This is a genomic window from Nocardioides sp. YR527 (assembly GCF_900101045.1).
Lineage (GTDB): Bacteria > Actinomycetota > Actinomycetes > Propionibacteriales > Nocardioidaceae > Nocardioides.
Map to the genome: position 1 here is coordinate 57,672 of NZ_FNFN01000012.1, position 48,418 is coordinate 106,089.

At 69.1% G+C, this 48,418-nt stretch carries 43 protein-coding genes and 1 pseudogene (1 of these 44 running past the window's edge); 13 read left to right on the forward strand and 31 right to left on the reverse strand.

Annotated elements, in window-relative coordinates:
• The 8 genes from BLT25_RS27375 to BLT25_RS27405 all read right to left on the reverse strand — a co-directional run.
• On the reverse strand, nt 1-79 hold the beginning of the coding sequence (locus tag BLT25_RS27375) for a substrate-binding periplasmic protein (RefSeq protein ID WP_091052667.1). It extends 740 nt beyond the left edge of the window; only the first 79 of its 819 coding nucleotides appear in the window; it begins with the start codon at nt 77-79; the stop codon falls past the left edge of the window.
• Between the two features lie 122 nt (nt 80-201).
• Complete coding sequence (locus tag BLT25_RS27380; protein WP_091052669.1) at nt 202-1,014, reverse strand: substrate-binding periplasmic protein; 813 nt, start codon at nt 1,012-1,014, stop codon at nt 202-204.
• A 264-nt stretch (nt 1,015-1,278) separates the two neighbouring features.
• On the reverse strand, nt 1,279-1,422 hold the full coding sequence (locus tag BLT25_RS30545; protein WP_256328822.1) for a hypothetical protein: 144 nt from the start codon (nt 1,420-1,422) through the stop codon (nt 1,279-1,281).
• 44 nt (nt 1,423-1,466) lie between these two features.
• Nucleotides 1,467-1,913 (reverse strand): substrate-binding periplasmic protein, encoded by a 447-nt coding sequence (locus tag BLT25_RS30550; protein ID WP_256328823.1) that lies wholly within the window; start codon nt 1,911-1,913, stop codon nt 1,467-1,469.
• Nucleotides 1,914-2,133: 220 nt separating this feature from the next.
• Nucleotides 2,134-3,165: an SIS domain-containing protein gene (locus BLT25_RS27390; protein ID WP_091052671.1), complete on the reverse strand. Its 1,032-nt coding sequence runs from the start codon at nt 3,163-3,165 to the stop codon at nt 2,134-2,136.
• A gap of 7 nt (nt 3,166-3,172) precedes the next feature.
• A complete protein-coding gene (locus tag BLT25_RS27395; protein ID WP_371113356.1) occupies nt 3,173-3,352 on the reverse strand; it encodes a Trm112 family protein in 180 nt (59 codons plus the stop codon).
• A gap of 17 nt (nt 3,353-3,369) precedes the next feature.
• The gene (locus BLT25_RS27400; protein WP_091052675.1) at nt 3,370-4,758 is read right to left on the reverse strand and encodes a phosphomannomutase/phosphoglucomutase; all 1,389 of its coding nucleotides are present in this window, start codon (nt 4,756-4,758) and stop codon (nt 3,370-3,372) included.
• A gap of 19 nt (nt 4,759-4,777) precedes the next feature.
• A complete protein-coding gene (locus tag BLT25_RS27405; RefSeq protein WP_371113355.1) occupies nt 4,778-5,179 on the reverse strand; it encodes a DUF3499 domain-containing protein in 402 nt (133 codons plus the stop codon).
• Nucleotides 5,180-5,228: 49 nt separating this feature from the next.
• Between BLT25_RS27405 and BLT25_RS27410 the strand changes: the two genes are divergently transcribed.
• A complete protein-coding gene (locus BLT25_RS27410; RefSeq protein WP_091052678.1) occupies nt 5,229-5,645 on the forward strand; it encodes a metallopeptidase family protein in 417 nt (138 codons plus the stop codon).
• A gap of 529 nt (nt 5,646-6,174) precedes the next feature.
• Here BLT25_RS27410 and BLT25_RS27415 read toward each other — a convergent pair.
• The 3 genes from BLT25_RS27415 to BLT25_RS27425 form a co-directional block, all read right to left on the reverse strand.
• Nucleotides 6,175-8,004 (reverse strand): DUF5719 family protein, encoded by a 1,830-nt coding sequence (locus BLT25_RS27415; RefSeq protein WP_091052680.1) that lies wholly within the window; start codon nt 8,002-8,004, stop codon nt 6,175-6,177.
• The gene (locus BLT25_RS27420) at nt 8,001-10,907 is read right to left on the reverse strand and encodes a glycosyltransferase family 2 protein (RefSeq protein WP_176884340.1); all 2,907 of its coding nucleotides are present in this window, start codon (nt 10,905-10,907) and stop codon (nt 8,001-8,003) included. Before BLT25_RS27420 ends, BLT25_RS27415 begins: the two co-directional genes overlap by 4 nt.
• A 159-nt stretch (nt 10,908-11,066) precedes the next feature.
• Nucleotides 11,067-11,321: a WhiB family transcriptional regulator gene (locus tag BLT25_RS27425; RefSeq protein WP_008361238.1), complete on the reverse strand. Its 255-nt coding sequence runs from the start codon at nt 11,319-11,321 to the stop codon at nt 11,067-11,069.
• Nucleotides 11,322-11,673: 352 nt separating this feature from the next.
• On the opposite strand from BLT25_RS27425, the gene cofD reads away from it, so the two are divergent.
• Genes cofD through BLT25_RS27440 form a run of 3 tightly spaced genes read left to right on the forward strand, consistent with a single transcriptional unit; the run spans nt 11,674 to nt 14,497 of the window.
• A complete protein-coding gene (gene cofD / locus BLT25_RS27430; RefSeq protein ID WP_091052683.1) occupies nt 11,674-12,687 on the forward strand; it encodes a 2-phospho-L-lactate transferase in 1,014 nt (337 codons plus the stop codon).
• The gene (locus BLT25_RS27435) at nt 12,684-13,673 is read left to right on the forward strand and encodes a coenzyme F420-0:L-glutamate ligase (protein ID WP_256328825.1); all 990 of its coding nucleotides are present in this window, start codon (nt 12,684-12,686) and stop codon (nt 13,671-13,673) included. The genes cofD and BLT25_RS27435 overlap by 4 nt, the downstream gene beginning before the upstream one ends.
• A gap of 41 nt (nt 13,674-13,714) precedes the next feature.
• A complete protein-coding gene (locus BLT25_RS27440; protein ID WP_091052686.1) occupies nt 13,715-14,497 on the forward strand; it encodes a DUF3105 domain-containing protein in 783 nt (260 codons plus the stop codon).
• Nucleotides 14,498-14,579: 82 nt separating this feature from the next.
• Here BLT25_RS27440 and BLT25_RS27445 read toward each other — a convergent pair whose 3' ends face one another.
• A complete protein-coding gene (locus tag BLT25_RS27445; RefSeq protein ID WP_091052688.1) occupies nt 14,580-15,656 on the reverse strand; it encodes a mannose-1-phosphate guanylyltransferase in 1,077 nt (358 codons plus the stop codon).
• Nucleotides 15,657-15,762: 106 nt separating this feature from the next.
• On the opposite strand from BLT25_RS27445, the gene BLT25_RS27450 reads away from it, so the two are divergent.
• Nucleotides 15,763-16,461 (forward strand): TIGR03089 family protein, encoded by a 699-nt coding sequence (locus BLT25_RS27450; protein WP_091052690.1) that lies wholly within the window; start codon nt 15,763-15,765, stop codon nt 16,459-16,461.
• On the opposite strand, the gene BLT25_RS27455 is transcribed toward BLT25_RS27450, so the two are convergent.
• From BLT25_RS27455 to BLT25_RS27490, 8 genes are all read right to left on the reverse strand, one after another.
• Nucleotides 16,443-18,563 (reverse strand): N-acetylmuramoyl-L-alanine amidase, encoded by a 2,121-nt coding sequence (locus BLT25_RS27455; protein WP_091052691.1) that lies wholly within the window; start codon nt 18,561-18,563, stop codon nt 16,443-16,445. The genes BLT25_RS27450 and BLT25_RS27455 overlap by 19 nt on opposite strands.
• Nucleotides 18,564-18,688: 125 nt before the next feature.
• The gene (locus BLT25_RS27460; RefSeq protein WP_091052693.1) at nt 18,689-19,486 is read right to left on the reverse strand and encodes an ABC transporter ATP-binding protein; all 798 of its coding nucleotides are present in this window, start codon (nt 19,484-19,486) and stop codon (nt 18,689-18,691) included.
• Nucleotides 19,483-20,382 (reverse strand): ABC transporter permease, encoded by a 900-nt coding sequence (locus BLT25_RS27465; protein WP_091052694.1) that lies wholly within the window; start codon nt 20,380-20,382, stop codon nt 19,483-19,485. The genes BLT25_RS27460 and BLT25_RS27465 overlap by 4 nt, the downstream gene beginning before the upstream one ends.
• Nucleotides 20,366-22,381 (reverse strand): glycosyltransferase, encoded by a 2,016-nt coding sequence (locus BLT25_RS27470; RefSeq protein WP_091052696.1) that lies wholly within the window; start codon nt 22,379-22,381, stop codon nt 20,366-20,368. The genes BLT25_RS27465 and BLT25_RS27470 overlap by 17 nt, the downstream gene beginning before the upstream one ends.
• Complete coding sequence (gene glf / locus BLT25_RS27475) at nt 22,378-23,571, reverse strand: UDP-galactopyranose mutase (RefSeq protein WP_091052698.1); 1,194 nt, start codon at nt 23,569-23,571, stop codon at nt 22,378-22,380. The genes BLT25_RS27470 and glf overlap by 4 nt, the downstream gene beginning before the upstream one ends.
• 37 nt (nt 23,572-23,608) lie before the next feature.
• Complete coding sequence (locus BLT25_RS27480) at nt 23,609-24,511, reverse strand: glycosyltransferase (RefSeq protein ID WP_091052699.1); 903 nt, start codon at nt 24,509-24,511, stop codon at nt 23,609-23,611.
• Nucleotides 24,508-25,443 carry a glycosyltransferase gene (locus tag BLT25_RS27485; protein ID WP_091052701.1) on the reverse strand — a complete coding sequence of 312 codons (936 nt, stop codon included), beginning with the start codon at nt 25,441-25,443 and terminating at the stop codon, nt 24,508-24,510. Before BLT25_RS27485 ends, BLT25_RS27480 begins: the two co-directional genes overlap by 4 nt.
• Nucleotides 25,444-25,517: 74 nt before the next feature.
• The gene (locus BLT25_RS27490; RefSeq protein WP_091052702.1) at nt 25,518-27,017 is read right to left on the reverse strand and encodes an LCP family protein; all 1,500 of its coding nucleotides are present in this window, start codon (nt 27,015-27,017) and stop codon (nt 25,518-25,520) included.
• Nucleotides 27,018-27,129: 112 nt separating this feature from the next.
• Here BLT25_RS27490 and BLT25_RS27495 point away from each other — a divergent pair, with 112 nt between their 5' ends.
• The 3 genes and pseudogenes from BLT25_RS27495 (at nt 27,130) to BLT25_RS27505 (ending at nt 30,086) form a co-directional block, all read left to right on the forward strand.
• Nucleotides 27,130-28,476, forward strand: coding sequence for an LCP family protein (locus BLT25_RS27495; protein WP_091052704.1), 1,347 nt, complete (start codon nt 27,130-27,132; stop codon nt 28,474-28,476).
• 99 nt (nt 28,477-28,575) lie between these two features.
• A pseudogene (locus tag BLT25_RS27500) lies at nt 28,576-29,232 on the forward strand (ABC transporter ATP-binding protein); the annotation flags it as partial.
• 65 nt (nt 29,233-29,297) lie between these two features.
• Entirely contained in the window at nt 29,298-30,086 is a 789-nt protein-coding gene (locus BLT25_RS27505; protein ID WP_091052707.1) for an ABC transporter permease subunit, read from the forward strand.
• 12 nt (nt 30,087-30,098) lie between these two features.
• Here the strand turns inward: BLT25_RS27505 and BLT25_RS27510 are convergent, their stop codons facing one another.
• Together BLT25_RS27510 and BLT25_RS27515 are read right to left on the reverse strand one after the other, a co-directional pair.
• Nucleotides 30,099-30,767: a response regulator gene (locus BLT25_RS27510; RefSeq protein WP_091052709.1), complete on the reverse strand. Its 669-nt coding sequence runs from the start codon at nt 30,765-30,767 to the stop codon at nt 30,099-30,101.
• Nucleotides 30,764-31,897: a sensor histidine kinase gene (locus BLT25_RS27515; RefSeq protein ID WP_176884341.1), complete on the reverse strand. Its 1,134-nt coding sequence runs from the start codon at nt 31,895-31,897 to the stop codon at nt 30,764-30,766. The genes BLT25_RS27510 and BLT25_RS27515 overlap by 4 nt, the downstream gene beginning before the upstream one ends.
• Before the next feature lie 91 nt (nt 31,898-31,988).
• Between BLT25_RS27515 and BLT25_RS27520 the strand changes: the two genes are divergently transcribed.
• Nucleotides 31,989-32,888 carry a crotonase/enoyl-CoA hydratase family protein gene (locus BLT25_RS27520; RefSeq protein ID WP_091052712.1) on the forward strand — a complete coding sequence of 300 codons (900 nt, stop codon included), beginning with the start codon at nt 31,989-31,991 and terminating at the stop codon, nt 32,886-32,888.
• A gap of 170 nt (nt 32,889-33,058) precedes the next feature.
• On the opposite strand, the gene BLT25_RS27525 is transcribed toward BLT25_RS27520, so the two are convergent.
• Together BLT25_RS27525 and BLT25_RS27530 are read right to left on the reverse strand one after the other, a co-directional pair.
• Entirely contained in the window at nt 33,059-33,556 is a 498-nt protein-coding gene (locus tag BLT25_RS27525) for a gluconokinase (protein ID WP_091052713.1), read from the reverse strand.
• Entirely contained in the window at nt 33,556-34,296 is a 741-nt protein-coding gene (locus BLT25_RS27530) for a dienelactone hydrolase family protein (protein ID WP_256328826.1), read from the reverse strand. Before BLT25_RS27530 ends, BLT25_RS27525 begins: the two co-directional genes overlap by 1 nt.
• Before the next feature lie 44 nt (nt 34,297-34,340).
• On the opposite strand from BLT25_RS27530, the gene BLT25_RS27535 reads away from it, so the two are divergent.
• Nucleotides 34,341-34,826, forward strand: a complete 486-nt coding sequence (locus tag BLT25_RS27535) for an SRPBCC family protein (RefSeq protein WP_091052737.1) — start codon at nt 34,341-34,343, stop codon at nt 34,824-34,826.
• Nucleotides 34,827-35,465: 639 nt separating this feature from the next.
• Here BLT25_RS27535 and BLT25_RS27540 read toward each other — a convergent pair.
• From BLT25_RS27540 to BLT25_RS27560, 5 genes are all read right to left on the reverse strand, one after another.
• Nucleotides 35,466-36,260, reverse strand: coding sequence for a 3'(2'),5'-bisphosphate nucleotidase CysQ (locus BLT25_RS27540; protein ID WP_091052739.1), 795 nt, complete (start codon nt 36,258-36,260; stop codon nt 35,466-35,468).
• A 19-nt stretch (nt 36,261-36,279) separates the two neighbouring features.
• Nucleotides 36,280-38,355: a protein kinase domain-containing protein gene (locus tag BLT25_RS27545; protein WP_091052717.1), complete on the reverse strand. Its 2,076-nt coding sequence runs from the start codon at nt 38,353-38,355 to the stop codon at nt 36,280-36,282.
• Between the two features lie 82 nt (nt 38,356-38,437).
• Nucleotides 38,438-39,763 carry an exopolysaccharide biosynthesis polyprenyl glycosylphosphotransferase gene (locus BLT25_RS27550; protein WP_218131499.1) on the reverse strand — a complete coding sequence of 442 codons (1,326 nt, stop codon included), beginning with the start codon at nt 39,761-39,763 and terminating at the stop codon, nt 38,438-38,440.
• 162 nt (nt 39,764-39,925) lie between these two features.
• The gene (locus BLT25_RS27555) at nt 39,926-40,618 is read right to left on the reverse strand and encodes a response regulator transcription factor (RefSeq protein WP_091052720.1); all 693 of its coding nucleotides are present in this window, start codon (nt 40,616-40,618) and stop codon (nt 39,926-39,928) included.
• The gene (locus BLT25_RS27560) at nt 40,599-41,585 is read right to left on the reverse strand and encodes a sensor histidine kinase (protein ID WP_091052722.1); all 987 of its coding nucleotides are present in this window, start codon (nt 41,583-41,585) and stop codon (nt 40,599-40,601) included. The genes BLT25_RS27555 and BLT25_RS27560 overlap by 20 nt, the downstream gene beginning before the upstream one ends.
• 423 nt (nt 41,586-42,008) lie before the next feature.
• On the opposite strand from BLT25_RS27560, the gene BLT25_RS27565 reads away from it, so the two are divergent.
• Nucleotides 42,009-42,620: a helix-turn-helix transcriptional regulator gene (locus BLT25_RS27565; protein ID WP_143033889.1), complete on the forward strand. Its 612-nt coding sequence runs from the start codon at nt 42,009-42,011 to the stop codon at nt 42,618-42,620.
• Nucleotides 42,621-42,636: 16 nt separating this feature from the next.
• Here the strand turns inward: BLT25_RS27565 and pth are convergent, their stop codons facing one another.
• Both pth and BLT25_RS27575 read right to left on the reverse strand, forming a co-directional pair.
• Entirely contained in the window at nt 42,637-43,260 is a 624-nt protein-coding gene (gene pth / locus BLT25_RS27570) for an aminoacyl-tRNA hydrolase (protein WP_091052726.1), read from the reverse strand.
• Nucleotides 43,257-43,880 (reverse strand): 50S ribosomal protein L25/general stress protein Ctc, encoded by a 624-nt coding sequence (locus tag BLT25_RS27575; protein ID WP_091052727.1) that lies wholly within the window; start codon nt 43,878-43,880, stop codon nt 43,257-43,259. Before BLT25_RS27575 ends, pth begins: the two co-directional genes overlap by 4 nt.
• A 223-nt stretch (nt 43,881-44,103) precedes the next feature.
• Here BLT25_RS27575 and pepN point away from each other — a divergent pair, with 223 nt between their 5' ends.
• Entirely contained in the window at nt 44,104-46,524 is a 2,421-nt protein-coding gene (gene pepN / locus BLT25_RS27580) for an aminopeptidase N (RefSeq protein WP_091052741.1), read from the forward strand.
• Between the two features lie 48 nt (nt 46,525-46,572).
• The gene (locus BLT25_RS27585; protein ID WP_091052729.1) at nt 46,573-47,586 is read left to right on the forward strand and encodes an LCP family protein; all 1,014 of its coding nucleotides are present in this window, start codon (nt 46,573-46,575) and stop codon (nt 47,584-47,586) included.
• Nucleotides 47,587-48,418: the final 832 nt, after the last annotated feature.

A 48,418-nucleotide genomic window follows, 5' to 3' on the forward strand; every position in this document is an offset into this window, starting at 1 on the left:
TCTCAACCGTGTTGGAGACCACGATCAGGATCACCAGAAGGGTGACCGCGCCCGCAAGGATGAACTTCAGGGATTTCATACGACGTCCTGGTTGGGGGGAGGGGTGCGCCGAGACACTGCCGACCCGACCGGAGTCGGGCCAGCGGGCATCGTAGGCTACTGGACTTCAGGCGCCCCGAGGCGGGGCGAGCGGCGTCAAGCTCAGACGCCCTTGTCCTTGAAGACGTCAGAGAGCGGGTACTCCTTGAAGTACTCCTTCTTGATCTTCAACCAGTCCCCGTCGAGGATCATCTGCTCGAGAGCCTCGTCGATCAGCTTCTTGCGCTCGTCACCCTTCTGCATGACGAAACCGATCGGAGCGTCGTCGGCCGGGTAGACGATCGCCTCCTTCAAGGCGATCGGCGCCCGGTTGATGATCGGCGCGGTGTAGGGCGCGTCGTAGAAGAACGCGTCTGCCTCGCCGCTCTGGATCGCCTTGACCGCGGAGTCCTCGTCCTTGGCCTTGATGATGTTGACGTCCTTGTACTGCTCGGCGAGGTAGCGCTCGTGGATGGTGCCCTCGACGACCGCGATGTTCTTGCCGTCGATGTCGTCGCGGTTCTTGATGGGCGAGTCCTCCGGGGTGAGGAAGGACAGGTAGGTGACGAAGTAGGGCGCGGTGAAGTCGAAGTCCTGCTTCCGCTCGGCGGTCTCGGTGACCTGGGCGCCGATCATGTCGATCTCGCCGGCCTCGAGCGCGGTGAAGAGGTCGCTGAAGTCCATCACCACGAACTCCGGCTTGGCTCCCAGACCCTCGGCGACGCCGAGCGCCATCTCGTAGTCGAAGCCTTTGGTCACGCCGTCGACCTTGTAGAAGGCGGGCTCGGTGCCGTCGACGCCGATCCGGAGCGTGCCGCCGGCGGCGGCACTCTCCTGGTCGGTCGCCTTGGGGGCGGGGTCGGCGAAGTAGCCGCCGATGACCAGGACCCCTAGGAGGGCCAGGGCGCCGGCGACGACGAACTTGATGTGATTCATGCGGAAGTCCTGTGTTTTCGGGATGGTGGGGCATGCCCGTCACGTCGGCGCCGAGAATCCGAGACGTGCTGGCCAGGAGTGGCCGGACGATGTTGCATCAAACACCCGTCTGCTCCCCCGCGTCCAGGTTTTCGAGGATCGTCGTCACGATCTGTGACGATCCGTGACCGAACCTTCACCGCCGCGCGTGACACAGATCACGCGCATCGTTCACCTTCGGGAAGGCTTCCTCGGCGAACGGACCCAAACGCAGACACCCGCACATCAGGCGCCCTTTTCCCTGAAGATCTCGGAGAGCGGGACCGCCTCGAAGTAGTCCGACTTGATCTTCACCCACTCACCGTCGAGGACCATGTCCTCGATGACCCCGTCGATCTGTTCCTTGCGCTCATCACCCTCGCGAACCACGAACCCGATCGGGGCGTCCTCGGCCTGGTAGACGATCGGCTCCGTCAGGGGATCGGCGCGCCCTTGATGATCGACTCGGAGTAGGGAGCGCCGTAGAAGAACGCGTCGGCCTCACCGCGCCCCATCGACCTGACCGCGGCGTCCGCGTTCTTGGCCTTGATGACGGTGACGTCCTCGTACTGCTCCTCGAGGTAGCGCTCCTGGACGGTGCCCTCGACGACGGCGATGTTCTTGCCGTCGATGTCGTCGCGGCTCTTGATCGCCGAGTTCTTCGGGGCGAGGAAGGACACGTACGTCACGAAGTACGGAACACTGAAGTCGTAATTCCGCTCCGCCTCCTCGGTCTTGGTGACCTGGGCACCGATCATGTCGATCTTGCCCGCCTCCAGGGCCTGGAAGAGCTCGTTGAACTCCATCTCCACGAACTCCGGCTCCGCGCCCATGCCTTCGGCGACGCTGCGCGCCATCTGGTAGTCGAAGCCCTTGGTCACGCCGTCGACCTTGTAGTACGACGGCTCGGCGCTGTCGACACCGATCCGGAGGGTGCCGCCGGCCGCGGCGCTCGCCTCGTCGGTCGCCGGCGGCGCAGGGGCGGAGATCCGGCCGCTGAAGACGATCGCGTCCAGGGGTCGCCCACCATCGCGACGCGTCGCCGATGCCCCTGAGCGTGAGGCATGAGGCAGATCACATGGATCTGTCCGTCATCCGGAATTAACCTTCGTTAACCAGACCCAAACGCAAATACTCCGCGGAGTATGTCCCCTGGAGCAGCAGAGACGCGTAGCGGGCGACCTCCGTGGTCGTGTTCGCCTCGACCACCTCCACCCGTACGCCGCGGGTGTCCGCGGCCTCGGTGAGGGACCGCCGTTGCTCGACCATGATCGGATCGGTCGCACCGTCGTCGAGGATGACCAGAACGGGACGTGCGGAGGCCTGCTCCTCGGCGAAGGGGTCGTCGAAGACGTTGCGCGGCCGGGCTGCCTCGAGGACCGGAAGCAGGTCGTCGGCGTCACCGGCGATGGCGCCTCGGCCGCTGGCCCGGCGCAGGTTCTCGGCGACGCGGCGGGCGGCGCGGGCGGCCAGGACGGAGCCACCCCACACGACCGGGAGCGAGTCGGCCAGCGAGATCGCCAGGATCTTGCCCGGGTTGACCGAGATGTCGCGATGCGGTGAGCAGGCGGTGGCGACGTCGTCGAGCGCGTCGGCCACCTTGTCCGCGTCGGCCTCCGGACCGAGACCGACCGAGTTGAGGTAGGTGAGCATCAGGATCGCCATCGCGAGCGTGTCGCCGCCCTCGACCGGGAGCAGGGTGCTGTCGCGACCCTCGGCGTGCTGGGCGACCAGCGACTTCTCCGGTGCGGCCACGACCAGCTGGGCGCCGCGGCGGACGGCCTCGGCGGCGGCCGAGGCCTCACCCGGGTCGGAGCCGGTCGGGGCCAGCACGACCACGAGGTCGAGGCTTCCGGCCCAGCCCGGCAGACCCGGAGCGGGCCAGGCGACGAACGGCACCGGGCAGAACGGCTCGAGGACGGCGCGCAGCAGGCGCGAGTCGGGACCTGCAGCGACGACGGCCCGGGGTCGGCCGGTCTCCGCGGCGCGGCGTACGGCCTCCTGCAGGGGTTCTGCGGCACCCGCAGCCTCCCGGCGGACCCGGGCTCCGGACTCGGCCAGGGAGCGCAGCAGCAGGTCGATCCCGGCCAGCGCCCGCTCGTCGTCCAGCCTCGACTCGTCGAACCAGGTCATCGCTGCCTCACTCGCTCTTGGTCGGACGGGCCTCGTCGATGAGCAGGACGGGGATGCCGTCGCGGACCGGGTAGGCCAGGCCGCACTCCCCCTGACAGACCAGCTCGCTGTCGGGCTCCACCGGCAGCAGGTCGCCGTGGCACTGCGGGCAGACGATGATCTCGAGCAGCTTCTCGCTCAGGCCCAGGGGGGTCGTTGCGCCAGTCATGATGCGTTGTCCTTTCGGATGATCGCGAGCGCCTCGTCGCGCACGCGCTCCATGGTGAGTGTGTCCTTGCCCTCCGCGTTGAGCCGCAGCAGCGGCTCGGTGTTGGAGGCGCGTACGTTGAACGACCAGTCGGCGTGGGAGAGGGTCAGGCCGTCGAGCTTGTCGACGGTGACACCGTCGCGCCCGGCGTACGCCTTCTCGATCTCGGCCACGGTGGCGGCCTGGTCGGGGACGGTGGAATTGATCTCGCCGCTCATCGGATAGCGAGCATAGGCGGCCAGCAGCTCGCTCAGCGGCTGGTCTGTCTCGGCGAGGGCGCCGAGGACGTGCAGCGCGGCGAGCATGCCGGAGTCGGCACGCCAGAAGTCACGGAAGTAGAAGTGGCCGCTGTGCTCGCCGCCGAAGGCCGCCTCGGACTCGGCCATCACGGCCTTGATGTAGGAGTGGCCGACGCGGGTACGTACCGGGGTGCCGCCGAGCTCGGTGACGATCTCCGGGACCGCGCGGGAGGTGATCAGGTTGTGGATGATCGTGGCGCCTGGCTCCTGTGCCAGGGCCCGCTCGGCGATCAGGGCAGTGATCGCGCTCGGGCTGACCACCTCACCCTTCTCGTCCACCAGGAAGCAGCGGTCGGCGTCGCCGTCGAAGGCCAGGCCGGCGTCGGCGCCGGTCTCGCGCACCTTCGCCTGCAGATCGACCAACGTGGTCGAGTCGAGCGGGTTGGCCTCGTGGTTGGGGAAGGTGCCGTCGAGCTCGAAGTACATCGGGATCAGCTCGACGGCCTCGGTGCCCAGGCGCCCGAAGACCGCCGGCGCGGTGTGGCCGGCCATGCCGTTGCCCGCGTCTGCGACGACGGTGAGCCGGCGACCCTTGACCGGGGCCAGCCCGAGCAGGTGCGCGGCGTACGCCTCCAGCACATCGGTCTCGCTGATGCTGCCCGCGACGTCGGCGATCGGGACCTCACCGGAGATGACCAGGTCGCGGATCTCGTCGAGCCCGGTCTCGGCGCCGACCGGGACCGCGTTGGCGCGGCACAGCTTGATGCCGTTGTACTGCGCCGGGTTGTGGCTGGCGGTGAACATCGCGCCCGGCAGCCCGAGGTGACCGGAGGCGAAGTAGAGCTCGTCGGTCGAGGCCAGCCCGATCATCGTCACGTCGGCGCCGGCCTCGGTCGCCCCCTCGGCGAAGGCTCCCGCGAGCGCCGGGGAGCTGGGGCGCATGTCGTGGCCGACGACGATCTCGCCACTACGGGCGCCGGTGACGTGCACGAAGGCCCGCCCGGCGCGTCGGGCGAGGTTCTCGTCGATCTGATCAGGGACGGTGCCACGGACGTCGTACGCCTTGAAGACGGCGTTGGCGATGTCGGGGTCAACTCTCTCCGGCATGTCCGGAACTCTAGTCGTCCTACTCCGAGGTCAGCACGCGGAGGTGTCCGCGGCGGGTGCCGCCCGGACGGGGCTGGCCGTCGTTCGCGCCCGGCTCGTCGGCGTCGTCCTGCCCAGGGGCCCCGACGGGCCCTCGCGGGGACGGAGCCGGCGGCCTCGCGGCCTCACGGACGGCATCGGCCAGCGCGAGCAGGTCGTCGCCCTTGGGCTGCGGGTCGACCGGCTCACGAGCCAGCCGGACCACCTCCCAGCCACGGGGCGCGGACAACCGCTCGGCATGCTCCTCGCACAGGTCGTAGGCATGTGGCTCGGCATAGGTCGCCAGCGGGCCGAGAACGGCCGTCTGGTCGGCGTACACATAGGTGAGCGTGCAGACGGCTTGACGCTGGCAGGCGGTACGCGAACAACGACGAGCAGTCACGGGTGAACCGTACTCCCCTGAGGCCAGCCGCGCAGTTAGGCTCGCGTACATGACCAGGCACAGGGATCGGCACGGCCGTGGGACACGTGGCCCGATCGCCGTTCCCACCGACCCGAAGGTGCCGGTCCTGCGCACCCGCCGGGAGCGGTTCGACGACATCGCGCTCGCCATCGTGACCGAGATCGACGGTCGCTGGCAGTCCCGGCTGGGCCTGATCGAGTACGCCGTCGAGGAGTCGCCCGACATCCCGAAGGAGTGGACCGTCGAGGATCACATCCCGCTCGGGTCGCTCGAGCGTGGCTCCGGCGCGAACCCGGCCCGGTTGGTGATCTACCGGCGGCCGATCGAGCACCGCTGCCACACCCGTTCCGAGGTCGAGGCGATGGTGCTCATGGTCGTGGTCGAGCAGATCGCCGACCTGCTCGGGATCGCGGCTGAGGATGTCGATCCTCGGTATCAGCCCTGATCATCGCGAGCGGTCTCGTGGTTGGGGTGGGCCGCCGACCCGTTCTCTGAGGATCTTCTGCTGGCTATCGGGGCGGCGGCCCGGGTGTGGTCGCGGGAAACCGCTGCGGGCAAGGGGAAGGCTTCTCCGGGCGAACGAAAATTCGTTCGCCCCACCGAGCAGAGACTCCTCCAGCGGAAAGAAAATTCCTTCCACCAACCGACCCCATCCCGGCGGAGACGACTCACACGGCGAAAGGAATTTTCCTTCCACCAGCTGCCCCGCTCGCCCACCCCAGCGAAGCGATCAGCCGACTCCCAGACCCCTACCCGACCCGAACCTCCGCACCAAACCCCTGCCGCCGACCCGATAGCCAGCCAAATCTTTTCTCGGCGACGGCCGGTGTCAAGGATCGCCGAAGGCGACCGGCGTCAGCCGGCGGCCGCAGGCCGTCCTTTACTCCGGACGCCGCCGAGAACACCCTCCCCGAAAGGGTCGGCGGCAAACCCCAACCACAAAACACCCCGACCAAGAAGCGCCCGAAAGAAACTCAGGGCTCCAACGGCAACGGCAACCCCGGAGCAACCCCAGCGGTACGCACCTCGGTCCGCAACGGCCGGAACGGAACCACTGCATCCCCATCCCCGCTCATCACCACCGCAGCGTTGATCGAGACACCCTCGGGCACCAGCTGGATCAGGGCTGCTTCCGCGGGCACCTCGACCTCGGCACCGAGTCCGGGACCGACCTTGACGGACTTGGCCTTGAGCGCCTTGCCCTTCGCGTTCATCGGGATCACCTTGACGGTGCCGCTGGCCCCGGTCTTGGCGACCGGGCCGGAGATCACGACCCGCTTCTTGCCGACTCCGGCGCCGGCCGGGACGACGGCCGCGGTCGGCTCCGAGATGGTCTCGGTGGCCGTCGTGATCGCGACGTCACCGCCGTCGACCGAGCGCATCGCGGTGGCGACCGGGCCGGTGGCGACGATCTCGACGCCGTACGCGTCGCTGGCGCTGTCCTTGCCGAGCAGCTTGGTCAGGTCGACCTGCGTCTGCCCGTTGGGCGGCACCCTGATCTCCGGGGCGCCCTCCGGGGTGAGCACGTTCTTGGGAGTGAGCAGGCGCAGCTCGGCGCTCACCTGGGCATCGCCCGGGTTGGTGACGGTGAGCGTGCGGCTCGCGGAGCTGTTCGGGTAGCCGACCAGCAGGTTGGTCTCGGCCGGCGCCGACTGGCCTGGGAAGTAGTCCTCGGTGGCCTTCTGCGACTCCAGCGCGATGGCACGGTCACGGACCATCGCCCCGGCCTGGCCGCGTACGACCGTGGTCTTCAGGGAGAGCTCGCCCTTGCGCGGGATCACGTGCAGCAGGTCGAAGGTGCGGGTGGTGTTGCCGGGGATCGCGACGCCGCGGAGCTCCTCGGGGACCGCCACCACGCCCTTCTCGTCGTAGAGCGAGATGTCGACCGTGGCCGCGCCGCTGTTGGGGTTGGTGAGCTCGAGGATCGAGTTGTGGGTGGCACCCGCACCGACGCCGGGGAACCACGCCTCAGCCTGCGGGGGAATGCACCCCGTCGCCGCGAGCGGCTTGGTCGTCGAACGTCCGGCGACCAGCCCGGGGGCGACCTCCTTGCCCGCCTTGACCACGACCGAGCCGGGCTTGACCGACGCACTGGTGACCTTGCCGGACCCCACCGTGGTCTCCGCGCCGTTGCCGGCGCCCGGGCCGCTCAGCGTGACCTTGCCGGACCCGTCGGCGGCGTTGGTGACGGCGACCTGGTCGGCACCGGACTTCGGCTTGCCGGGGCACACCACGGTGGCTGCCGTAGGCGCGCTGCTGTCGGCGGCCAGCTTCGGCTGCTCCCACTGGTGGGGTCGGTTGAGCAGCAGCGCCACTGCCATCGCACCGACCAGACCCAGCGCCACCAGCACGGTGTTGTCGAGACGACGGCCGCGCTGCCTGCGTACGCGGCGCAGCCGGGGTCGCGCCGCGGCCGCTGCCGCTGCGGCAGCCGCCATCCGTCCGCCCTTGCCACGATCCGGCTCTGACTCCTGCTCGAGCTCCGGTTCCCCCGCCCGCATCTCGTCAGCGGTCGGCCAGGCCTCGAACTCCGGCTCGTAGGCGGGCTGGAACTCCCCGGTCCGGTAGTCACCTTCGTAGGGCGGCGGGTAGCCCGTCTGCGCGAGCATCTGTCCGGTCTCCGGACCGGGCACGTAGGGCTCCTGGGCGTAGAGCTGCTCCGGGGTGTAGCCCTCCGGCGGCGTCTGGGCCGTCTGACCCGTGTAGGGATCGGCATACGGGTCCAGCATCCACGGCTCCTGGCCGTAGACGTCGTCGGCCTGCGGCTCGTGCGAGCGGTCGTAGGGATCACGTGAATGGCTCATGCCGACTCCCTCCTCTGGATCAGCGTCGGCAGGCACAGGACCAGGACCACGAACAGCCCGATCCCGGACAGGACCAACAGGATCGTACGGATGATGGACTGCGACTCGGTCACGCCCGGGTCGCTCGGCTCGGAGTCGAGCAGCCACGCACGCGTCGAGCGCTCGACGGTGCTCGCCTGGGTCACCGACCCGGAGGCGTCGATCCCCTCGGCGACCGAGGAGTCGGCCGGACCGGGCATCACGATGTAGGCCACGCCCTGGGCGGCCAGATCACCGATCACCGCGTCGTCGGGATCGGCGGCGAGGCGGCGTACGACCCCGGTGAGCTCCTCGGAGCCACCGGCGACCTGCGCGATCTCGTCCTCACCGAGGGTGATCCCGTCGTTGCGGAGGACGGCGTAGCGGATGCCCTCGTCGACCGAGCCGCGCAGCACGAGGACACCGTCCTCCGGCCCGAGGGTGGTCGAGGTCGGGTCGAGCATGTAGGAGGGCACCCCGATGTGGCCGAGGGCCCGGGTGTTGTCGGTGAGGTTGCCGGTGCCGGCGTAGACGAACCAGCCGAGGCTGCCGACGACACCGACCGCCGCGACCGCAGCCGCCGCGCCGACCATCACCTTCCGCAGCCCGCTGAGGCCGTCGAGGATGGCGCCCTGGGCACCCAGCACCGCCGCGACCACCGCGAAGCCCTGGATGGCGACCAGCGGGAAGCCCCAGCCGACCCGGGCGATGCCGGCGTCGAGCGGGATCGGGATCCAGGACAGCAGCATCGTGACGACCGCGGTTGCGACCGCGCCGATCCAGCAGACCATGACCGGGATCCGGGTGCGGCTCGGGATCAGTGCGAGCACGGCCAGCAGCGGCAGCGCCAGGCCCAGCCACCACGGGGCGCCGAGATCGGCACCGTCGAGCCCGGTCAGACGGCCCACGAGCAGGTCGAACCCGCCCGCGGCCGGGGCCGGCAGCCTGCCCGGGTCGAGCAGCAGGCCGGCCCAGCCGCCGGAGAAGATCGCCGGCAGCCACCACGGGAGCAGCAGCCCGACCGGTGTCGCGATGGCCGCGGCGGGCGGACCCCACTGGTCGCGGTCACTGAGCACGGCGGGCATCAGCCGGCGGGCGACGATGAAGATGACCGCCGCGAAGACGGCCGCGACCAGGAAGGCCATCGGAGCGAAGGCGGTGATGACGGTGAGCAGCAGGCCGGTGCGCCACCCGGCGCGCCAACGGCGGTCGGCGACGGGATCGCTGAACCCGAGCGCGGCGTGGGCGAGCCAGGGCAGCAGCGCGCCGACGACGACCGCACCGATCCGGCCGTCACCGAAGGCACCGCTGACGTAGGGAACCAGGGCGTACGCCGTCGCGCCCCACAGCAGCAGCCAGCGAGGGGCACCCAGGTGGCTGATCAGCCGGCCCGCGACCCGCAGCAGCCGCCACGCGCCACCGAGCGCGACCGGGAAGCTGAGCAGCATGACGCCGGCGACCGCCAGGCTCGGGTTGCCGCCGAGGAATGTGGCGAGCACTGCCAGCGGGAAGACGTGCGGCGGCGCGGGCACCCCGGTGCCCTGCGAGATCGCGTGCCACGACTCGAACTGCAGCTGCCACCAGTCGCCCACGTTCTGCGGCGTCGGCCCGAGGCCGCTGCCGGCCACACCACCGAGCGCCGCACGGGCGCCGATGACGCCGAGGATGCCGATGACGACCAGGAGCACCGCGACCGGGTTGGTGAACAGACGCACCAGCCAACCGGTCTCGGCGGGGATCTCGTCCTCCTCCAGCTGAGCCCGCTCGGCCTGGCGCTTGGCGGCGAAGGAGGCCGGATCGGCCTCGGCCTGGGCCATCTGGCGCCGCTCGGCGATGTCGGAGGCCTGCTGGGTGATCGCGTTGGCGACGTCGGAGACGAAGTCGAGCCCGTGCCGGTAGGGCAGCCATGGTGGCGGCAGCAGCGCCTTGACCACGTCCTTGTCGGCGTGCGCCTGCTTCCGGCGCCGCCGCTTGGCCAGCATGATCTGGCCGGTGTGGCCGTAGATCCAGCCCAGCGCGCCCAGGTCGTCGAGCGCAGTCCCGGGATCGCGCACCAGGATGAAGCCGAGCATCCGCCACAGGGTCTGGAAGAAGAACCGGACCATCGTGAACGGGAGCATCCCCGGCCGGCCGTTGACCAGCAGGGTGTAGAGCGCGGCCCGTCGCTCCTGGTAGTGGATTCGGCGTCCGGTCAGCTGCGTCTTGCGTACGCCACGGTGGGCCGCCTCCACGTGGAAGACGACCGCGTCCGGGACGGCGATGGTCGTGAAGCCGGCGTTGGCGGCCCGCCAGCCGAGGTCCATGTCGGTGCCGAGGACCGGGAGGTGCTTGTCGAAGCCGCCGAGGTACTCGAGGACCTCGCGGCGGATCAGCATGCCGGCGGTGTTGACGGCCAGGACGCGGCGTACCTCGTCGTGCTGACCCTGGTCGTACTCGCCGCGCTCCAGGCCGGTCTCCCGGTTGCCGGTGACCGAGATCGAGACACCGAGCTCGAGCATCCGGCGCAGCGAGGGCCACTCCCGGATCTTGGGGCCTAGGATGTCGGCCTCCGGGTATTCCTCGGCGGCGTTGAGCAGGGTCGACAGCGCGTGCGGGTCGGGGGTGGAGTCGTCGTGGAGGAACCAGATCCACTCCGGCGGCTGGGCCGCCTGGTGGAGGATGGCGAGCGCCTCGTTGGCCGCGTCCGCGAACGTCGTCGACGCCGGGAGCTTGACCACCTGGGCGAAGGTCTCCTCCAGGATCTCGACCGACCTGTCGGTCGAGCCGGTGTCGATCGTGACGGCAAAGCTCACCGGAGCCTGCTGGTTCCGGATCCCGTCGATGACGGTTGGAAGCCAGCCGGCGCCGTTATGAGAGACGAGGACGAGGGCGACCGACGCGTGCACGATCGGCAACCCTAGTGCCCAACCGGTGATAGTCCGAATGGACCTGTCGGGCGATCGGGACACGCCCCCTCAGGTATTTGCCCCGAAATGATCAGCAGGCCCGGACCGTGACGGTCCGGGCCTTGCTGGCTCGTGCTTGGTTGCGACTGTCAGTGAATCTCAGACAGCGCGCTTCTTCAGCTTGCGGCGCTCCCGCTCGGAGAGTCCACCCCAGATTCCGAAGCGCTCGTCGTTGCCCAGAGCAGACTCAAGGCAGTCCTGGCGCACCTCGCAGGTCTGGCAGACCTTCTTGGCCTCCCGAGTCGATCCACCCTTCTCAGGGAAGAACGCCTCCGGATCCGTCTGCGCGCACAGGGCGCGCTCCTGCCAGCCCCCTTCGTCGGTGTCCGGCTCGAGGAGAAACAGCTCTCTCATCGTCTTTCCGACCTTTCGACCCTATTCAGCTTGTTTTTGGGACCGTGACCCCGTCTCGGGCCAGTCACCTCACGCCATCGGCAGGTAACCGATCCCCCCGTTTTTTGCGGGAACTGCCTCTAGTTACGACCTGGGCCGTCACTTTGATGCAGTTCCCTGACGAAATTTTCCCGAGATATCCAAGCACTGTCTCCACAGTTGTCGGTCCCCGGTTCAATTTCGAATCACACTGATGAAATTACATGCCTGTCGGTGCCACAAGTCAACCCTCAAATCTGCTAGGGCGGCATTAGCACCGGCTTTAAGCACCGGCTGGAGCAGGGTTGCTGGCCCCGTCTGAGAGGCTAGGGCCATGCGTGACATCACCGTTCTCTCCGGCGGCCATGGCGGCTCGAAGTTCATCTCCGGGCTCCTCCACGGCATCTCTGCCGGCCGTGTTCCAGGCATTAGGGAAGATGCCCGGGTCACCGTGATCGCCAATACCGCCGACGACCTGTGGATGCACGGCGTCAAGGTCTGTCCCGACCTCGACACGGTGATGTACACCCTTGGCAACGGATTCGACCACGAGCGCGGCTGGGGCCGCAAGGCCGAGACCTGGTCGATCAAGGACGAGCTCGAGGCCTACGGGGTGCCCGGGACCTGGTTCGGGCTCGGCGACCGAGACATCGCCACCCATCTCGTACGCACCCAGATGATCGAGGCCGGGTTCTCGTTGTCGCAGGTCACCGCCGCGTTGTGCGAACGCTGGCTGAAGCCTGTATGGGGCGACCGCGTGCAATTGCTGCCGATGACCGACGACCGTGTCGAGACCCATGTGGCGATCAAAGACGAGAATTCACCCAGTGGACTCTCAGTCGTTCACTTCCAGGAATACTGGGTACGTCTCCGGGCCGGCGAACCGGTCGAGAAACTGATCTTCGTGGGGCAGGACGAGTCGAAACCCGGACCCGGGGTGATGGACGCGTTGCTGAATTCCGACCTCGTGATCGTGCCCCCGTCCAACCCGGTGGTCTCGATCGGGACCATCCTCGGCGTACCCGGGATCCGGGAGGGCCTGGTCGCCACCTCGGCCCCCGTGGTGGGGATCTCGCCGATCATCAGCGGTCATCACGTACGCGGCATGGCGGAGCAGATGCTCGCCGCCATCGGCGTCGACGCGACCGCTGCTGGAGTCGGTCTGCATTACGGGACGCGGGGCGCGGGCGGGGTCCTCGACGGCTGGCTCGTCGACACCGCGGACGCCGCCGCGGTCCCCGCGCTCACCGAGTCGGGACTGAAGGCGGCGGCCGTCCCGCTGTGGATGTCCTCCGAGGGCGCGACCGCCGACATCGCCGCCGCCGCGGTCGAGCTGGTCAACCGATGACGCGGCCCACGAACGGGCCGATGAGCGGACTGGGCATCACCGTCACCGCGCCCGACGGCGTACCCGAGGTGCGTAAGGGCGACGACCTCGCCGCCCTGCTCCTCGACGCCCTGGAGTCCCCGCTGGCCGACGGGGACATCGTCGTGGTCACCTCGAAGGTCGTCTCCAAGGCCGAAGGTCAGGTGCGGGAGGGCAACCGGGACGACGCGCTCCCCGGCGAGACGACGCGGGTGGTGGCCCGACGCGGGCCGACGCAGATCGTGCGCAGCCGGCTGGGGCTGACCATGGCCGCCGCCGGCATCGACGCCTCCAACGTCGAGGCCGGCCACATCGTGCTGCTCCCCCTGGACCCCGATGCCTCAGCGCGGGCCCTGCGCGCCACGCTCCGCGACCGAACCGGCGCGAACGTCGGGGTGATCATCACCGACACCGCCGGACGCGCTTGGCGCGACGGGCAGACCGACATCGCCATCGGCGCCGCCGGTCTCGAGGTGCTGGAAAGCTTCGCCGGCCAGGTCGACGCCTACGGCAACGATCTCGTCGTCACCGCCCCCGCCGTCGTCGACGAGATCGCATCGGCGGCCGAGATCTCCCAGGGCAAGCTGGGCGCGCGGCCGTTCGCGGTCCTGCGCGGCCGGGCGGACCTCGTCCGCGAGCCCGGCGACGACGGACCGGGAGCGAGCGCGCTCATCCGCCCCGAGGGTTCGGACTTCTTCGGCTTCGGGGCCCGGGAGGCCGTCGTACGCGCTCTGAAGGGTGCCGCCGCGGACCAAGCTCCGTTCGGTGCGCCGGCGAGCGTCGAGGAGCTCTCCGCGGCCGTCACGGAGGTGACCGGGACCGCCCCCGTCCCGCACCAGGACGGGCTTCGGGTGGCCGGAGCCGACCCCGCGGTGATGGCCGCGCTGGCCTTCGCCCACGGCTGGCGGTGCGAGCGCGAGGAGAAGAATCACGGGGCAACTTCCCTTCTGCTACCACTGACCACCTAGAATCTGCGCGTCCCGACAAAAGACCCGAGGTACGCCGAACAGTGGCCAACAAGTCGCTCAACAAAGACCGCAAGGCGGTCATCAACGACATCCGCAAGAAGCAGGGTCGCGCAGAGCGCGTCCGTGGTGCGGCGATCGTCGGTGTCTGCGTCGTCATCGCCCTCGTGATCGTGGGTGCCGCAGCGTGGGGCCCGGTCACGGGCTTCTTCAAGGACAGGGAGTTCGACGAAGTCGCGCTGCAGGACATCGGCCAGAGCGCGAAGGCCGCCGGCTGCCAGAAGGTGACCGAGATGGCCGCCGACGGCAACCAGAACCACATCGCCACCGGCACCGAGCAGACCTACACCACTGCTCCCCCGGCCTTCGGTCCGCACTGGAACGAGGCCAACGTCGCGCCGGCCGACATGTCGCGCAAGTTCTACACCGCCGACGACCGCCCCGACCTCGAGGCGCTGGTGCACAACCTCGAGCACGGCTACACGATCGTGTGGTACGACGACACCGTCTCCGAGGACGAGCTGGACGAGCTCCGGGCCATCGGCCAGAAGTTCTCCGGCACCTCCAACTTCCGCTACAAGTTCATCGCGGCCCCGTGGACCGCTGCCGACGCCAAGGAGACCGCGGTCGCCGGCGACAAGAAGACCGAGTTCCCCTCGGGCACCCACATCGCCATGACCCACTGGTACGCCGACGCCGCCAACCCGACCGAGGCGTCCACCCAGAAGGGCGTCTTCCAGTACTGCGAGGGTGTCTCCGGCGAGGCGATCAAGGACTTCATGGAGAAGTACCCCTACACCGACAGCCCCGAGGCCCAGGCCATGTGAGACCTTGCCGAGTCGGCGCATCTGCCCCCGTGCCTCGCGAAGCGAAGCGAGCGAGAGGGGGCGGATGCGCCGACTCGGCATTTCAGGTGAGGTCGGTGCGGTCGGAGTCCTTGAGGGCGGCGACGATCTTCTTGACCTGCTGGGCGTGGGTGCGGGTGGTGACCAGGACGGCGTCGTCGGTGTCCACGACGACGATGTCCTCGAGGCCGATGAGGGCGATCATGCGGCCCGAGTGGGGTACGACGAGGCCGGTGGAGTCGAGGGCGTGGACGAGCGAGTCGTCACCGAGGATCGTGGGGCCCTCGGGCGAGGCGGTGGCGGCGGCCTGGAGCAGCGTCGCCAGCGAGTCGAAGTCGCCGATGTCGTCCCAGCCGAGATCGGCGGGCACCGTGGCGACCTTGCCGGCGGCGGCAGCGGGCTCGGCGACCGCATGGTCGACCGCGATCTTCGGGAGCGTATCCCACAGCTCCTCGAGCCGTGACGGGTCGGCGGCGATGGCCCGCAGCCGGTCGGTGAAGCCCGGGTCCGACTCCGCGAGCAGGTCGAGGAGGACGGTGGGACGCACCACGAACATCCCGGCGTTCCAGCGGTAGCGGCCGGTCGCGAGATACCCGGCGGCGACCTCGGCCGACGGCTTCTCGACGAACTCGTCGACCAGGTAGGCGCCCGGGTGACCGTCCAGCGCCTTGCCCTCGGCGATGTAACCGAACGCGGTCGAGGCGAAGGTCGGCGAGATCCCGATCGTGACCAGCCAGCCGTCCGCGGCGATGGCCGCGGCGCTGCGTACGGTCTCGTGGAAGTTGTCGATGTTGCGGATCACGTGGTCGGCCGCGAAGGAGCCCATCACGGCCTCCGGGTCGCGCCGCTCCAAGAAGGCTGCGGCCAGGCCGATAGCGGCCATCGAGTCGCGCCCGCTCGGCTCGGCCAGGATCGCGTCGTGCGGCACCTCGGGCAGCTGCTCGCACACGGCCCGCTCGTGGACCGCGCCGGTCACCACCATGATGCCGTCGGAGACGGGCTCGAGGCGGTCGTAGGTCTCCTGCAGGAGGGTACGTCCGTGGCCGGTGAGGTCGCGCAGGAACTTCGGCTCCGAGGACCGCGAGAGCGGCCACAGCCGGGTGCCGGCACCACCAGCGGGGATCACTGCCCAGAACGTCATGCCGCCACCTCCGTAGGGCACGTCGAAGAATACGGAGGTGGCGGCATGATGGACCCGCTGGTCGCTCGCTGGCGCTCGCTCATGCCGCACACCTTAGGGTCTGTGTGTGACCAGCTTTCCCGAGACCCTCGCCCGAGCCCTGCGGACCGCCCCGGGCAGCCCGTTCGTGACGTTCTACGACGAGGCGAGCGGCGAGCGCCAGGAGCTCTCGACCACCACGTACGCCAACTGGGTGGCCAAGGCGTCCGGCCTCCTCCTCGACGAGCACGGCCTCGAGCGCGGGGACAGCATCCGGATCGACCTGCCCACCCACTGGCTGGCCACCGTGTTCCTCGGCGCCGCCTGGAACACCGGACTCGTGGTGACCGACTCCGAGAGCCCCGACGCCGTCGTGTGCGGTCCCGAGACCCTGCCCGCCTGGGCGGACGGCGCTGGGAAGCGGCCGACCCTGGCGTGCTCCCTGCTCCCCTTCGGCGTACGTTTCGCCGACCCGCTCCCCCAGGGCGTGCACGACGTCGGCATCGAGGTCTGGGGGCAGCCGGACGCCTTCACCCCCTTCGACCCGCCGGCCGCGGACGACACCGCCACCTCGTGGGCCGGCGTCGAGACCAGCCACGCCGACCTGTTCGGTGGCGGGAAGGCCGATCGGCTGCTCTCCCCCGTCCCCTCGGCCTCCCCGGCCGGCGCCGAGCTGCTGGCCGCCCTGCTCGCCGGTGGCGGCTCGCTGGTGCTGGCGACCAACGCGACCGACGATCGCCTCGCCGCCCTCGCGGAGGCCGAGCGCGCTCAGCCGAACTGGTCGTAGCCCCGCACGACGCCCATCTGGGTCTTCCGGTCCCAGCCGCCGCTCTGGTTGTGCTCGTAGGCGAACCACATCCCGTCGGACTTACGACGTAGCAGCAGGTCGCCGCCGGTGGAGGCACCGCGCAGGTCCTTGGTCGCGAGGATGAAGTCGAAGGCACTGGCGTCGATCCCGGGGTCGGAGTAGGTGGTCAGGCCCCCGGGGCCGTTGGTGCGGAAGATCAGCAGCTTGCTGGCGGTCCTGAAGATCGCCTCCGGCGAGCCGTCGTCGTTGTAGAAACGGCCGGCTCCGATGACCTGGGTCGAGCCGCTCACTGCGCTGCGCATCCGGTAGGAAGCCCCCAGTGAGCTGGTGCCGCGGCCGGGCCAGACCCGGATCTCGCCGTTGGAGTGCTTGCCCACGATGTCGGGCCAGCCGTCGCCGGTGATGTCGCTGACCACGTCGATGACCGAGACGGACTGGAAGTTGCGTCCGATGATGACGCCGGTGGCGAACGTCTCGGTCCCGTTGCCGCGGTTGACCCGGATCGTGCCGTCGGTGTGGCGGATCAGGATGTCGCCGTCGCCGTCGCGGTCCCAGTCACCGGCGTTCATCAAGGTGGCCGAGGTGCCGCCGATCAGGTTGGTCGCCCGCGGCGTACCGAAGCGGGCGTTGCCGTCGGTACGGAGCACGACGATCCGCCGGTCGCTGGACCGCCGGGCGACCAGGTCCGGGTAGCCGCGGCCGCTGATCTGCGACTGCAGCTCGCGCGCCGACCAGCTCGCCTGCTTCGAGCCCGCCTGCGAGCGGATCGTGCTCAGCTTGGCGTAGAGGTAGCGGCCCGGGCACGCGGTGGAGCCGGCGTCGCGATGGCCCATGATCGCGTGCGAGAAGGTGCGGTCACCGATCTTGGTGGAGCCCTTGTTGCCGCGGACACCGTGCAGCGACAACTTCCACGCGAACAGCGATCCGAAGGCGTTCACCAGCGCGGTCGGGGGCGCGGCGTTGTCGAAGTTGCCGATCGCGGAGGCACCGAAGCCGTAGCTGTTGTAGCCCGAGGTGTGGGCACCCACGACGGGGCGGTCGACGCCGCCATAGCGCCCCTCCCAGATCCGGCCATACTTGTCGAGCAGGAAGTTGTAGCCGATGTCGCGCCAGCCCCGGCTCTTCACGTGGTAGGTGTAGATGCTCCGGATGATCCCCGGCACCTGCGCCTTGGTGTAGGAGTTCGTGTTGACGGTGTGGTGCACGAACCCGCCGCGGACCTCGTGGTAGTCGGGCGGTCCGGCCTCGCGCACGCTCTCGTCGGCGCCCCACTGGCGACGGCTGTAGATGCTGGGCTTGGCGGTGTAGGCGGCCGCCGACAGCGTCGCCGCCTCCCCCTCCTCGGATCTCGTGGCGCCCTGGGCACCCTCGGCCGGCTCCGGTGCGTCATCGGCACCGGTCTCGATCTCGGGTGACTCGCTGCGGCTCGCGTCCGCCTCGCCGGGCGTGATCACCGCCAGCCTGAGATCGGCCGGCACCTGGGCACCGGTCAGCCGCAGCCGGGTCTGCACCTGGTCGACCTCGCCGACGATCGCCTCCATGGTGCCCGGCCTCGACCCGGCGGCCTCCGCGGAGCTCGGGTCAGGAGCATGGTCGTCGAGGTGGACGTCCAGCGCCTGCCAGTCGCTCCACGTGCCGTCCTCCAGAGTGCGTACGTCGGCCCCGACCGCATCCTCCGGAACGACCGCACCGGGCGCCCAGGTGAGTCCGACCGTCCCGAAGCCGTCCACCGGCTGCGGGAGGCTGGTGACGGTCACCGCATCGCCCCGGGAGGCGGCCTTCGTGGCCTCAGCGGTGATCCGTCCGGGCACGCGGCGCGAGGACGGTGCGGTCAGCGAGATCTCCTCGAGGTGGGCGTCGACCGGGGCCGCGGGCACCTGCGCCGCCGACGGCGCCGCCACCTGGCTCCCGGAGACGGGGACGTCTCCGGGGCGGACCACCTTCAGGTCGACGACCGTGCTCGCCGGGACCAGCGCGGCCAGGACGAACCCCAGCACGAGCAGCTGCTGGGTCGAGGCGACATAGCGCGACCGAGCACGTTCGACGTCGCTCGACTGCTCTTCTCCGGCCTGCGAAAGCACGTATGGATCCCCCTGGTTCCGTAACACCAGGGAACATCTTTCACATCAGCAACATGGGTTGGGAAGAGCCCGCAAAGAACTACAAACCTGTAATTCTTCGCGGGCTCTCGCCGTGCTGGACAGACTCAGACTTCGGCGCCAAGGGCGCTGTCGGCAGCCTCGAGCTGCCTGAGCTTGGCCGATCCCTTGGCGTCGTCCTCACCGTAGTGGAGGTACTCGATGCCTTCGTCGACGTCGCCGTCGAAGACCAGGCGGCCCTTCTCCAGGCAGATGACGCGGTCACACATCCGCTTGACCGAGCCGGCGGCGTGGCTGACGTAGACCACGGTGCGGCCGCTGTCGCGGATCTCCTCCATCTTCTCCATGCACTTCTTCTTGAAGGGCTTGTCACCGACGGCGAGAACCTCGTCGGCGAGGAAGATGTCGGAGTCGATGTGGACGGCGACCGAGAACCCCAGGCGCGAGTACTGCCCCGAGGAGTAGTTGCCGACCGGGGAGTTGAGGTGGTCACCGAGCTCGGCGAAGTTCACCACGTCGTCGTAGATCGCCGCCGTCTCCTCGGCGGAGAGCCCGTAGATCGCCGCGTTGAGGAAGATGTTCTCGCGCCCGGACAGCTGCGGGTGGAAGCCCGCACCGGTCGCGATCAGGCCGGCGATCTGGCCACGCGTCTTCACGACACCCTGGTCGGGACGCATCACCCCGCTGATCAGCTTCAGCAGGGTCGACTTGCCCGAGCCGTTGAGGCCCATCAGGCCGACCGACTCGCCCTGCTTGATCGTGAAGGTGACGTCGTCGAGCGCCTTGAAGGTGTTGGAGACCGCCCGTCCCTTCATCTTGGCGACGGTGATGTCCTTGATGCTGCGGTGGTAGCGGAGCGTGAAGTTCTTGGTGACTCCGTCCACCACGATCGAGTCGGCTGTCATGTCAGGCGCTCCGGAATCTTGTTCTCGTGCTTGCTGAAGACCAGCTGGGCGATCACCAGCAGAACCAGCGAGGCACCGAACGCGCCCAGGCCCCACATCCACAGATGCTCGGGCAGATGCTTGGCGGCCGTCTCCTCGGGATTCGGGGTCACCCCGACCCAGAAGGCCTGCTGGAAGAGCAGCACGGCGTCCGCGATCGGGTTGAGCAGGTAGATCCAGGCCTTGTCCCCCAGCGCACCCTCGATCATCGAGAACGGGTACATCATCGGTACGCCGAACCGGATGTAGTTGGTCAGGATGTTGACCGCGCTGCCGAAGTCCCGGAAGAAGACGTTGGCGAGGCTGAAGACCAGCGCCAGGGCGGTGCCCAGCGCCATCACGATGCCGAGCGCGAGCAGGAGCGAGGGAACCGTCTCCCAGGTCGGCGTCCATCCGCTGAACAGGCAGACGACCACCAGGATCAGGGTCGCCGGCACCAGGTGGTAGAGCGAGACCAGCATCGAGGCGACCGGGAACATCTCCTTCGGCATCGCCATCTTCTTCAGCAGTCCCTTGTTGCCGAGCAGGGAGCGGGTCCCTGCCCCGAAGGTCTCGGTGAAGAAGTGGACGATGACGAGCCCGGCGAACAGGTGGACCGGGTAATTGTCCATCCCCTTGTCGGCGCCCATGATCTTGCCCATGAAGATCCAGTAGACGCAGAACTGCGTCAACGGGTTGATGTAGGACCAGAAGACGCCCAGGATCGAGTTGGAGTAGCGACCGCTGATCTCCCGCTGCACGAGCAGCTTGAGGAGGTAGCGGCGCTTGAAGACCGACAGCAGACCGAGGTTCTCCGCCGGAGGTGCCAGCGGCGCGTCGACGATCCGTACGGGGCGTTCATCAACTCCGGTTGCCATCGGTCCCCTTCTCCTCAGCGGCCGACCACGGCTCGAAGGTCTTCTCCCAGGCCTCGGGCGAGGTGAAGTCGCCGAGCTTGGAGCGGTACTCCTCGGCCAGCTTCGGCCACTGGCGCTTGAGCCGGCGGTGCACCTTGACGGTGTCCTTCAGCATCTGGTTGAAGAGCTTCTTGTCGCGGCGGTAGAAGGCAGCGCCCTGCTGGTCGTTCATCGACACGATGGCGCTGTCGTACTTGGTGATCCGGTACCACTGGTTGTCCATCGCGGCGAGCTCGGCCTCGGGGAACTCCGTGGAGAGCTTGCGCGGCTTCATGATCTGCCGGATCGGCGCCTTGAGCGCGGCCAGCTTGACCTCGCGGTTGGTCGGGACCTCGGTGTCCTCCTTGCCCTTGCGCGGCGGCTTGTGGCGGCGCACGGGCGGGAACTCTTCACGGTCGGCCTTGAGCTGAGCGTCCGAGTAGTCCTTGACCATCTCGCGTACGGCGGGAAGCTGGGTCGCGAGGGTCTCGTGCAGCTTCTCGGGGCCGGCGAGGACGTCGAGCAGCGCCTGGTGGCGCAGCAGGACCGTCGAGTACTGCATCGAGACCAGGTGCTTGATCTGGTGCGAGAACGACTCGGTGACCATCCGGCCGCCGTCGTCGTAGATCGAGTGCAGCAGCGCGGCCACGAAGCGGTTGCGCTGGTGGAAGTAGGACTGCCAGTCGAGGGCGTCGTTCTTGTCGGTCCACGGGACGTGCCACACGGCCGCACCCGGGAAGGACACCGTCGGGAAGCCGGCCGCCTTGGCGCGCAGGCCGTACTCGGAGTCGTCCCACTTGATGAAGACCGGCAGCGAGAGCCCGATCTCCTCGATCACCTTGCGCGGGATCAGGCACATGAACCAGCCGTTGAAGTCCACGTCGACGCGCTTGTGCAGCCAACGGGTCGAGCGCAGGTTGCGGGCGCCGAAGTCCCAGTCGCCGTAGACGCCGGGAGCCGACTGCCACCAGAACCGCCACGGCTGGACGATCTCGCCGTAGGAGTGCAGGCGGGACTTGGCGTAGAGCGAGAACATGTGGCCGCCGACGATGGTCGGCCGCTTGGCGAGGTCACCGAAGGTGACCGCGCGGATGATGCCCTCGGGCTCGCAGACGACGTCGTCGTCCATCATCAGGGCGTACGTCGCGGTGCCCTTGCGCAGCGACTCGAGCTGACCACGCGCGTAGCCGCCGGAGCCGCCCAGGTTGCCCTGCTCGATGATGTGCAGCAGGTCGCCCAGGGCCTTCTCGGCCGCCGGGAACTCGACGTCGTCGGCGACCTTCTTGGTGCCCTGCTCCATCACGAAGACGGTGTCGAGGTAGGGGCGCAGCTGCTCGTCCTCGCCCATCTGCGCGAGCAGCTTGGCGCAGAAGTCGGGCTTGTTCATCGTGGTGACGCAGATGTCGACGGTGCCGTGCTCGGCACGGTCGTCGGGGACCTCCGCGGTCCACTCGGCCGAGGTGATGACGGCGTCCTCGTCGGAGGCGACGACGTCGTACCAGTACCAGCCACCGTCGACGAACGGCTTCAGCGGCAGGTCGAAGGTGAAGGTGCCCTCGGGGTTGGTGCCGGTGTCGGCGGCGTCGACGCGCTGCGAGCGGCCGTTGGCCATCGACTTGTAGACGATGACGCTCGCGCCGCGACCCTGCAGCGCGACGGTCAGCTTCACGCTGTCGACCACGGTGTGCCGGCGCCAGTAGCTGGCCGGGAACGCGTTGAAGTAGGTGCCGAGCGAGAGCCGCTCGCTCTTCAGGATCCGCAGCGCCGTACGCGACTCGATCTGGTCGGGGTGGATCTGGGTGCCGTCGTTGATCGACTGACGGATCTGGGCGTTGTTCAGCGCCTGGGCCGTCTTGTCGGAGCCGACCTCGTACTTGTCGGCGTCGAGGATGGCAGCCTGGTTGTCGACGTAGAGCGGGAGTACGTCGGAGTCACGGTCCAGGGGCAGGATCTGCCGCTGGAGCAGTCGGGTCACGCTCATTCGTCAACGCCTCCGGAGGTGAGCGGGGTGCCGTCCTCGAAGTGGGGACGGAGCTTGTTCTCGAACATGGTGAGCGCGGACGCGATCGCCATGTGCATGTCCAGGTACTTGTAGGTGCCGAGTCGGCCGCCGAAGAGCACCATCGGCTCCTTCTTGGCCAGGTCGCGGTAGACCAGGATCTTCTCGCGGTTGTCGGCGGTGTTGATCGGGTAGTACGGCTCGTCACCCTCCTGGGCGAAGCGGCTGTACTCCTTGACCACGATCGTCTTGCCGGGCTTGTAGCGGTCGGCCCGCTCGGGGTGGAGGTGCTTGAACTCCAGCTCACGGGTGAAGGGGACCTCGGGGTCGTTGGCGTTGACCACGCCGGTGCCCTGGTAGTCGTCCACGTCGAGGATCTCGGACTCGAGGTCCACGGTGCGCCAGGAGAGCTTGCCGGCGGAGAAGTCGAAGTACTCGTCGACCGGGCCGGTGTAGACGATCGGGACCTTGCCCTTGTAGTCGTCGACCACGGTGAAGAAGTCGGTGTCGAGCTTGACCTCGATGTTGGGGTGGTCGGCCATCCGCTGCAGCCACGCGGTGTAGCCGTCGACCGGGAGACCCTCGTACTTGTCGTTGAAGTAACGGTTGTCGAAGGTGTAGCGGACCGGGAGGCGCGTGATGATGTCGGGCGACAGCTCCGTCGGGTCCTTCTCCCACTGCTTGGCGGTGTAGCCCTTGATGAACGCCTCGTAGAGCGGGCGGCCGATCAGCGAGATCGCCTTCTCCTCGAGGTTCTTGGCGTCCTCGGTGTTGAACTCGGAGGCCTGCTCCGCGATCAGCGCGCGGGCCTCGTCGGGGGTGTGCGACTTCCCGAAGAAGGAGTTGATCAGCGCGAGGTTCATCGGCAGGGAGTAGACCTGCCCCTTGTACTTCCCGAACACCTTGTGCTTGTAGTCGGTGAACTCGGTGAACTTCCGCACGTAGTCCCACACCTTCTCGTTGGAGGTGTGGAAGAGGTGGGTGCCGTACTTGTGCACCTCGATGCCGGTCTCCTCGTCGAACTCGGAGTAGGCGTTTCCACCGATGTGCGGACGGCGCTCGATGATGAGCACCTTCTTGTCCAGCTCGGTGGCGGCGCGCTCGGCGATGGTGAGGCCGAAGAGGCCGGAGCCGACGACGACGAGGTCAGGAGTGGTTTCAGGGAAGGACACGATCGCTCAGTCTAGGTCTCTGTGGGTAAGGGGTCGGTCAGGAGGAGGTGGGGACGGTACGCATGCCCCGCGCGGCGCGCAGGGCCTTGATCACGTTGACGGCTTCATGCTTGCCGCCTCGCAACGGGCTGAGGAGAACCACAGCCGCGGTGATGAGCCACGGCTTGAGACGTACCAGGACGTTCTCGCCGTAGCGGAAGTGGACGACGAAGAGGTTGCGGTACATGTAGAAGCCCTTCCAGCCGGCCAGGTCGTGCTGCTGGCTGAAGTCGAGCTGTCGCACGAGCACCGCGTCGCGTACGGCCCAGATGGTGCGGCCGGCGCGGCGGGCGCGGATCGCGAGATCCACGTCGTCGTAGAAGATGAAGTAGGTCGGATCGGGGAGCCCGATCTCCTCCAGGACGGTGCGGCGGATCATGAAGCCCTCGAAGGCGACGTTCTCCACCGGAACGCGCTCCGGCATGGCGTCGCGGGTCGGGTAGGTGTCCATGACGGCGGCAGTCTTGGGCTTGATCGCGAGCGGGTTGCGCAGGTCGAACTTCAGCGCGGCCAGCTCGATCAGCTTGCCGTTCTTGTCCTCGCGCACGGAGAAGAGGCAGTCCTCGTCCTGGGCGAGCAGCACCTCGAGGCAGTCGTGGGCCGGGACGACGTCGTCGTCGATCAGGTAGAGCCGGTCCCAGCCCTGCTCGACCGCGGCCTTGGTGCCGAGGTGGAAGCCACCGGCGCCGCCGAGGTTCTCAGGGCTGTCGATGACCTGCAGGTTGGGCGTGATCGCCTCGGCGAGCACCTGCGCGGTGTGGTCGGTGGAGGCGTTGTTGACGACGATCACCGCGTCGGCGGGCTGGTCGAGCTTGGTGAGCCCGTCGAGCAGCCCACGCAGCATGTCGGCGCGGTTGTAGGTGACGACGACGATCGCGACCGTCTCACGGGTGGTGCTCAACGAAGGAACCTCTCGTGTCCACTGAAGTCCCCCCGGATAGCGGCCCACCACGCCTGCATCGACAGCCAGATCCGACGCGGCTGCGGCTTGGTGAGCAGGTAGAACCATAGAGTCTTCGCCACGAAAGCCAAAGCGAAGGGCCACCCTCGGTAGTCGCGCAGGTTGAGCAGGTTGTTGCGCGCCATGCAGTAGTGCTTCAGGTCGCTCGGCGTGTGGTTGTACGTCGCCCTCCCCCACGCCATCGGGGTGCCGAGATCACCGACGGAGGGGTGGCGCACCTGGGCGCCGACGACGGTCGCGATCCGCGCCCCGGCCTTCTCGGCCCGGAGACGGTATTCGTGGTCGTCGCCCCAGATGAAGTATTCGGCCCGGGGGTAGCCGATCCGCTCCACCAGGTCGCGGGTGACCAGGACCCCGTTGAACGGGATCACGATGTCCTTGATCAGGCCGTCGGTTGCGGCCGCCTCGACGTCGGAGAGCTGGTGTACGACCTTGGAGCGGCCCGGGAGTCGGATCGGGAACACCAGGCGGCCCGGGTCGCCCTCATCGACGACGAGCGGCCCCCAGAAGTCGAGATCGGTCTGCTTGAGCAGCAGCCCCAGGCAGTCGGTGTCGGGCAGGCCGTCGTCGTCCATCAGCCAGACCAGGTCGGCGCCGCGCTCGATCGCCGTCTCGAGGCCGTCATGGAAGCCGCCGGCGCCGCCGCTGTTGCGCTGCAGCGTGCGGGCGACCACCGGCACCTGGCGCTGACCCGGCTCGTCGGCACCGTCGAGCTCGGCGAGCCACTGCGACGTACCGTCGGTGGAGGCGTTGTCGATGACGATCACCTCGTCGAGGCCGTCGACCACGTCGAGCCGCTCCAGCAGTCGCTGCAGCAGCTCGAGACGGTTGTAGGTCACCACCACCGCGGCGACACGATTGCTCCCTGGCACGGATCCAGACTAGCCGCGACCGCGGTGTATCCCGGGAATCAGCGAGTCGGTGTGACCTGCGCTTAACCCGTTGTTCAACACGCTGAGGCGAGGTCGTCGGTCTCGTTGGCTTGGTAACCCTTGTTGCGAGAGCCCAGGGAGCCACCGGTGACCGGACCACCCTTGTCGGAGTCGCCGGTGGCCTTCGGCTTCTCGGTGGCGGGCGCCTTGGTCTCGCCGTCCTCGCCGGTGCCGGGCGACTTGAAGGCCTCCTCCTTCTTCGGGGTGGCCTTCTTCACCGCCTTGCGCACCTCGGCGTGGATGTCGGACATGTTCGGGTCGGCGGTGTTGACCAGCGGAGGCACCAGCGAGAGTGTCGAGATCTTCTGCGACTTCGCCTTCAGCGCCAGCGTCGAGAACCGCTCGATCTCGCTCGGCGGGACCGTCGTGGTGATGGTGGAGCCGGTCGCCTTCGCGACGTCCTGGTAGTGGCGTACGACGTCGGCGGGGCTGGTCTGCTGCAGGATCGCGTTCAGGACGCACTTCTGGCGGGCCATCCGGGAGTAGTCGTCGGAGTCGTGGCGGGCCCGGGCGTACCAGAGGGTCTCCCAGCCGTCGAGCTTCTTCGTGCCGGGCTGGATGTGGGTGTAGAACTTGTCGGAGGGGAGGCCGACCGGGATCGGCTGGCGTACATTCAGGGTGACTCCCCCGATGGCGTCCACGATCTCCTGGAACCCGTTGAGGTCGACGATCGCGTAGTAGCTGATCTGCAGGTCGGTGATGCCCTCGACGGCGTCGACGGTGGCGGCCATTCCGGGGTGGTCCTCGCCCTTGTACAGCTCCTTGTGGTCCTCGGCCCAGGTGCTCACGCCGTTGAGGTAGCAGCCGTCGCAGTCGAAGCCACGCGGGAACTCCTCGTCCATCGGGGAGCCGTCGTCGAAGGTGAAGTTCGCCATGTTGCGGGGCAGGCCGATGAGGACGGTGCGGCCCGTGACCGCGTCGATGGAGGCGACCGTGAGCGAGTCCGGACGCAGTCCCCAGCGGGTCTTGCCCCCGTCGGAGTCGGCACCGGCGAGCAGGACGTTGAAGCGGCCGTTGTGGGCCTCGGCGGCCTCGGCACCGGCGAAGATCGCCTCGACCATGCCCTTGTGGACACCGACCAGGTGGGCGCCGAAGATCAGGGTCGCGGCCACGGAGAAAGCCAGCGCGCCGTTGATCGCGACCACGATGCGGCGCTGCTTGAGGTCGAGCTCGAGCGGGCGGCCCAGGCGCCAGGCGTCGATGAAGAGCCCGGCCCAGGCGATGGCGCCGACGATGAGCGCGATGCGGAACAGCCCCAGCAGCCACGGCGTCGTGCCGAGCCGGAAGATCAGGCCGTGCCACAGCAGGGAGATCCCGAAGACCAGCCCGGCGGTGACCGCGAGACCGATGACGGTCCAGATCGCGATCCGGCCGACGCGGCGGTTGCCGGCGACGAGCTGGGCGGAACCCGGCAGGAGCAGCGTGATCAGCAGCAGTGCCATGGCGCGACGGAACCGCACGCGGGAGGCGCGCTCGGCGGCCGTACGCTGGGGCCGGTAGTTCTGCTCAGCCATCTCGGGTCCTCGGGTGAAGAGTTTGCACCGCCAGTATCACCAGTCACACGAGTAACACAGCGGTGCGACGCGCCGACTAACTTTAGCGGCCTGGCACGGTACGTTTGAGCGCATGCCAAACCCCCGCAACCCTGGCAGCCCCAACGATCCCCGGTCGCAGCAGTACGGCTGGGCGTACGGCAACGGCCAGCCTGCTCAGCCTTCGGGGCCCGAGCCCACGAACGTCATGCCCACCGTACGGCGCCCGCCGGGCGGCTCGCCGCCCCCGGCGCCGCCGCGCGGCGGCTATGACCGGCCGCTGCCCCAGCCGGGGCAGATCGCGCCGACCCCTGGCCAACAGGGCGGGTATGGGAACCAGGGTTACGACCAGGGCTACAACCAGGACTGGAGCCAGCCGAGCGAGTACGGCGGCAACGGTGGCAACGGCGGCTATGGGGGTCCGGGCGACGGCTACGGCGGCGGTCGCGGGGGCCGCCAGCCCAGGCCCAAGAAGCGCCACCCGTTCCGCAAGTTCGTCGCGATCGTGATGATCCCGATCCTGATCCTGGTCGGCGCGGTGGCCTGGATCGGCATCAGTGCCTGGAACAAGGTCGACAAGGTCCCCTACGAGCCGACCGCGGGTGAGCGGCCCGCGGACCAGCCCGGCACGACGTACCTCATCGTCGCCAGCGACTCCCGCGAGGGGCTGACCGCCGAGGAGAAGAAGAAGCTGCACACCGGCGATGCGGCCGGGAGCCGGACCGACACGATCAAGCTGCTGCACACCGGTGCCGGCAAGACCATCGTGGTCACCATCCCGCGGGACTCCCCGGTGGACATCCCCGGCCACGGCAACACCAAGATCAACGCCGCGTTCGCCTACGGCGGTCCTGAGCTGCTGACCCAGACGATCGAGCAGAACACCGGCGTACGCATCGACGGCTACGTCGAGATCGGCATGGGTGGTCTCGCCCGGCTGGTCGACGGCGTCGGCGGCGTCGAGATCTGCCCGAAGCAGAACATGAAGGACCCGCTCGCCGGTCTGGACATCGAGAAGGGTTGCCAGGAGGCCGACGGCGCGACCGCTCTGGCCTACGCACGCTCCCGTCACGTGGAGAGCACCGGAGACCTGGCGCGAGGCGTCAACCAGACCGAGGTCATCTCCGGCATCGGGAAGAAGATGACCAACCCGGCCACGGTGCTCAACCCGTTCAAGCTCGCCGAGATGGGCAAGGGCGCCGAGGGCCTCAAGGTCGGCAAGGGCATGAGTGTCATCGGCGGCGCGAAGTTCGCCTGGGCCTTCAAGGCTCTCGCCGGCGGCTCCGCGATGACCTGCGGTGTCCCGATCGTGGGCATGAGCACCCAGTGGGACCGGGAACGCGCGCTGACGATGTTCGGTCACATCAAGGAGGACACGGTCGACGACATCCCGGCCGACCTCTGCACGCCGACCGGGCTGCCGAAGAGCGTCACCGGCTGATCCTCGGAGCAGCCACGGCCGTCCCTACTGACCTTCGTCGGTAGGGACGGCTGCTTTTCGTCCACTGTGCCCGGCCGCGTACGTCCCTAGGTTCGAGGCATGATCAATCTGGAGCACCTGACCAAGAGATACGGCGCGACCACCGCGGTCGACGATCTCACCCTGCGGATAGAACCGGGCCGGGTCACCGGCTTCCTCGGCCCCAACGGCGCCGGGAAGTCCACGACCATGCGGATGATCCTCGGCCTGGACCGGCCGACGTCGGGGACCGCCACCATCGACGGTCGTCCGTACGTCTCGCTGCGGCGTCCCCTGCGCGAGGTCGGTGCGCTGCTGGACGCCAAGGCGGTGCACCCCGGTCGCCGGGTGCGTACGCATCTGGTGGCGATGGCGCGGAGCAACTCGATCCCGGTGGCCCGGGTCGACGAGGTGCTCGAGCGGGTCGGTCTCACCGGGGTCGCCCGGCGGCGGGCGGGCAGCCTCTCGCTCGGGATGAGCCAGCGGCTCGGGATCGCGGGCGTGCTGCTCGGCGACCCGCGGGTGATGCTCTTCGACGAGCCGGTCAACGGGCTCGATCCCGACGGGGTGGTGTGGATCCGGAAGCTGCTGAGGTCGCTCGCCGCGGAGGGGCGTACGGTCCTCGTCTCCAGCCATCTGATGAGCGAGATGCAGCAGACCGCCGACCATCTGGTCGTGCTGGGACGCGGGCGGCTGCTCGCGGACGCCCCGCTGAGATCGTTCGTCGCCGGGCACTCCTCGTTGGAGGAGGCGTACTTCCGCCTGACCGCCGGCTCGGTCGAGTATGCCGGGGAGGTGGCCTGATGCCGAGCCCGTTCCTGGCAGCGATCTCGTCCGAGTGGACCAAGCTCTGGTCGGTGCGCTCGACCTGGTGGTGCCTGATCGGCGCGGCCGCGCTGATGGCGCTGTACTCGGTCCCGCTGGGCTTCGACGCCGCCGAGCCCAACCCGAACCTGTCCCACGCCGACCAACTGCTCCACGTCGAAGAGGTCGCCACCGCTGGGCTGCTGTTCACCCAGTTCGCACTGATCGCGCTGGCACTGCTGACGGTGACCTCGGAGTACGCCTCCGGCAGCATGCGTACGACGCTGCAGTGCGAGCCCCGGCGCGGCCGGGTGCTGGTCGCGAAGCTGCTCGTCGTGGAGGTCGTCGCGCTGGTCTCGGGGGCGTTCCTCGCGGTCCTGGGCGCCGGGCTCGGCTACCTGACGGCGGGTGACTACGGGGTCTTCGACGTCTCCTCGGTGGCCGCGGTGGCCGGCAGGATCAGCGTCTACCTGGGCGTGGTCGTCGCGCTGGCCATCGGGCTCGCGGTCGGCCTGCGCAGCACTGCCGGGGCGCTGGTCGTGGCGTTCCTGCTGCTCTTCCTGCTGCCGATGGTGCTGATGATGAGCGGGATGGACCTGATGACCGACGTGTCCTACTACCTCCCGGGGACGGCGGGCACGGAATACCTCGGCATCGGGATCGCGACCCTGTTCGGGCTCTCCGACGGACTCCCCTACGGGCGCAACGGCGGGCTCGGGCTCGTCGCCGCCTGGTCCGTGGCCACGCTGCTGGCGGGCCATCTGGTGTTCCGCCGGCGCGACGCCTGAGACCTGCGCCTCCTAGCGGTCCTCGCTCACGAGCCCAGCCTCGTGGGCGAGGACCGCTGCCTGCACCCGGTTGCGTACGCCGAGACGACCGAAGGCGCTGCTCAGATAGGCCTTCACGGTCCCCTCCACGAGGTGGAGACGGCGACCGATCTCGGCGTTGGAGAGCCCGGCGGCGACCAGCGCCATCACGTCGCGCTCGCGGTCGGTGAGAGCGGCGACCTTGGCCCGCGCGTCCGCGGCCCGCGACATCCGGTCACCGGCCCCGACGCCGAGCTCGGCGATCACGCGCTGGGCGACCCGTGGGGAGAGGAAGGCGGCGCCGTCGGCGACCGCGTGCACGCCCGCGAGCAGCTCGCGGGGATCGCCGGACTTCAGCAGGAACCCGCTCGCCCCGTCGCCGAGGGCCCGGGCGATGTAGGCGTCCTCGGAGAAGGTGGTCAGCATGACCCGCGCGGTCTCCGGAGCGGTCCGGGCGATCTCCGCCCCCGCCGCCAGACCGTCCATCCGCGGCATCCTGACGTCGAGCAGCGCGACGTCGGGCCGGTGGCGCTGGGCCGCCTCGACCGCCTCTCGCCCGTCGGCGGCCTCGGCGACCACCTCGATCGTCTCGTCGGTCTCCAGGATCGCGCGTACGCCGGCCCGCACCATCGCCTCGTCATCGGCCAGCAGCACCCGGATCACGTGGTCACCTCTCGTCGGTCGTTGTATCGGTCGCTGCGCGCGGGCAGATCGGCGACCACCTCGAAGCCTCCGCCCGTCGTCGGGCCGTGGCGCAGCGTGCCCCCGGCGGCGCGCGCCGCCTCCTCGAGCCCGGCCAGGCCCAGCCCGGTCGTGGTCCCGGCTCGTGGCGGAAGGGTCGCGCGGCCGTTGCTCACCGAGAGACGTACGCCTTCTGGTTCCCGCTCCACCGAGACCGTCACCGACGACCCTGGAGCGTGCCGGGCGGCGTTGGTGAGCGCCTCCTGGACGATGCGGTGGGCGGCGACGTCCCGCACCCCGTCGCCGTCGTCGATCGAGCCCACCAGGCGTACGTCCATCCCCGACTCACGCGCGCGCTCGACCAGGCCATCGATCCCGGCCGGGGCGGGGGCCAGCGGCGCCTGTTCGGTGGCGGGGCGGAGGACGCCGACGATCTCGCCGAGCCGCTCGGTGGCCCCGGCGGCGGCCGCGCGGATGTCTCCGGCCGCCTGCTGGTGGGCCTCGGTGAGCCCCGGTGCCACCTCGAGCGCACCGGCGCGCAGCGCGATCAGGCTAAGCTCGTGGCCCAGCGAGTCGTGCATCTCCTGGGCGATCCGGGCGCGCTCGGTGAGCTGGGCCTGCTCGATCTCGGTCGAATGGTTGCGGGCGACCTGGCGCAGGTAGCGGCCGCTGAGCCACGGCAGCGCCATGAAGATGATCATGTTACCTGCCATCGCGACCTGCACGCCGCCGCCGTTGACGACGGCGTCCAGCACCGTCAGCGTCACCACGCCCACGCCCGTCACGACCGCCGAGGGCCACACCTGGTCGGCCCATCTGCCGACGAGGAAACTCGTCAGCGCCGCGAACGCGACGTAGCTGACCAGGATCCACCCGTCGTTGGCCACCACCGTGCCGCCGACCAGCGCGCACACGAGTGCCACCGCGACGGCAGGGTGCCTCTGCCGGACCCACATCGCGACGGTGACCCCGAGGACTCCCAGCAGCGCCGACCAGCCCGACCACTGCGGGTGGCCGGCGTCGCTCATGTAGAGGTGCTCGGCGGTGACCGCCACGACCAGAAGGCCCGACAGGATCGACTCGAGAGGCCGAGGCCGGCGCAGCAGACTCACGCGCACCACGGTAGTCGGCGACATTCTCGAGAAGTACTGTCTTTCGGCAGGGGGTCTCGACAAGCTCGACCACCGGTGCAGACTGTGACCCATGGCTTACGAGACCCTGACCTTCGACGTGGACGGCGACGGCATCGCGCTCCTGACCCTCAACCGACCCGACGCGCTCAACTCGTTCACGGTGACGATGGCACGCGAGCTGGAGGAGGTGTTCACCACCGACGCGATGGCCGACGAGGTCCGCGCGGTCGTCGTGACCGGCGCCGGGCGGGCGTTCTGCGCCGGGATGGACCTCTCCGCCTCCGGGAACGTGTTCGGCCTGGACGAGTCGCTGCACCCGACACCCGAGAGGCTCGCCGAGCACCTCGCCGACCCGGCCAACCACCCCGAGTACGCCGAGGGCGTACGCGACACGGGCGGCAAGGTCACCCTCGCGATCCACGCACTCCCCAAGCCCGTGATCGCCGCGATCAACGGCCCGGCGGTCGGCATCGGCGCCACGATGCTGTGCGCGATGGACGCGCGGCTGGCTTCTTCGAAGGCGAAGATCGGCTTCGTCTTCGGCAAGCTCGGCATCGTCCCCGAGGCCTGCTCGTCCTACTTCCTGCCGCGCGTCGTCGGCGTCCCGCGGGCCCTGGAGTGGCTCTACACCGCGGAGATCCTCGACCCCGATCAGGCCCTCGACGGCGGCCTGGTCCGCAGCATCCACCTGCCCGACGAGCTGCTGCCCGCCGCCTTCGAGCTGGCCCGGAGGTTCACTCAGAACCGGTCGCCGGTCGGCACCGCGCTCGTCCGCCAGCTCATCACCCGCAACGCCTCCGCACGCCACCCGCTCGAGGCCCACCTGTCCGACTCGCTGGCGATGTTCTATGCCTCGATCGGCGACGGCAAGGAGGGAGTCGCCGCGTTCCTGGAGAAGCGGGCCCCCGAGTTCACCTCGAAGGCGTCCGAGGTCCCGGACGTGTTCCACGGAGAGATTTTTACGGGCTGACCTGCAGCGATAGTCGTTGACCCCCTGTTGTTGGGCCGCATCCTGGGTTACGGTCGAAGGTGGGCCCGCCCGCTGGTCCCTCACCCGGGTGTGGCCGCGGCCGGCACGCAGTGCCCAACCCGAGATGGGCGCGTGTCGGCCGCATCTCGGCACCTGACCGAGACGCCGGCCTAGGCGCCGATCCGGCCTGCGTACTCCTCGACGATCGCGTCGACCGGCTGGTTCACGTCGATGACCATCCCGGCCTCGTCAGACTCGAGCGGCTCGAGCGTCTTGAACTGGCTCTCCAGGAGCGTGGCCGGCATGAAGTGGCCGGGTCGGCTCGCCTGGCGCCTCGCGATCACCTCGCGGGTGCCCTCCAGGTGGAGGAAGGTCACCTCGGCATGGTGCCGGCGGAGCTGGTCCCGGTACTTCCGCTTCAGCGCCGAGCAGCTCATCACGCCGCCGCGCTCGGCGTGCCGGGCCAGCCACTCTCCGACCGCCTCGAGCCAGGGGTAGCGGTCGTCATCGTCGAGCGCGATCCCAGCGGTCATCTTCTCGATGTTCGCCTGCGGATGCAGATCGTCGGCATCCTCGAACGGCACCCGTAACCGCCCCGCGATCGCCGCCCCGATGGTCGATTTCCCTGAGCCCGAGACGCCCATCACGACCAGCACCGGTTTCGCCATCACGCCATCGTACGGGCGTAGAGCGCCTCGAGATCGGTGAAGTGCCGATGCGTCCCCGCCTCCTGGTAGGAGGAGGTGTCCGCCATCGAGTAGCCGTGCGGGGCGTCAGGGTAGATGAGGTTGGTGTAGATCACCCCGGCGTCGTCGAGGGCCCTGCTGAGGTCGGCGACGTTCTCCGGAGTCATGGAGCGGTCGTGGTCGGCGTGGCCGAAGTAGTACTCCGCCCTCGTCCCGGCGATGCAGGTGTGCGGCGAGGCCTCCTCCGCGGTGACCAGCCCGCCGCCGTGGAACCCGGCGACGGCGACGAACTCGTCGGGGAACCGCCCCGCGGTCCGCACCGCCAGCCGCGCGCCCATGCAGTAGCCGTGGGTTGCGAGCGGGCCGGTGACGTACGTCTTGAGGGCTTCGACATACGCCGGGATGTCGATCGCCAGCCGGTCCACGGTGAGGCCGCGCACGCGGTTCATGGCGCCGCCGGCGAAGAACGCGTCCCTGGCCGCGGGCTCGCGAAGATCGCCGGTCGGCGCCAGCTCCGCCACGGTGCCGTCGCGGTAGAACGTGTTGGGGGCCAGCGCGACGTAGCCCCAGGAGGCGACCCGCTCGATCATCTCGGCCAGCCGCGGCCGGAGGCCGATCGCGTCCATGTAGACGAGCACACCACCCTTCGGCGTGCTCTCGGGCCGGGCCAGATAGGCCTCGGCGGTGCCGTCCGGTGTCTCGATCTCGATCTGCTCGACCACGTCCTTCACGCTACCCGCAGCACTTTGATGCCATGCTCGACCCCATGACCCAGAACCCAGAGGCACTGCACCTCGAATCCTCCCGAGCCATCCCGGTCGCGTACGAGACCGCCCTCGCCCGCGTCCTCCCGGCACCGCTGCCGCAGATCTTCGGTCGCCGGTACGCCGCGATCGGCCCGATCGCCGAGGTCCGCGACCAGGCCGGCGAGTGGGACACCGCCGGCGAGACCCGCACGATCGTCCTCGCCGACGGCGCGACGATGCGCGAGACCCTGACCGCGATCGAGGCTCCCTCGTCGTTCTCCTACGAGATCACGCCGCTCTCCGGCCCTCTCAAGCTCCTGGTCGGCCACGTCGCCGGCCGCTGGTCCTTCGCCCCCGCCGGCACCGGCACCCGGGTCACCTGGTCCTGGGACGTCACGCCCACGTCCCAGGCGGCGTCGTTCGCGATGCCTGTCTTCGGGTGGATGTGGAAGGGGTATGCGCGGCAGAGCTTGGAGTCGCTCGAGGAGCTGTTGCTCGGCTCTTGAGTCTTTGCTTTTGCACGCCGGCGGGTCGGGGTGTTTTGTGGTTGGGGTTTGCCGCCGACCCTTTCGGGGAGGGTGTTCTCGGCGGCGTCCGGAGTAAAGGACGGCCTGCGGCCGCCGGCTTCGCCGGTCGCCTTCGGCGATCCTTGACACCGGCCGTCGCTGAGAATTTTGGCTGGCTATCGGGTCGGCGGCAGGGGTTTGGTGCGGAGAATTTAGGTTGGGTAGGGGCCTGGGAATCGACTGAACGCTTCGCCGGTGTGGGCGAGTGGGCGGTTGGCGAACGAATTTTCGTTCGCCGCGTGAGTCGTCTCCGCCGAGGGTGGGCTCTGCTGGCGGAAGGAATTTTCTTTCCGCTGGAGGAGTCCCTGCTCGGTGGGGCGAACGAATTTTCCTTCGCCCGCGGAAGCCTTCCCTTCGCCCGGAGCGGTTCCCCGCGGCCACACCCGGGCCGCCGCCCCGATAGCCAGCCAAAATCTTTCTCGACGTGGTCCGGTGTCAAGGACCGCGAAGCGGCCGGCGAAGCCGGCGGCCGAAGGCCGTCCTTGACTCCGGGGCAGGTCGAGAAGACCCTCAAAGAGAGGGTCGGCGGCCCACCCCACCCAATGAGGAAACCCTCGCGGTCAGCGAAACGGCCAAACCTCACACCCCATGCCGCTTGATGAACGACAGGATCTGCTCCGACAGCTCAGGCCGACAAACGATGACATCAGGCAGATACACGTCGTCCTGGTTGTAGTGCAGCGGCGAGCCGTCGATGCGGGACGTGAACAGCCCGGCAGCGGCGGCGACGGCCACAGGCGCGGCGGAGTCCCACTCGTACTGCCCACCCGCATGGACGTACGCGTCGGAGATGTCGCGCACGACCGACATCATCTTCACCCCGGCCGATCCCATCGGCACCAGCTCGGCGCCGATCTCCTCGGCCAGCGCCTCGACGAACGCCGGCGGGCGGCTGCGGGAGACGGCGATCCGGGGACGGGGCGAGGTCGACGGCGGCACGACCGGAGCGGCACCGGTGTGGAAGGTGCTCTGCACGGACGCGTCGGCGAGCGCCGGCTGCGCGACCGCGCCGGCGATGAGCTCCCCGCCGTTGGAGGAGGCCCACAGAGCCACGTGCACGGCCCAGTCGTCGCGCGGCGGTTCGGAGAACTCGCGGGTCCCGTCGAGCGGATCGATGATCCACACCCGGTCCTTGGTGAGCCGCTCCTTGGAATCCTTGCCCTCCTCGGAGAGGACGGCGTCCTGCGGGCGGTACTCGGCGACGAGCTCCATCAGCAGCTCGTGGGCAGCCAGGTCACCGGCATCCTTGAGCTCCTTGCCCTCCAGGCCGGAGGTGGCACGCACCTCGAGCAGCCGCCGGCCGGCGGTCTCGGCGAGCCAGGCGGCCAGCAGGTGGTCGGAGGCGAGGATCTCGGGCGCAGGCACACCAGGCATGAAGGTCACCCGCGGCACTCTATCCAGCCGACCGCCGCGTCCGATAAAGGCCCAGCCCGAGTCCGATCGCGACGACCAGCACCACTCCGGTCAGCACGGCGCGCAGGATCAGCCCGGTCTTGGCACGCTCGTCCTCGCCGGTGACGTCGTTGGCCATCGTCTCGGCCGACTTCAGGATCACCTGGAGAAGGCTCTGGATGTATTCGACGGCGCCGTCGGACCAGGTGCGGACGATCGGCTCGCCCTTCGACGCCGCCCTCAGCTCCGTGGCGACGCCTTGGATACTGCCCTTGGCGGCGACATCACGGACCGTACGCTGCACCATCATCGCGCCCGAGCCCTTCTCGAAGGTGCCGTCGGAGACCCGATCGAGCTCGGCCTGCAGCTCGGGCGACGCGCCCGAGTAGAACGCCGAGGACGACTTCACCCAGGCGGCCTCCGCGTCGGTGAGGTCCTTGACCGACTTCGTACCGATCTCGTTCTCGGACAGCGCGACGACCATCAGCTCCCGCTCGATGCTGAACGCCTCCGCCGCCCCGGTCAGCCTGCTGAGGTTGCGGACCTGGTCGCCGGTCTGGCCGTCCTCCAGCTCCGGCACCTGCGCCGCGAGCATCAGCAGGTTGCTGGCCAGCGCGGTGTAGACCTCGCGAGCGGCGTCCTGGCTCGCCCGGTCGCCTTCCTGCATCTCGACCCGGTAGAGCTCGAAGTCGTCGAGCACCTCGGTGATGTCGTGGTGGAGCCTCCGCAGCTCGGGATCACCGTCGACGTCGATCTCGGCCGCGGCCGTCCGCCACTCCTCGACCGCGAGGTCGGTCGTGTGCAGGTAGGTGGAGCGTACGTTGACCGGCGCCTGCGCGACGGGCTGCAGCGCGTCCCGTTCGAAGATCACGTCGACGGCGAGCTCGATGGTCTCGGGGAGTGCCTCGCTGAGCGCGGCCGCCCGGCCGGTCTCCGAGGCGCTCCGGAAGGAGGCGAACGTCGCCAGACCGCCGACCGCGACACCGACCAGGGCCACCGCCAGCAGGATGCTCAACGGCCGATTGGCGCCGGAGCGCTTCGCCACCCGGGAACCACCGGTCTGGAACGACCCGCTCGCCCCGATCTTCGCGAACGCCCCGGACGAGCCGGTGGCGCCGGTGGACCCGGTCGACCCGGCTGCGGGGAACGAGCCGCTCCCGCCGAAAGCCTCGTAGGCACCGGAGGTGCTGATCGGACCCGACGCGTGCATCGGACGCTGCCGGGGCACCTGCATGTCGAAGACCGGCAGCGGGCCCGAGCCGGTGAGCACCGCGACGACGTCGTGCGCGCTCGGCCGCTGCCCGGGGTCCTTGGCCATCATCATCGCGACCAGGTCGTCGATGATCTTCGGCACCTGGACCGCCCCGCTGACCCGCGGGATGGGTGCGGTGGCGTGCTGGTAGACCACCGTCGCCGGCGCGCCGCCGGAGTAGGGGGTGCGACCGGTGAGCATCTCGAAGAAGACGCAGCCCAGCGAGTAGATGTCGCTCGGCGGACCGACCTCGCCTCCCGAGCCACGCTCGGGCGAGAGGTAGCCGAGGCTGCCGACCACGTCGTGGGTGGAGGTCAGCCGCTGGTCGCCCAGGCGGGCGAGCTGGGCGATCCCGAAGTCGACGATCCTGATCCTGCGGTCGCTGTCGTAGACGAGGTTGGACGGCTTGATGTCGCGGTGGACGATCCCCTGGGCGTGGACCGCGTCGAGCGTACGCGCGGCCTGGACGATGACCTCACCGGCCTCGCGGGCGATCAGCGGGCCGTGCGAGCGCAGGCGTTCGCCGAGGTCGGGGCCGGTCAGGAGCTCCATGACGAGGAAGGCCATCGGCCCGTTGGCGGTGCGTTCGATCCCGGCGTCGTGGATCTGCACGGTACCGGAGTGGCTGGCCGCCGCTGTGGAGAGCGACTCGCGCCGGAACCGCTCGATCATCGTCGGGTCGGCCGACGTCCGCACGACCTTGACCGCGACCCAGCGCTGCAGGGTGAGGTCCATGGCCTGCCATACCTCGCCCATGCCGCCTCGCCCGATCAGGCGGTGCAGCTCATATCGGCCGGCAATCATGGGGTGGGGGGAGGTTTGCATGGGGGACGTTCCCGTCGAGGATCCAGTTGTTCGTACGTGTCAGGTTGCTCACACAACGGCCTGGGAGTTTAGGCGACACTCACTAGTAGGCGCCAGAGCCACGCACAACAGCTTTGACCGTACGAACGACGATTCCGAAGTCGCGTAGCAGCGTCCAGTTGTCCACATAGTCCAGGTCCAGGCGAACCGTGTCCTCCCAGGAGAGGTCCGATCGCCCCGAGACCTGCCACAGCCCGGTCAGACCGGGAGCAACCGCGAGTCGGCGATGCGAGTCCCGATCGTACATCGCCACCTCGCTCGGCAGCCCCGGCCGGGGCCCGACCAGCGACATCTGGCCCAGCACGATGTTGAACAGCTGCGGCAGCTCGTCGATGGAGTACTTCCGCAGCACTCGCCCGACCCGGGTCACCCGCGGGTCCGCGCGGAGCTTGAAGAGGACCTGGCCGGGACGGTGGTCGAGCGTGCGCAGCAGCGACTCGGCGTCGACGACCATGGTGCGGAACTTCCAGATCCGGAACTGCTTGCCGTTGCGGCCGACGCGCACCTGCCGGAAGAAGACCGGGCCCGGGGAGTCGAGCTTGATCACGACCGCCATCACGGCGAAGACCGGGACGAGCACGGCGACGGCGGCCGCCGCGGCCAGCCACTCCCACACGTACTTCGCCACCCGGGTCAGCCGCGCCCGCAGCGCCTCGTCGACGTAGAGGAGGCTCATCGAGCCCAGCCGCATCGAGGACGTACGCTGCGGGGTCACGTCCTGCATCCGGGTGCTGACCAGCAGGGGAAGACCGAAGGACTCACTCGTCCAGGCCAGTCGCTGGATCTCGCGGCCGGCCAGGTCGGGCCCGGGGACGACCAGCACCGCGTCGGGCCCGACCGAGGCGATCGCGCCGGAGAGCCCGTCGGCACGGCAGACCGCCGCGGCCTCCATCAGTCCGCCGCTGAGCCGGTGGGTCCACTCCGGGATCGCTCCGTGGTCATGGGCGGCCTCGACCACCACGACCCGCAACGGGGTGCGCGGCCGGGAGCTGAAGATGTAGCCCACCACGCGGAACGCGAGCGCGGTGACCAGCCCGAGGATCGTCTGCACGACCAGCTGCGCCTGCGGCAGCTCGACCACCGCACCCAGCAGCCAGGTCGCCATGCTCATCGCCATGAACGCCTTGAAGACCCCGGAGACGGTCGCCCGCAGGCGCTCGGCGCCGGGCAGGATCTTCGGCGCGGTGATCCTGGTGGCCAGCCCCCAGAGCAGACCCCACACCAGTGCGTGGACGATCTCCTGTCCCACGATCAGCGGCGCGAGGATCATCAGCGCGAGACCGTCGACCATCGAGGCCTGCAACCGAAGGGAGGGTGCCTTGGCGGACACCCTCCGTCGGTTGATGTCGAGCGGGACTACTGTCTCCACCGACGCCAGCTCTATCGTCATCCATCTCCCCCAAAGCTGCTGGGCGCCCGAACGCTTACTTCATGCCAGAACAATGCGGTAAGAAAGCGGTCGTTGGGGGCCGATGGGGGTCCGGTTAGACCAAATGAGGGAACCGGAACCCACTGGTCCAGACCAGTGGGTTCACTCCAATGACTGCGGGGAGCGCCAGCCGAGGCGGTGGGCAAGGCCGACGGCGGCGATCTGGGAGGTGACCTGGAGCTTGGCGAGGATGGACTTCACCTGGGTGCGCACGGTCGCCTCCGACACGACGCCGATGACGGCGATCTCGTGGACGGTGCGGCCGAGCATCAGGTGGCCGAGGACCTGCGACTCGCGCTTGGTGAGCAGCTCGATGCGGCGGCTCAGCTCGGAGACCTCGTGCTGGCGCTCGAACCAGACCCGGATCAGCCGCTCGCGATCGCTCACCGCCAGGACGCAGGCGCCCTGGTAGAGCCGTCTGACGGTGCCGAGGATCTCGCCGAGCGGGCGGGACTTGGACAGCACCGTGCGGGCGCCGTTGCGCAGCGCCTGGCCCCAGCGGGCCTCCTCGATCGCACCGGTCACCACGACCACGTCGACGCCGGCCTTGGCCAGCGGCTCGATGAGGCGTACGCCGTCGCCGTAGCGGCCCAGGTCGAGGTCGAGGAGCACGACCTTCGGCTTGTTGCGGAGCACGACGGAGACCATGGTGGCGGTGGAGACGGGCTCGCTGGGCATCGGGATGCGACGTACGTCGTACCCCTCCATCGAGACGGCGAGCTCGAGCGACTCGGCGAAGAGGACGTGGTCCTCGACGATGACGACTCGATACTGGCTACGCGGCGACAACGTCATCGGAGACGCCTTCCTGCTGTGCTTCGATCGTGGCGCGCGGGATCACGGCGCTGGGAAGGGTGACCACGAAGGTTGTACGTTCCATGGCGGCGAGGCGGAGCGAGCCGCCCATCCGCTCGGCGACGGTGTGGGCTTCATTGAGTCCGATGCCTTGACCGGCCGAGTCCGGCCCGCGGACGCCCCACTCGAAGAGCCGGTCGCGCACCTCGGGGGCGACCCCGGGGCCGTCGTCGGAGACCTCGATCACGACCATCTGACGGGACTCGCCAGGCTCGTGCCGGACGGTGACGTCGACAGCGCCGGAACCGTGCTTGGCCGCGTTGTCGAGAAGAATGTTGATGATCCGTGCGGCCGCGTCCGAGCTGCCGACCGCGAGCGCGTTGCTCGGCTCGTGGACCACCGTGGTGCCCCCAGCCTCGTGGGCCAGGGCGAGGTTGTGGACCACCGCGTCGACGTCGATCACTCCGGTGTCGACGGGCATCGTGTCCGCGCCGCCTCGCTGGGCACGGACCAGGCGCTCCAGGCGCCTGAGCTCGCTGCCCATCATGGCCATCATCGCGACGCGACGCTCCGGGTCGAGCGTCTCGGAGTTGCACAGCAGCTCGCTGGCCGAGCGAACACCGGCGAGCGTCGAGGTCACCTCGTGCATCCGGGCCCGGTGGAGACGCTGCGTCTCACGCGCGCTGAGCAGGTCGTGGTAGATCTCGTCGGCTGCCTTCGCCTCCGCCGCGCACACGCGCCGGTAGATGCGCACAGCACCGAACAGAAGAGCTGCGGCGGCCCCGAGCGAGGTGCTGACGACGATGACCGTGAGGAGGACCCAGAGGAGTGCTCCGCCGGGATGGAAGGAGACCCAAGGGCCCTGAAGGACGGCGATCAGAAAGCTCTGGACGCCGATCAGGACTGCGGTGGTGGTTGCGTAGGCGGTGGTTAACCAACCCGAGTTGATCCGCTGGAAAATGGACATAGACATACTGCTCCCCAGGACGGGTCGGCCAGTGAGGTATGAGTCCCGAATAGGGCCGTGTCCAGGCCCTGCTCCCCCAGCCCGAGCTTGTCGGGCCGTCCCAATTTGAATGTTGTGACCGAAACCTTTACAAGGCAACGTAATCAGCACCGTATCGCCACGTGACCGCATTCCGGGCCAATACCGAGAATTGAGGAGTCATAGAATTTCGAGGTCGTCCACAAACTACATTGCGGGAAGCGTTGTCCCAGGTCATCCCCAAACTTGGGGCACTGTAGAACAGGTTCCCGATCTCCGCCTGGGTTCACCCACAATAGCCATACCCCCAGGGAGATCTCGCGGGGCCGGAGACGACCGAACGGCACAGCAGACATGGCAGCCTCGACCGTACGACTCAGGGTCGCAGTCTCAGCGGACGAGACGATGACCCTTGATGCCGTGACGGTTGCGCTCGACGAGCACGGCATCACCGTGACCGCGACGGCCCCCACCTCCGCGGATCCCGACGAGCTGCTCGTCGGAAATCCCTCGGCCTGGCTGGTGGTCACCGACCTCGATGGCTGGACCCATCTCGGTGAGGTGTGTGACCTGGTCCGCGGCGTACGCCTGCCCGGGGTCGTGCTGACCTCCGCCCCGCGCGGGGGGCTCTGGGGTGCCCTGCTCGAGGCCGGTGCGGTCGCGGTGCTCTCCGCCGACACCCACTCGGACACGATCGAGGACGCGCTGCGCGACGCGGCGGAGGGACGACGTGGGCACACCCCGGGAGAGGCCGAGGGGCTGGTCGCGCAGTGGCATCTCATGCGGGAAGGACGCGAGCGCATGCACCGCCTCGTCCGCTCGCTGACGGTGCGCGAGCACGAGGTGCTCGAGCTGCTCTACGACGGGGCCACCGTCGCCGAGATCGCGTCGCGCTTCGGGGTGGCGCAGACGACGGTACGGACGCAGGTGAAGTCGATCCTGCGGAAGTTCGAGGTCGGTTCCCAGCTGGCGGCGGTCGCCGCGTACGACCGGTATCTGCGGCCGCCTCGGAGCTGACCCCGGAGAGTCGCCCCTAGGAGTTGAACCGTTGCTGGGTCTTCTCCAGACCCTCGTTGATCAGCGTCTCGATCGCGTCGGCGGCGGTGTCGACCACGAACGGCAGCACCTTGCGCTCGGTGCTGGAGAAGTTGGAGAGCACGAAGTCGTGCACCTCCTGGCGACCGGGCGGGCGGCCGATGCCGACGCGCACCCGGTGGAAGTCGCCGGTGCCCAGGGAGGAGCGCATCGACTTGAGGCCGTTGTGGCCGTTGTCGCCACCGCCCAGCTTGACCCGCATCGTGTCGAAGGCGATGTCGAGCTCGTCGTGGATGGCGATGACATGGTCGGGCTGGACCTTGTAGAAGGTCGCAAGCGCATTGACCGGCCCGCCGGACTCGTTCATGTAGGTCCGGGAGCGGGCGAGCACGACGCGTGGGCCGGGCACCCCCGGGCTGTGTCCATTTCTGGCACCCGGGAGCCGCCCTTCCACGACGTCAGCACGGCCGGACTTGTGGGCGCGCCACTTGCTGCCCAGCCGGTTGGCCAGCTCGTCGGTGACGAGATAGCCGATGTTGTGACGGTGTCCGGCGTACGTCGGCCCGGGGTTGCCCAGGCCGACGACCAGCCAGACGCCGTCGCTCACCGAGTCAGAAGTCACTCGGCGTCGGCGGCCTCAGCCTCGGTGGCCTCAGCGGCCTCGCCCTCGGCGGCCTCGTCGGCGACGGGCTCCTCGATGGTCTTGGCCTCGGTGATGTTGACGACCAGGGTCTCCGGGTCGCTGACCAGGGTGGTGCCCTTCGGCAGCGCGACGGAGCCGGCCAGGATCTGGGTGCCGATCTCGAGGCCCTCGATGCTGACCTCGATGCTCTCCGGCACGTGGGTGGCCTCGGCCTCGACGGTCAGGGTGTTGGCGTCGGTGACGACCAGGCTGCCGGAGACGGCGTCGCCGGTGACGTGGACGGTGACGTCGACGGTGACCTTCTCGCCGGCCTTGACCGCGACGAAGTCGACGTGCTCGATGACGCGGCGGACGTCGTCGACCTGGACCTGCTTGGTCAGGGCGAGCTGGGTCTTGCCGTCGATGTCGAGCTCGAGGAGAGCGTTCGCACCGTGGTTCTTGAGCGCCATCATGGTGTCGTGGCCCGGCAGGGTCAGGTGGATCGGGTCGGCGCCGTGGCCGTAGACGACCGCCGGGATCTTGTTCTCACGGCGGATGCGACGAGCGGCACCCTTGCCGAACTCGGTGCGCTTCTCGGCTACGATCTTCTCGCTGGACATGCGTTGAACTCCTCGATGAGTGGTGCTGACGTCAATGGCGCCCGGCTGGTCCAACGAAGGCCGTGCGACGAAGGCACGGCGTCTCTGAGAAGAGACGTCCACCTTGTCGATCACGGAGCGCGAGGCGCTCCCTCGCCGAGGCAACTGCCACAGACTATCCCCGGGTCACGCTCACCGCGAAATGCGCGCGCGTGCTGACCTGCGAGGACGTACGTTGGAGGTCGTGTCCCTCACACTCGACGAGGCCCGCACACGGGCCGGCGTGCTCAGCTCCGTCTCCTACTCCCTCGATCTCGACCTCACCGGCCCCGAGACCTTCCGGAGTCGCACCCGGGTCCGGTTTCGATCCACGGTCGCCGAGACGTTCCTGGATCTGAAGGGCGCGCTCGCTGTGTCGCTGGTCGTCAACGGGGAGGCGGTCGAGGCCGCGTACGACGGTGAGCGGGTGGTCCTGACCGGGCTCTCGACCGGCGCCTTCAACGAGGTGGAGGTGACCGCGACGCTGCCCTGTACTACCGACGGCGACGGGATGCACACGTTCACCGACCCCGTCGACGGGTCGCGTTATGTGTCCGCCTACCTGGGCATGGACAACGCCGCGAAGGTCTACGCGTGCTTCGACCAGAACGATCTCAAGGCGCCGTTCGCCGTCGCGGTCACCGCCGATCCGGCCGACACGGTCCTCGCCAACGGTGCCGTCGTCTCGCACGACGCGGGCCGCTGGGTCTTCGCCACCACTCCCCCGATCCCGCCGGCCCTGCTGGTCGTCGCCGCCGGGCCGTGGCACTCGGTGCGCTGGACGGCTGCGCTCGACTCCGGGGAGAGCCTCGAGTTCGGCTGGCATGCCCGGCGGTCGCTGGCGGCCGAGCTGGACCGCGACGCGGACGAGCTGCGGCGTACGTCGGAAGCGTGCTTCGCTCACTATGCCGACCTCATCGACGAGCCCTATCCGTTCGACTCCTACGACCAGGTCTTCGTGCCCGGGCTCAACTGGGGCGCGCAGGAGATGCCGGGCTGCGTGACCTACCGCGACGAGCTGCTGCCGCGCGGCGCGATCACCGACACCCAGCGGGCCATCCGCGCGGTGATCATCGCCCACGAGATGTCGCACATGTGGTTCGGCGACTCGATGACGATGACCTGGTGGGAGGACACCTGGCTGCAGGAGTCGTTCGCGGACTACATGGGCTACCGGGTCGCGGAGGCGGGCGCCGGCTTCTCGGACCTGCGGGTCGAGGTGGAGATCGGGAGCAAGCCGTGGGGCTACCGCTCCGACGCGCGGCGCTCGACCCATCCCGTCGCTCCGCTGGCCGTGGACGTGCCCGACGTGGACACCGCCGCCACCATCTTCGACGGCATCTCCTACGCCAAGGGCGGGGCCTGTCTGGTGCAGCTCGCCTTCTGGCTCGGTGACGAGGAGTTCATGGCCGGGGTCAACCGACACCTGACCCGCTTCCGGTTCGCCAACGCGACGCTGGCCGACTTCGTCGAGTCGCTCGCGGCGAGCTCGCCGAAGGACGTACGCGGCTGGGTGGACGCCTGGCTGCGGCGCCCGGGGTTCGACACCGTGTCGGTACGGCGCGACGGGGACGTCCCGGTCCTGGAGCGCGAGGGAAGCCGGCCGCACGCGTTCACCGTCGCCGGCTACGACTCCGCACTGCGGCTCGTGGGACGCAAGCGGGTCGAGCTGGGTGCAGAACCGTTGCCGCTGCCGGAGTTCGCCGGGCTCGTCGTGGTCCCCAACGCCGGCGGCGAGACCTTCGCCGCGCTCCGCCTCGACCCGGGTTCGTGGGAGGCGCTCTCCGGCGGGCTCTCCCGGCTCGAGGACCCGCTCGTACGTGCAGTGCTCTGGTCCGCCACCGCCCTGCGAGTGCGATCGCGCGACCTCTCGGCCGACGACTACCTCGACCTGGTCGAGGCCCACCTTCCTGCGGAGACCCGGGCGGACATCATCGAGGGGGTCCTCGCCGAGGCCCGGTCCGTGGTGATCCCGCAACGGGTGCCGGCCTCGCGCGCAGCGGGAGCGGTGGCGCGGGTTGCCGCCGCGTCCGCCGCGGGCCTGGCGGCTTCCGCTGACGACGAGCAGCGGGCCCTGGCCTGGGCAGGGGCCCTGGCCGCGACCAGCGCGGACGCCGGGCTGCTGCGCGGCTGGCTGGACGCCGACAAGGTCGGCGTCGGCATCCCGCTGCTGCCGACCACACGCTGGGCGGCGATCGTACGTCTCGCCTCGCTCGGCGAGGCCGACGCGCGGTTCATCGCGACCGAGCGCGACCTGGACGGCACCGTCGAGGGAGACCTCGGGGCGCTTCGGGCGCTCGCCGCCCGTCCCTCGACCAGCGCGAAGGACGCCGCCTGGGAGGCGATGCTCGCCCCTGGCGTCGACAACCGTCGCTTCGGGGCGCTGGCATCGGGGATGTGGATCGCCGAACAGGCGCATCTGCTGCGTCCCTACGTCACCGCCTATCTCGCCGAGGCGCCGGCTCTGGCCATCCGTGGCCAGGCCTTCGCGATCGAGGTCGGGCGCGCCTTCCCTCGGATCGCTCTCGACGGCGGGCAGCTCGATGCACTGCGTGCGGCCCTGGCCGGTGACGTACCGACGATCCTGCGGCGTTCCTGGGAGGACCACTTCGACGACCGCGAGTAGCGACGACTAGCCTCTATCCGCCCTCGACCCCCACCACTGAGGACGGCCATGAAGAAGAAGCGCATCTGGCTCAGCGTCGGGATCGCGTTCGTCGTGCTCGTCGGCGCCGTGACCGGCACCGGTTGGTATCTCGCCCACCGGCTCGACCGCCAGGTCCGGACCGTCGACGTCTTCGCCGGGCTCGAGGAGCGTCCCGAGGCAGCCGGCGAGGCTGCGGGCGCCCTGAACATCCTGCTCCTCGGCACCGACGGACGCACCGGCGGCGAGGCCACCACCGGCAGCGGGGCCACCGCGTCGTGGACGCCCGGTGAGCAGCGTGCCGACACGATGATGCTGCTCCACCTCAGCGCGGACCGCCGCTCGGCCTCGGTCGTCTCGATCCCACGGGACTCCTGGGTACGGATCCCGGGCCACGGCAAGGCCAAGGTCAACGCCGCCTTCTCCCAGGGTGGCCCGACGCTCAGCGTGCAGACGGTCGAGAAGCTCACCGGCGTACGCATCGACCACGTCGCCTGGGTCGACTGGGCCGGCTTCGAGGAGATCGGCGACCTCCTCGGCGGCGTCGAGGTCTACGTCCCCGAGACCGTCCATGACTCCGCGCGCGACCGCACCTGGACCAAGGGCACCCACCTGCTCACCGGCGAGGAAGCCCTCCTCTACGTGCGCCAGCGCTACGGCCTCCCCGGCGGCGACCTGGACCGCGTGAAGCGCCAGCAGTACGTGCTCCGCTCCATCCTCCGCGGCCTGCGCCAGAGCGTCGACCCGAAGAACCCCAAGAAGGCGTACGACCTCCTCGACATCATCACCCGCCACCTGACCGTCGACTCCGGCTTCTCCGGCGGTGACCTCCGTGGCCTGGCCCTCGATCTCGCCCGGATGCCTTCCTCGGACCTGACGTTCTTCACGGCTCCTGTCGCTGGGCTGGGGCGCGAGGGGAAGCAGAGTGTCGTCCATCTCGATCGGCGCAAGGGGCGGGAGCTGTGGGGCGCTGTGCGAGAGGACGAGATGGACGCTTGGCTTGCTCAGAACCAGGATGTTCTGACGGGGCGGACGGTCAGCTGAGGGCCTGTGGCTGGTGACCGGAGGCCGCCGACCCGTTACGGATGGTGTTCTCGGTCTCGTCCGGAGTAAAGGACGGCCTGCGGCCGCCGGCTTCGCCGGCCGCTTCGCGGTCCTTGACACCGGCCGAGCCCGAGAATTTTGGCTGGCTATCGGGTCGGCGGCGGGGTTTGGCGCGGAGTCCCTTGGGTTGGGTACGGGCTTGGGAATTGGCGTCGATGTCCCTCTGCGGGAGGTCGGGGTCTCGGGGCTTTTACTAGACGATGACACCTTGGCGGTCGCCTCGGCAGTGACCGTGGCCGGCCCGCTGCTGGTGCCTCGGTGGCGACTGTTCGAGTGGCAGAGGGTGCAGCTTGGTGCCCGGGTTCCCCACGGGTACAGACAGTTCCCCACTGAGATGTCGCTTCCCCCTGCTCCGGAGCGTGGGGAACCTCTCGTGGCGTGGGACATCATCAGCAGCGGTGGGGAAGCCACATCCAGACGTGGTGCGCGACCACGCCGGGGGCACGGTCCCGCGCCCAGCAGGCACGGTCCCGCGTCCAGCACATGTGCGGTCGTGCGATCAGCAGCGGGCCGGTGATCCGCACCGGGTTCAAGGGCTTGCAGTGGTTCGACGACGGTCAGCCCCACCGGGGTCGCGGGAACGAGCGCGCACTGATCGCCTCGGCAGCCATGGACGCGTGGCGGCGAAGAACACGGGTGGTGGGGCGGTGGGGTTTCGGGCGTGGCCTGTTCAGGTGCGTCGGGTGAACCGGATCCGTCCATCCGGAAGCCGCTCATAGGTGGAGTTGGCGTCGTGGATGCGGCGGTGGTCGCTGGGGCACAACAAGACCAT

Bases quoted from the DNA above. Each gene is read 5' to 3' on its own strand.
- BLT25_RS27380 (WP_091052669.1), bottom strand. From the start codon at position 1,014: ATGAATCACATCAAGTTCGTCGTCGCCGGCGCCCTGGCCCTCCTAGGG.
- BLT25_RS27390 (WP_091052671.1), bottom strand. From the start codon at position 3,165: ATGACCTGGTTCGACGAGTCGAGGCTGGACGACGAGCGGGCGCTGGCC.
- BLT25_RS27400 (WP_091052675.1), bottom strand. From the start codon at position 4,758: ATGCCGGAGAGAGTTGACCCCGACATCGCCAACGCCGTCTTCAAGGCG.
- BLT25_RS27410 (WP_091052678.1), top strand. From the start codon at position 5,229: ATGACCAGGCACAGGGATCGGCACGGCCGTGGGACACGTGGCCCGATC.
- BLT25_RS27415 (WP_091052680.1), bottom strand. From the start codon at position 8,004: ATGAGCCATTCACGTGATCCCTACGACCGCTCGCACGAGCCGCAGGCC.
- BLT25_RS27425 (WP_008361238.1), bottom strand. From the start codon at position 11,321: ATGAGAGAGCTGTTTCTCCTCGAGCCGGACACCGACGAAGGGGGCTGG.
- cofD (WP_091052683.1), top strand. From the start codon at position 11,674: ATGCGTGACATCACCGTTCTCTCCGGCGGCCATGGCGGCTCGAAGTTC.
- BLT25_RS27435 (WP_256328825.1), top strand. From the start codon at position 12,684: ATGACGCGGCCCACGAACGGGCCGATGAGCGGACTGGGCATCACCGTC.
- BLT25_RS27445 (WP_091052688.1), bottom strand. From the start codon at position 15,656: ATGACGTTCTGGGCAGTGATCCCCGCTGGTGGTGCCGGCACCCGGCTG.
- BLT25_RS27460 (WP_091052693.1), bottom strand. From the start codon at position 19,486: ATGACAGCCGACTCGATCGTGGTGGACGGAGTCACCAAGAACTTCACG.
- BLT25_RS27465 (WP_091052694.1), bottom strand. From the start codon at position 20,382: ATGGCAACCGGAGTTGATGAACGCCCCGTACGGATCGTCGACGCGCCG.
- BLT25_RS27470 (WP_091052696.1), bottom strand. From the start codon at position 22,381: ATGAGCGTGACCCGACTGCTCCAGCGGCAGATCCTGCCCCTGGACCGT.
- BLT25_RS27490 (WP_091052702.1), bottom strand. From the start codon at position 27,017: ATGGCTGAGCAGAACTACCGGCCCCAGCGTACGGCCGCCGAGCGCGCC.
- BLT25_RS27495 (WP_091052704.1), top strand. From the start codon at position 27,130: ATGCCAAACCCCCGCAACCCTGGCAGCCCCAACGATCCCCGGTCGCAG.
- BLT25_RS27505 (WP_091052707.1), top strand. From the start codon at position 29,298: ATGCCGAGCCCGTTCCTGGCAGCGATCTCGTCCGAGTGGACCAAGCTC.
- BLT25_RS27520 (WP_091052712.1), top strand. From the start codon at position 31,989: ATGGCTTACGAGACCCTGACCTTCGACGTGGACGGCGACGGCATCGCG.
- BLT25_RS27525 (WP_091052713.1), bottom strand. From the start codon at position 33,556: ATGGCGAAACCGGTGCTGGTCGTGATGGGCGTCTCGGGCTCAGGGAAA.
- BLT25_RS27535 (WP_091052737.1), top strand. From the start codon at position 34,341: ATGACCCAGAACCCAGAGGCACTGCACCTCGAATCCTCCCGAGCCATC.
- BLT25_RS27540 (WP_091052739.1), bottom strand. From the start codon at position 36,260: ATGCCTGGTGTGCCTGCGCCCGAGATCCTCGCCTCCGACCACCTGCTG.
- BLT25_RS27545 (WP_091052717.1), bottom strand. From the start codon at position 38,355: ATGCAAACCTCCCCCCACCCCATGATTGCCGGCCGATATGAGCTGCAC.
- BLT25_RS27555 (WP_091052720.1), bottom strand. From the start codon at position 40,618: ATGACGTTGTCGCCGCGTAGCCAGTATCGAGTCGTCATCGTCGAGGAC.
- BLT25_RS27560 (WP_091052722.1), bottom strand. From the start codon at position 41,585: ATGTCCATTTTCCAGCGGATCAACTCGGGTTGGTTAACCACCGCCTAC.
- BLT25_RS27565 (WP_143033889.1), top strand. From the start codon at position 42,009: ATGACCCTTGATGCCGTGACGGTTGCGCTCGACGAGCACGGCATCACC.
- BLT25_RS27575 (WP_091052727.1), bottom strand. From the start codon at position 43,880: ATGTCCAGCGAGAAGATCGTAGCCGAGAAGCGCACCGAGTTCGGCAAG.
- BLT25_RS27585 (WP_091052729.1), top strand. From the start codon at position 46,573: ATGAAGAAGAAGCGCATCTGGCTCAGCGTCGGGATCGCGTTCGTCGTG.